Below are 56,584 nucleotides of genomic sequence, written 5' to 3'. Positions count from 1 at the left end.
ACAGTTCGCCGTGCGCGCGGTGCGCCGCATCGTCGGAAGCAACCAGTTCATGCGCGATCGCGTCCGGCTGCGCACCGGCATCGCTCTCGTCGTGCGCGGGCCGCGCCGACAACCGCGCGCCCATCACGCGCGAAATCGCCGCCTCGATCTGCCATGCGGGCAAACCGGCCATCGATGCGTCGCCCGGTTTGCCCGCACCTTGTCCGGCCACGACGCGCCGCACCGCGACGTCGCCGGTCGCGCGGTCGACATCGAGATCGACGACCCATGCGGACCAGCGTGTGTCGCCTTCACGTGCGGCAGCTGCTGCCGGTGGTTCGCCGCCGGACGGTGCCGCAAGCGCGCCGGCGCCATCGAATGCGAAGCCGCGACCGCTGACGCGCGAACGCGCGTTCGCGTCGGCCGCGACCGGCGCGCCCCATGCAGCGCGTTCGCTGACCATCCGGATAATCTCGCGCGGCCCCGCATCCCGCGCTGCATCGAGATGCTGCAGGCGCAACGCGACCGGGTCGCGCCGCAACGCGCCCGCGAGTTCGTCGACGAAGGATTCACGGGCGAACACGTGCGCATGGCCGGGAATTGCATGACCGACGTCGGCCAGTTCGATCGACGTCTGCGCGTGCCGGTAGACGAACGGCGATGCGGGGCCGGATTCCTTACCCTCGATCGTCGAACCGCGAAGATCGTCCGTTATCGCGCTAGCTGCCTGCGCGCGATAGCGCCAGCTCGTCATCCGCCCGTCGGGTGCGGTCCGGGTTTCGATATCGAGCGATGCGTGCGTGCGCGTATCGCCGACCGGCCATTCGTAGCGTGCGTGATGCGTACTCGATACGTCGGCGGTGCCTTCGTCGCGCGGCTCGTGCGTCGTCACGCGCCCCTGCTCGACCGGCGGGTTCAGGTCATGCTTCATCGCCGTCCCGCAGATAGCGTGCGGCACGATGCACGGCCCGGATGATCTCCAGGTGCGTGCCGCAGCGGCACAGGTTGAAACGCAGCGCATCGCGGATCGCCGCATCGTCCGGCGCGGGGTTGCGGTCGAGCAGCGCCTTCGTGCTCATGATCATCCCGTTCAGGCAATAACCGCATTGCGCGGCCTGCTCGTCGATGAACGCGCGCTGGATCGGATGCGGTGCGTCGCGCGACCCGAGCCCTTCCAGCGTCGTGACGTCGCGCCCGCTCGCGGCGGCGGCCGGCACCACGCACGAACGCGTCGCCTGCCCGTCGACGAGCACCGTGCACGCGCCGCACTGCCCGAGCCCGCAGCCGTATTTCGGGCCGTTGAGCGCGCAGTCGTTGCGCAGGACCAGCAGCAGCGGCGCGTCGGGCGCGGCCTCGTCGAAGGTGTGCGGCGTGCCGTTCACGCGAAACGCCAGCGGCCGCGACGGAGAAGCGGGATGGGACATGAATGGATCCGGAATGCGGCGTGCAGGCCGAGGGCCGGCGCACGCCCGACGACATATAACACGCCGAAAAACACGGGTTCCGGCACATCGATCCCCGCGACAGCGAAGCGCCGGCCGGCGCGGGAATCGCGTGCGCGTCAGGCCGCGGCCGCCACGTTGTTGCGCGACGGCGAGACGAGCGGCACGTCGAACACGTCGTAGCCGAACACCCAAGACGGATCCTCGTTCGTGCGCAGCCACGTGTTGTTGTGCGACACGAGCTGCACCTTCGACGCGCGCGCCGCGCGATTCGCCTCGTACAGCGCAAACGCGCCCGCGTAGTCGCTCGCACCGACCTCGTCGAGACAGCGCGCGAGCATCGCCGCATCCTCGATCGCCATCGCCGCGCCCTGCGCCATGTGCGGCTTCATCGGATGGCATGCGTCGCCGAGCAGCACGAGCCGGCCGCGGCTCCACAGCGGCAGCGGATCTCGTTCGAGCAGCGGCCACTTGGTGATCGACGGCGACACGTCGATCAGGTGCTGGATGTCGGCGTGGAAACCCGCGAACGCGTCGCGCATCTCGTCGCGGCTGCTGTCGACCATCGACACGCCTTCGGGCCATTCGGCCTGCGGCACGCCGGTCACGTAGTAATACTCGTCGCGCTTCTCGGTCACGTAGTAGACCATCATGTGGCGATCCTCCGACCACCACTTCACGCACATGTCGTACGGCTTGTTGCCGAGCAGCGATGCCGGAAACACCGCGCGGTGCGCGACATAACCCGTATAGCGCGGCGGCTCCGCACCGAGCAGGTGCTCGCGGATCCGCGAATTCACGCCGTCCGCGCCGATCACGATGTCGGCCGTCTCGACGCTGCCGTCGGAGAACGTCAGGCGCACCGCGTCGCCGGTGTCCTCCACCGCCGCGAGCCGCTTGCCGAAGCGGATCGTGCCGGGCGTCACCGCCTGCGTCATCAATGCGTGGAAATCGCCGCGATGCACGGTCAGGTAGCTCGCGCCGTAGGTCTTGCGCGCGTAGTCGCCGAGCGGGATCTGCGCGAGCACGTCGGCCGTCTGCCAGTCGCGGCTGTACCAGAAATCCGGATGCGAACCCATCGTGTTCAGCGCGTCCTCGCAGCCGATGCGCCGCATGATCTTCATCACGTTCGGGCCGAGGTGGATGCCCGCGCCGAGGCGCGAGAACGCCGGCGCCTGCTCGTACAGCGCGACGTCGTAGCCGCCGCGCTGAAGCAGCGCCGCGGCGGCCGTGCCGCCGAGACCGGCGCCGATGATTGCGATACGGGGTGTGCTCATGCGGATCTCCTGATCGTGAGCCCGTCGCCTGACGCGGCGCTAGAACGGGCGGATTGAATGGCGTTTATTTAGCGTACACACTCAATTTATTCAGGACAAGCGGATTGTTGATCGCTGCAATCTCATTCGGGAAAACACCGATAAATACTCGTATATCCACGTACTCAAACGCTCAACACGCGCCGAGCATCATTTTGATACATTGCCATTTTCAAATGTACACACTAGACTTTGCTCGAAATCCGGCGATCCCGCGCCAGCGTGCCGCCCCTCCCTTACCGACACGGAGCCTCCCGTCATGAGCAAGACCTACCGCATCGGCCAGATCGTGCCGAGTTCCAACACGACGATGGAAACCGAGATCCCCGCAATGCTGCGGTTGCGCGAAACGATCCGCCCCGAGCGCTTCACGTATCACTCGAGCCGGATGCGGATGAAGAAGGTCGTCAAGGAGGAACTGGCGGCGATGGATGCCGAATCCGACCGCTGCGCGGTCGAACTGAGCGACGCGCGCGTCGACGTGCTCGGTTACGCATGCCTCGTCGCGATCATGGCGATGGGGCACGGCTACCACCGCGTGTCGCAGGCGCGCCTGACCAAGCACACGGCCGACAACGGTGCACAGGCGCCCGTGCTGACGAGCGCGGGTGCGCTCGTCGACGCGCTGAAGGTGATCGGCGCGAAGCGCATCGTCGTCGTCGCGCCGTATATGAAGCCGTTGACGGAACTCGTGGTCGACTACATCCGCAACGAAGGCTTTGAAGTGCTCGGCTACCGCGCGCTGGAAATTCCCGACAACCTCGACGTCGGCCGTCACGATCCGGCACGCCTGCCCGACATCGTGAAAACGCTGCCGTACCAGGACGCCGACGCGATCGTGCTGTCCGCATGCGTGCAGATGCCGTCGCTGCCGGCCGTCGCGAAGGTCGAGGCGATGACGGGCAAGCCGGTGATCACGGCCGCGATCGCGACCACCTACGCGATGCTGCGCGAGCTCGACCTCGAGCCGGTCGTGCCCGGCGCCGGCGCGCTGCTGTCCGGCGCGTACTGAACGCTGCCCTTCCGACGGAGTCCATTCATGCCCTCGACTTTCCTGTACGGCGCGAACATCCGCGCGAACGGCATCCGCCAGCACTACCTGCGCTACGGCGGCGCGACCGGCGCGCGCGCATCGCGCCCTGCGATCGTGCTGATTCCCGGCATCACGAGCCCCGCGATCACCTGGGGTTTCGTCGGTGAGACATTCGGCGCGACGTTCGACACCTATGTGCTCGACGTGCGCGGCCGCGGGCTGTCCGACGCATCGCCATCGCTCGACTACAGCCTCGATGCGCAGGCCGACGACGTCGCGGCGCTCGTCGCCGCGCTCGGCCTGCCGCGCACGAGCCTCGTCGGCCATTCGATGGGCGCGCGGATCGCCGCGCGTGCGGCGCGGCGCGACATCCGCGGGCTCGCATCCGTCGTGCTCGTCGATCCGCCCGTGTCGGGCCCGAACCGCCGCGACTATCCGGGCAAGCTGCCGTGGTACATCGACTCGATGGCGCTCGCGCGCGCCGGCACCGACGCCGAAGGCATGCGCGCGTTCTGCCCGACCTGGACCGATGCCGAACTGCAGTTGCGCGCCGAGTGGCTGCATACCTGCGACGAGCGCGCGGTACGCGCGAGCTATGAAGGATTCCATACCGACGATTTCCATGCGGACGCCGCACAACTGGCCGTGCCATCGCTGCTGATCACGGCCGAACGCGGCGACGTGGTGCGCGACGACGACGTCGCGGAACTGCAGCGCGCGACGCCGTCGATGCAGCACGTGCGCGTGCCCGACGCCGGCCACATGATCCCGTGGGACAACGCGCCGGGCTTCTACGCGGCGTTCGGCAGCTTTCTCGGCGCGCCGCTCGCGGCCTGATCGCTCGGCGGCCGCCCTTTTTCCCTCACGCCTTTACCGGAGCCGACGATGCCAGTCAGCGACACCCAACTGATCGACGCGTGGAAGCAGGTGCTCACGCTGTCGCGCCTCGAACCGGGCCAGACCGTCACGATCCTGACGAGCGCGGCCACCCACCCGCAGACGCTGTCGTGCGCGCTGATCGCGACGCAATCGATGGGCGCGATCGTCAACCGGCTCGACCTGCCGCCGGTGAACGGCGAGAAAGCGTTCAGCCGCGACCCGCTCGCGTATCTCGGCACGACGCCGCTGACCGGCAACAAGGCCGCGATCGCCGCGCTGCGCGAGAGCGACCTCGTGCTCGACCTGATGACGCTGCTGTTCTCGCCCGAACAGCACGAGATCCTGAAATCCGGCACGAAGATCCTGCTCGCGGTCGAGCCGCCCGAAGTGCTCGTGCGGATGGTGCCGACGCTGGCCGACCGCACACGCGTGCTCGCCGCGGCGAAGCAAATCGCCGCCGCCCGCGAGATGCGCGTGACGTCGGCGGCCGGCACCGCGCTCACCTGCCCGCTCGGCGACTTCTCGCCGACTGCCGAATACGGCTTCGTCGACGCGCCCGGCCGCTGGGATCACTGGCCGAGCGGTTTCGCGCTGACCTACCCGAACGACCGCACCGCGCGCGGCACGATCGTGATCGACCGCGGCGACATCCTGCTGCCGCAGAAGCACTATGTAAGCGAGCCGATCGCGCTGACCGTCGAAGGCGGTTATGCGACGCGCATCGAAGGCGGCGTCGACGCCGACCTGCTGCGCGACTACATGGAGACCTTCGCCGACCCCGAAGGCTATGCGATCTCGCATATCGGCTGGGGGCTGCAGCCGCGCGCGCGCTGGTCGACGCTCGGGCTGTACGACCGCGAGGCGACGATCGGGATGGACGCGCGCGCGTTCGAGGGCAACTTCCTGTTCTCGCTCGGCCCGAACAACGAAGGCGGCGGCAACCGCACGACCACCTGCCACATCGACATTCCGCTGCGCCGCTGCACGGTCGAACTCGACGGCGCAACCGTCGTGCGCGACGGCCGCGTGACCGATCAACCTGCGTGACCGACGAGCGCCAGACACCATGAACGATCTTTCCCATCACGCCGAAGCGAACGTCTACCGCCAGCAGGGTTTCGGCACGCCGCTGCCGCCGCACGGCAACATCGGCCTGCTGATCGTCGACTTCGTGGTCGGCTTCGCCGATCCCGCGACGTTCGGCGGCGGCAACATCGCGCCGGCGATCGCACGCACGACGCACGCGCTCGCGCTGGCGCGCGAACGCGGCTGGCCCGTCGCGCACAGCCGCATCGTGTACGCGGACGACGGCAGCGACGACAACGTCTTCTCGCTGAAGGTGCCCGGCATGGCGACGCTGACCGAGCATCATCCGAACAGCGCGATCGTGCCCGAGCTCACGCCCGCGGCCGGCGAACTCGTCGTACGCAAGACCGTGCCATCGGCATTCTTCGGCACGCAACTGGCGCCCTGGCTCGCGCAGCGCGCGGTGCAGACGCTGCTCGTCGCGGGCGCCGTGACGAGCGGCTGCGTGCGTGCGAGCGTCGTCGACGCAATGTCGCACGGGTTCCGCCCGCTCGTGCTCGCGGATTGCGTCGGCGATCGCGCGATCGCGCCGCACGACGCGAACCTGTTCGACATGCAGCAGAAATATGCGGCCGTGATGCCGCTCGACGACGCGATCGCGGCGATCGATGCCATGCACGCACACGCACGCTGAGTCGCGACGGATCGCGGGCGGCGCATGCGTCGCCCGCGATTGACGCTGCGCTTTTGGCGGCCTAGATTGGCCTGACGCGCGCCGCCCGAACCCTCTCCGCCGCAACCGGTCGCCGGCCGCGCCGCTCCCGACAGGACACCTTCCCCGTGAACCGTTCCGAATTGCTCGTGCGCGACGGCTGCCTGACCGTGATCCGCCCGCCCGCACCTCCGCCCAAGCCGGCGCCCGGCCAGCCGGGCAGCCTGTCGTCCTACGTGCCGGCACTGCCCGAAGTCTTCGTCGCGATTCTCGATGACGGCCGCATCCTCGCGTTCAACGGACACGTCGATCTCGGCACCGGCATCCGCACGTCGCTCGCACAGATCGTCGCCGAGGAACTCGACGTGCCGGCCGCACGCGTGACGATGGTGCTCGGCGACACGGCCGCGACACCGAACCAGGGCCCGACCATCGCGAGCGCGACGATCCAGATTTCCGCGACGCCGCTGCGCTGCGCGGCCGCGCAGACGCGCCACGCGCTGCTGGCGCTTGCCGCCGAGCGGTTCAGTGTCGACGTGGAGCGGCTGGTTATCGACAACGGGACCATTTCGGCGGACGGGCAAACGGCGACGTTCGCGGCGCTCGTCACCATGCATCGCATCGCGCTGACGCTGGACCTGAACACGCGCACGAAAGATCCCGCGCTGTACCGGATCGTCGGCAAGTCGGCGCCGCGCGTCGACCTGCCCGCGAAAGCGACCGGCCAGCTCACGTTCGTGCACGACATGCGCGTGCCGGGCATGCTGCACGGCCGTGTCGTGCGGCCGCCGTATGCGGGCCACGACAGCGGCCCGTTCGTCGGCACGTCGCTCGTCGACGTCGATCGCGCGTCGGTCGCCGACGTGCCGGGGCTGGTGGCTGTCGTCGCGATCGGCGATTTCGTCGGCGTGGTTGCCGAACGCGAGGAACATGCGATCCGCGCGGCGCGCCAGTTGCGCGTGACGTGGCGGCCGCATACCGCGCTGCCGCCGCTCGACGAGCCGGCCGCCGCGATCGCCGCCGCGCCGGCCAAGCGCCGCGTGCTGCTCGACGAAGGCGATGTCGACGCGGCGCGCGCGTTGCCCGACACGATCACGCTGTCGCGCACCTATGCGTGGCCGTTCCAGATGCACGGCTCGATCGGCCCGTCATGCGCGCTCGCCGACTACCGGGAACCGGGCGACGGCCGGATCACCGTGTGGTCCGGCACGCAGAATCCCGTATCGCTGCGCTACGACCTCGCGACGCTCGTCGCGCGCGACGAAGCCGATTTCGACGTCGTGCGGATGGAAGCGGCCGGCTGCTACGGCCGCAACGGCGCGGACGACGTGTGCGGCGACGCGCTGCTGCTGTCGCGTGCGGTCGGCCGCCCGGTGCGCGTGCAACTGTCGCGTGCGGACGAGCATCTATGGGAACCGAAAGGCGCCGGCCAGTCGATGCAGGTAACCGGCACAGTCACCCGCGACGGCCGCCTGCTCGGCTACGACTTCACGACGCGCTATCCGTCGAACGACGCGCCGCTGCTCGCGGCGTTGCTGACCGGCACGATCGCGCCCGAGCCGCGCGTGTTCGAGATGGGCGATCGCACGGCCGTGTCGCCGTACGCGAGCCCGCATCGCCGCTTCGTCTGCGAGGATCTCGCGCCGCTCGTGCGTGCGTCGTGGCTGCGCGGCGTGTCGGCATTGCCGAACTCGTTCGCGCACGATGCGTTCGTCGACGAATGCGCGGCGTTGACGGGCATCGATCCGCTCGTATTCCGGCTGCGCCATCTGCAGGACACGCGCGCGACCGAACTGCTGCAGGCCGTGGCCGACCGCGCGGGCTGGACGCCGCGCCCGGCGCACGCGCATCGCGAACACGACGGCGCGCGCCTCGCGCGCGGTCGCGGCGTCGCGTATGCGCGCTACGTGCACAGCCGCTTCCCCGGTTTCGGCGCGGCGTGGTCGGCATGGATCGTCGACCTGAGCGTCGATCGCGTGTCGGGCGAGATACGCATCGAACGCGTGACGGTCGGCCAAGACACCGGCACGATGATCAACCCGGATGGCGTGCGCCACCAGATCCACGGCAACGTGATCCAGGTATTGAGCCGCACGCTGAAGGAGCGCGTGCGGTTCGCGGACGGCAAGGTCGCGTCGCGCGAATGGGCGAGCTATCCGATCCTGACGTTCGCGGAAGTGCCGGACGTCGATGTCGTGCTGATGCCGAGACAAGGCGAGCCGCCGCTCGGCGCGGGCGAATCGGCGTCGGTGCCGGGCCCTGCGGCGGTTGCGAACGCGTTGTTCGACGCGACCGGCGTGCGGTTCTACGCGCCGCCGTTTACGCCCGAAGCGGTGCGCGCGGCGCTGCGCGAGGCCGGCCGGCTGATGAGCGCCGATGAAGCCGCTGCGCCCGCAACCGCCGGCGCTGCGTAGGCCGGCCGGCGCCCCGCGTGCGCATCACGCTTCGCCGTCTTCTTCCATCATCTTGCGCAGCAGGAACTGCAGCGCGACCCGCTCGCCCGGATTGAGCGCGCCATACGTGCGCTCCGTGACCTGCCTCGCGAACGGCACAGTACGGTCGATCAGCGCGAGCCCGGTCGCGGTCGCGCGCACGATCAGCTTGCGGCCGTCGTTCGGGTCGGGCAGCACCTCGATCAGCGCGCGCGTCTTCAGGCGCTCGACGACGCCGCGAATCGTCGCCTGGTCGATCGCGGTCGCCTTGACGATGTCGTTCAGCGAGCACGCCTGGCGTTCCTTGACCGCGCACAGCGTCACGAACTGCGCGGCCGTGAGATCCGAATCGGGGATCGCTTCCTGGAAGATCGACACGTGCCGCTGATACGCACGGCGCAGCAAATGTCCGATCTGGTCGTGAAAGTCGTAGGAATCCTTGGAAGACGCCATGAAAGTGAAGGCCTGTGCCGCATGCAAGTGAAAGACAAGCAGTGTACACCCTCAATTTGGCGCAACCGGCGGCCGGGCGGCCGCTTCATTGCGGTGCATCAGGATTAGCGGCACCCGGCACGCATCGCGCCTGACGATCGCCTGACGGCGGCGGATCACCGGCCGATGCCGTCGCCTAACGGTCGCCCCGTGCGTCCGGGCCTGCTGCCTCACGTGCATTTGCACGCTGCGACACACTCTCGCGCACACACTTCACTTTTGAGCGCATACGCACGAATTTTGTGCATGCTTTCGCGCGCTCGCAGGCCATTTCCACATGCGTTTTAGATCGTCAAAAGCCCTATCAAAAGCGCGGTTTTTCTCATGCAGACACTTACCTCCAAGCGGCCGGATTCATGCCTGTGCGATTCGGTATTTTCTAGTGTGTACGCTATTTAATTGCCGTGATATACAGACTCCAGTGCGCGGCGAAATGTCCGCCCGCGTCGATCGGCCACCCATTCATCCGTCACACTCGAACAGGGGCAATCCCATGTCTACCGCACACCCGAGCGCCGCCGTTTCCCCCGACGACGCGCAGCACGGCAATCTCTATCGCAAGGTCACGCTGCGCCTGATCACCCTCTTCTGCCTGTGCTACTTCGCGGCCTATCTCGACCGCATCAATATCGGGCTCGCGAAACTCCAGATGCTCGACGCGCTGAAGTTCAGCGATACCGTGTACGGGCTCGGCGCCGGCCTGTTCTTCGCCGGCTACATCCTGTTCGAAGTCCCAAGCAACCTGGTGCTGCAGCGCGTCGGCGCGAAGCTGTGGATCGCGCGGATCATGATCACGTGGGGCCTGCTGTCGGGTGCGACGATGTTCGTGCACACGCCGATGCAGTTCTACGTCGTGCGCTTCCTGCTCGGCGCCGCCGAAGCCGGCTTCCTGCCGGGCGTGCTGCTGTACCTGACGCAGTGGTATCCCGATGCGCGCCGCGCACGGATCGTCGCGCTGTTCATGGTCGGCCTGCCGCTGTCGAGCATGATCGGCAGCCCGATCTCCGGCTGGATCATGCGCGCGTTCGACGGCACGCACGGGCTCGGCGGCTGGCAGTGGCTGTTCCTGCTCGAAGCACTGCCGTCGGTGCTGCTCGGCTTCGCGGTGCTGCGCTGGCTGCCCAACAGCATCGAATCCGCGCAATGGCTAAACGCGGACGAAAAGCGGATGCTGCGCGCGAATCTCGACGCCGATCCGTCCGGCAACAAGAGCCACGCGCTCGGCAAGGCCTTCTCCGATCCGAAGGTATGGGCGCTCGGCCTGATCGACCTGTGCGTGCTGCTCGGCCTGTATGCGGTGAGCTTCTGGCTGCCGACGATCCTGCGCGACACCGGCGTGAAGGATGCGTATCACATCGGCTGGCTGATGGTGATTCCGAATGCCGCGGCCGTGCTCGCCACGCTGTATTGCGGCGCGAGCTCGGATCGCGCGCGCGAACGCCGCTGGCATATCGTCGTACCGTTCGTGGTGTCGGCCGTCGCGCTGGCGATCGCGGCCTCGTCGTTGCACGGCACGCTCGGGACGGTACTGCTGTTTTCGCTGATCAACGCAGGCGCGGCTGCCGCGATGCCGGTCGTCTGGGCGTTGCCGTCCACGTTCCTGAAGGGCTCCGCCGCGGCCGGCGGGATCGCGTTCGCGTGCTCGATCGCGAACCTCGGCGGGTTCGGCAGCACCTACTTCATCGGCTGGCTGCGCGACACGTTCCATTCGCAAAGCGCGGGGCTGTATGGCTTCGCCGCGTGCATGCTGGTCGGCTGCGCACTCGCGCTCGCGTATCCGGCAAAACTCGTGAACCGCTGACGCAACGCGTCGCCTGCCGCGACGCTGCCCTTTTTTACAACCGCCCGCGTCAGGCTCGTTCGCCACACACCCGCCCTCGTTTCGCGCCCGCGCCGCCACCCCACGCGCGCGGGCGCGGGTTTCCCGCCCTCGTCGACCGCGCAGGCACATCGCTTGCGCCATCGACGCGCCCGCCTCCCCGGCGGACAGCATCCTTCACCCAACCTGCGCTGCGCACCGCGCGATCCAGCGCGGCGTTCCCGCGTCGCCAGCAGGTTCCCTGAACGAGAGGACGACATGAAATCAATACGAACACTGGTGGCCCTGTGCTCCGTCATTTCCGTGCTCGCGGCGTGCGGCGGCGACGGCAACGACGTCGGCACCGAACTCGGCATCTCGAAGCCGCAGGCGCGCTTCATCAACGCGGTCCCGGCCGGGCCGAACCTCGACTACTACCTGAACGCGAAGATCGACCAGGCGGGTGTCGCGTACAAGGGCGTGACGCGCTATCACGACATCGACTCGGGCACGCAGAACGCGAGCTACGACATCTCGGGCACGACGACGACCATCGCCGCGCAATCGTTCAGCGCGGCGAACGGCCATCACTACACGACGATCGCGCTGCCGAGCAAGTCGTCGGCGATTTCCGTCATCGACGATCCGTACAACAAGGGCTTGCTGTCGGACAAGGCGCGCGTGCGCAGCTTCAACGCGTCGCCGAACGCGCAGAACGTCGACGTATACGTCGTTCCGCCCGGCACCGACATCTCGACGCAAAGCCCGACGCTGGCGGGCGCGGCCTACCAGAACGCGGTGCCGGCATCGACGCAGGATTCGATCTACCTCAATGGCGGCAGCTACCAGGTGATCGTCACGGTGGCCGGCAGCAAAGCACCGATCCTCAAGACCGCGCCGGTCACCATCAACAACAACGCCGACTGGCTGCTCTTGACGATTCCGTCGGGCGGGATCGGCGACGTGACGCCGAACGACATTCACGTGCTCGTTGCACAGGGCAACGATGCCGATACGTCGGCACTGGAGCTGGGCCCGCAGTAAGGGCTCCAAACGGTCGCGGCGGCCGGTGCGGTTGCGCCGGCCGCCGGATGATCTCCAGCCTCGGCATCAGTCGACCCGCTCGAGACGGATCACATGCTCGGCGCGCGTGCCGGTGCCGTGCTCGACAGCGATATCGACATCGCCGACATGGCGCACGCGCCAGCCCGGCCGCGTCGCGATCTGCGGCAGGTTGCCGGACGGGCGGCTCTCGATCCCGCCGAGCCCTTCGTCGGGCGTATCGACCGCGTCGTCGAGCGACGCATTCGAATGGATCACGTTGTCGTGCCACTCCGATGCGCCCGCGGCCGCTTCCATGCCCTTGCCGTCGACGTCGACCGTGTTGTCGGTCATCGCCATGTTCGCGTTGTCGAGCGTGACGATCCGGCCGGCCGCGCGCCGCACGGGGTCTCCGCTGTCGACCGCGTGCGCGCCGACGTCGATCGGCGGCAGGCCGGTCGGCATTTTCCCCGCGACCGCCTCCGGCGTCAGCGGGTGCCGCGCCACCTCGGCGGCCTGGGTCGCCGCGTCGGGCATGTCGCCGGCCGCCGGCGTCTTTACCGGGCTCTTCTCGATCTGTTCCCGCTGCTTTTGCGGGTCAGGGTTCGATTCCGCGTTCTGCATCGCACCTCCTGTCCGGCCGGCGTGCGCCGGCTCGAGCCGGCGCCGCCGGTCCTGGAATCGCTACAACGGTCCTTGCAAATCTTTCATGCGCACGGCCGCGCACACGCGCGCCACCCTGCGCCCGTGCGAAGCCCGCACGGCACTCGATCCGCGAACGGCGCACTTGCGCGCCGTCCTCCCAGTCGCGCAGCCGCCCTTCAGCCGCCGCTCGCGCCGCCCGGCGCGGAAGCGGCGCCAGGCATGCTTGCGCCGCTTCCGGCCGCTCCGCTGCCCGGCATGCCCGACGGTGCGGTGGACGGCGCAGCCGACATGCCGCTCGTTGCGCCCGACTCGCCGCTGTCGCTCTTCTTCTGGCAACCCGCGCCTGCCGCAAGGCCCGCGATCAGGATGCCGGCGAAGACGGCTCGCGATACATGACGAAATGAATATCGCTGCATGACACCTCCGCTGATGTCGATGTGGATGGAGCCCGCTGGCGAGCAATTCGCATGCCGCGCCCGGCCGCCGCTGCCGACGGCATTCCATTCATTTTTCAAATGACGCCCAGCCGAATATTTAATTTCCCATCATCGCGCCGGCCGCCCATACTCGCGAACAAATCCGAGACATAAGGTCCACGGCGGCCAAGCCGGCGCAGCGTGTACACGCTGCCGGTTTCGCGCCCCGCACATGGAAGGAGACAACGGCGTGCAACTGGAAGCCACTCACCGCCCGGGCCTCGTGCTCGGCGCGGACGACGCATCGCATCGATCCGACACGGCCTCGCGCGCCCCCGCGCTGAGCCCGCGGCTGCACAACCCCGACCTCGCGCCGACCAGGGCCGAGGGCCGGACCTGGGGCCGCTACAGCATCTTTGCGCTGTGGACCAACGACGTGCACAACATCGCGAACTACTCGTTCGCGATCGGGCTGTTCGCGCTCGGCCTGTCGGGCTGGCAGATGCTCGCGTCGCTCGCGATCGGCGCGGTGCTCGTGTACTGCTTCATGAACCTCACCGGCTACATGGGCCAGAAGACCGGCGTGCCGTTCCCGGTGATCAGCCGGATGAGCTTCGGTATCTACGGCGCGCTGCTGCCCGCGATGATCCGCGCGGTGATCGCGATCGCTTGGTTCGGTATCCAGACCTATCTCGCGTCCGTCGTGCTGCGCGTGCTGCTCACCGCGATCTGGCCGGGCCTCGCCGCATTCGACCGGAACGCGATCTTCGGGCTGTCGACGCTCGGCTGGATCACGTTCGTCGCGATCTGGCTCGTGCAGATCGGCATCCTCACGTACGGGATGGAAATGGTCCGCAAGTACGAGGGGCTCGCCGGCCCGGTGATCCTCGTCACGACGCTGTCGCTCGCCGCGTGGATGTTCAGCCGCACGGGCGGCCATCTCGCGATGTCGATCGGCAAGCCGATGACCGGCGTGAAGATGTGGACGGAGGTCTTCGCGGGCGGTTCGCTGTGGCTCGCGATCTACGGCACGCTGGTGCTCAACTTCTGCGATTTCGCCCGCTCGTCGCCGAGCGCGAAGACGGTGCGGGTCGGCAATTTCTGGGGCCTGCCGGTGAACATCCTCGTGTTCGCGACGATCAGCTTCGTGCTCGCCGGCGCGCAGTTCAAGCTGAACGGCCAGATCATCCACAGCCCGACGGAAATCATCGCGACGGTGCCGAACAAGCTGTTCCTCGTGCTTGGTTGCCTCGCATTCCTGATCGTTACGGTCGCCGTGAACATCATGGCGAACTTCGTCGCACCGGCCTTCGTGCTGACGAGCCTCGCGCCGCACCGCCTGTCGTTCCGCCGCGCGGGCCTGATCAGCGCGACGATTGCCGTGCTGATCCTGCCGTGGAACCTGTACAACAGCCCGATCGTGATCGTCTACTTCCTGTCCGGCCTCGGCGCGCTGCTCGGCCCGCTGTACGGGATCATCACGGTCGACTACTGGCTCGTACGCAAGCAGCGCGTGAACGTGCCCGACCTCTATACCGAAGCGCCGACCGGCGCCTATTTCTATACGCGCGGCGTGAACCGCAAGGCGCTCGCGGCGCTCGTGCCGTCCGCGCTGATCTCGATCACGCTCGCCGTCGTGCCGGCCTTCAGCGCGATGACGCCGTTCTCCTGGCTGCTCGGCGCGGCCATCGCGGGCAGCGTGTACTGGCTGCTGGCCGATCGCAAACGGCAATACGACGAGCGCTCGGGCGAACACATCGCGGTCGCCTGCGCGCAACACTGAACCCACGCATACGGAGTGCCCGATGAGGATCCTGGTAGTCAACGTCAACACGACCGAGTCGATCACCGACGCGATCGCCGCGCAGGCGCGGGCCGCCGCGTCGCCCGGCACGGAGATCGTCGGGCTGACGCCGCGCTTCGGCGCGGAGTCGGTCGAAGGCAACTTCGAGAGCTACCTCGCGGCGATCGCCGTGATGGATCGCGTGTTGAGCTACGACGAGCCGTATGACGCGGTGATCCAGGCCGGCTACGGCGAACACGGCCGCGAAGGCCTGCAGGAACTGCTGACGGTGCCCGTCGTCGACATCACCGAAGCGGCCGCGAGCATCGCGATGCTGCTCGGGCATCGCTACTCGGTCGTCACGACGCTCGACCGCACGGTGCCGCTGATCGAGGATCGCCTGAAGCTCGCCGGGCTCGACGCGCGCTGCGCGTCGGTGCGCGCGAGCGGCCTCGCGGTGCTCGAGCTCGAAGAGAACCCGGCCCGCGCGATCGAGTCGATCGTCGGCCAGGCGCAGCGCGCGGTGAAGGACGATCGCGCGGAAGTGATCTGCCTCGGCTGCGGCGGAATGGCCGGCCTCGACCGGCAGATCGAGGAATGCACGGGCGTGCCGGTGGTCGACGGCGTATCGGCCGCGGTCGCGCTCGCCGAGTCGCTGGTACGCCTGAAGCTGAAGACGTCGAAGGTCCGCACATACGCGCCGCCGCGCCCGAAGCGGATCGTCGGCTGGCCGGGAACCTTCGCAAAATGACGGGCCGCCGGCCGGCTGCCGCGTCGCGCTCGGGCTCGGGTTCGTGCTCTGTGCCGCCGGGAGGCGTATCGGCATGCGGGACCCGCTAGATCCGACCTCCCTGCCCCGCAACGCGTCCACCGCCACGGACGTGCTCGACGTACTGGATGCACGGCTGATGCGCATCCTGCTCGTGCTGCTGACCGAGCGCACCGTATCGCGTGCGGCCGTGCGCCTGAACATGTCGCAGCCGGCGACGAGCGCCGCGCTCAAGCGGCTGCGCACGCTGCTCGGCGATCCGCTGCTCGTGCGCAGCCGCTACGGGATGGTGCCGACCGAGTTCGGCGCGCGGCTGATCGAACCGCTGCGCAACGCGCTGCGCGTGATCGACTTCATCCGCATCCAGCAGCCGACGTTCGACGCGCGCACGTCGGTGCGCACCTACCGGATCGGCTGCCCCGACTATCTGAACGTGCTGTTCGTGCCGAAGCTCGTCGCGCTGTTCCGCGAGCGCGCGCCGAACGCGCAGCTCGTGTTCCATCCGCTCGGCGACGGTTTCGACGACGAGCGCGCACTCGCCGACGGCGAACTCGACGTCGTGATCGACAATCGCCCGGCCCGCTCGTCGCGGTTCCGGCAGGACGACCTGTTCGACGATCGCGTCGTATGCCTGATGCGCGCGACGCATCCGCTCGCGCGGCGCGGCGCGATGACGGCCGCCGATTTCGCGGCAGCGCCGCAGCTGTGCCCGACGCCGTCGTGGCTCGAAGCGTCCGGCGCGATCGATCGGCAGCTTGAACGCGTGGGCCTGCTGCGGCGAATCGTCGTCACGCTGCCGCACTTCGAACTCGCCGCGCATGCGCTCGTGCGCTCCGACATGATCCTGACCACCACGTACCGGCTCGCGCGGCACTACGCGAAGCTGCTGCCGCTCGCCGCGGTCGCGCTGCCGGTCGAACCGGCGGATATCGTGTACCGGATGACGTGGAACGAATCGGGATCGTGCGTCGAAGGCGTGCGCTGGCTGCGCGGGCTGATCGCCGAAGCGACGCGCGGCTGGCTCGACGCCGAGGCCGCGCTGCCGGCGGTTGCGGCGGTTGCGTCCGCAACCGAACCGGCGGCGCCCGCGCCCGAGCCGCCACGTCCGCCGCGAGCACGCAAGGCAACGCACTGCCGCGCTGCGCGCCGGCCGCTCGTCGCACGCGTCGCGCGTCAGCAGCGCCACACGACGAAATCGCACTGAACCACGGCGAACGCGCGTCATGTCGCCGCACGCGCATCGCACCGGTTGTCGTCGCATCGATCGCCACGGGGCTACGCGTACCCTGCTCGCGGCCAATACATCGGCGATCCGGCTCGATCCGCCAATCCGATCGCGCATTTCCTCTGCGCGTCGCAGACCGCATGTCAGACTGATCCTATTTACCCGCGCCGGTCCGCCCTTGCACAATGCAGTCCAGCGAACGGCCATGCGTCGTCATGCACGTCTCCAACAACAAGCTCTGCCACGGGCAGCACACCGAGGAATCCCTGATGAAAAACACCCTGATCGCCATCACGCTCCCGATCGCATTGCTCGCCAGCTCCGCCGCAATGGCCGATACGCAGGACTGCGCGACGCGCATCCACGCGCTGCAGACGCAGATCGACTACGCGAAGCAGCACGGCAATACGCAACAGGCCATGCACCAGCAGGCGGCGCTGGAGAAGGTCCGCGCGAACTGCACGGATGCGGGCCAGCTCGCGCGCGCCGAACGCAAGGTGCGTGACGAGCAGCGCGACGTCGAGAAGGCGCAGGCTGAAGTGCGCAACGCGGAATCGGACCTGCGGCAAGCCGAAGCACGCGGCGACACGGGCAAGCTCGCGAAGGCACAGCGCAAGCTTGCCGACAAGCAGCGCAAGCTGCACGACGCGACCCGCACGTTGCACGATGCCGAAACCGGTCGCGACGCGCTGAAGCGCTGACGCAACCCGATCCGCGGGCCGCGCACGGCATCAGCCGTGGCGCGCGATCATCGGCAATACCGACAGCAACACGATCAACCCGAGCGTCGACAACAGGATCGTGCGCGACGTCACACGCTTCGCGTCCATGGAATTCCGCCGGCATGTACGGCCGCGTGCCGATCGACAGCGCAGCGAGCACGTGCAACAGATTCTCGATCGTCGATGACATCTTGAATACGCTGCACGAAACCGGGACGCGCAAGCTTGATGATTCTGTCGTGGCGCGTGCGAAACATGCCCAAAACGCCCCGCTACGCGTCGCGCATCGGTTGCGCAAGCAACTTGTATGCAACGACTGACGCAACGAGCGCGAGCACGCCGCTCACCATGAGCGCATCGGCAAACCCGCTCGCGAACGCGATGGGCGCTGCCTGGGCGAGCGCGCCGGCTGCCGACGGCGGCACGCGGTCGAGCGCCTGCGCCAGATCGCCGGCCAGCAGGCTCGACATGAACGGCGCGTCGGCGAACGCGCGCAGGCCGGGCGCGGCGGACAGCAGCCGGTCGAGCCGCGCATGCGTGCTCGCCGCCAGCACCGCGCCGAGCACGCCGACGGCCGTCACGATCGCCGAGAAGCGCGTCGTCGTGCTGATGCCCGACGCCATGCCCGTGCGGTCCGGCGGCACGCACGCCATGATCGCCTTCTGCGTATCGCCGTTCATGATCCCGGCGCCGCAACCCGTCACGAACATGCCGATCGCGACGAGCCGGTAGTCGCCGCTGGCTGTCAGCGCCGCGGTCGCGAGGTTGCCCGCGCCGATCAGCGCGAGCCCGCCCGCCAGCACGCCGCCTGACGACACGCGCGCGGCAAGCGCCGCGCCGATCGACGGCCCTGCGATCATCGCGAACGCGAACGGCAGCATCCCGAGGCCCGCGTCGATCGCCGACATCCCGAACGCGTTCTGCAGGTACAGCGGCAGGAACGTCATCATCACCTGTGCGCACGCCGCATAACCGAACATCGCGAGCACGGCACCGACGAAGCGCGGTTGGCGGAACAGCGCGAGATCGATCATCGGCCGCGCCTGCCAGCGCTCGGCGCCGATGAAAGCGGCAAACAGCGCGGCGGCGAGCGCGAGCCGGCCGAGCGTCGCGACCGACAGCCAGCCGTGCGACGGTGCGCCGATCAGCGCGGCGATCGCGCACGCGAGCGCCGCGCCGAACAGCAGGCTGCCGGCGGCGTCCACGCGTTTCGCGTGCGGATCGCGCGATTCGTCGATCGCGACGCGCGCGCCCACCGCCAGCAGCGCACAGACGGGCAGGTTCAGCAGGAACACCCAGCGCCAGCCGATCCATTGCGTGATCGCGCCGCCGACGAGCGGCGCGATCGCCGTCGCGATCCCCATGCACATCCCCCAGATCGCCCACGCGCGCGCCCGTTCGCGCCCTTCCGGAAAACGATTCGCGATCACCGCGAGCGCGGCCGTCAGCAGCAGCGCGGCGCCGCCGCCCTTCAGCGCGCGCGCGGCGATCAGCCAGCCGGCCGACGGCGCAACGCCGCAGCCGAGCGACGCGAGAAAAAAGAGCGCAAGCCCCGCGCCGAGCATCCGCTTGCGCCCGAAGCGGTCGGCGAGCCCGCCGGCCGGCAGCAGGCAAGCGGCGAACGCGGTCATGTACGCGCTGACGACCCATTCGATATCGGCAAAGCTCGCATGAAAACTGCGCGCGATGCTCGGCAGCGACACGGCGACGACGTTCGTGTCGAGCACGATCAGCGAACAGGTCGCCGACGCGACGGCAAGCGTCACGGCGGCCGGCAGGCGGGCACCCGCTTGCGGGGCGGTGGCCGCACGCGACGCCGGAGAGGATTGGGACATCGGTAACTCCGAAGCAGGATGAACGAGCCGTATGCTAGGCTTGCCCCGTATTGCCTGTCATTGACATTCCGATGCTGTTTTATTGACGAAAATTGCAATCATGGACCGGCTCGAATTCCGTCACGTGCGCGCATTCCTGAGCGTCGCGCAGCACCTGCATTTCGCCCGCGCGGCCGACGCGCTCGACATGGCGCCGCCCGCGCTCACGCGGCAGATCCAGGAAGCCGAACGCGTGCTCGGCGTGCGGCTCTTTCACCGGTCGCGCCGCGCGGTCACGCTGAGCGCGGCCGGCGAGGCCTATCTCGCCGAGGCGAGCGCCGCGTTCGAGCACCTGCAGCGCGGCCGCGAACTCGCCGCGCTTGCCGAGCGCGGCGAACTCGGCCGGATCGAGATCGGCTACGTATCGTCCGCCGTCTATTCGGGCACGCTGCAGCGCACGGTCGGCGCGTTTCGCGCCGCGCACCCGCGCATCGAGCTGAACCTGCGCGAAGTGCCGATGGACGATGTCGCGAACCAGCTCGACGCGGGCCGGCTCGACCTCGCGTACGTGCGCCCGCCGCTGCCTCTGCCCGGCGGCCTGCGGATCGTCACGCTGCAGCGCGACGTGTTCGTCGCGGCCGTGCCGGCCGATTCGCGCTATGCGTCGATGGCGGCCGTGCGCGCGGCCGACCTCGCCGATGCACGCTTCGCGGTGCCGGAACAGGAGCTCGGCACGCTCGAAGTCGCGCGCCGCGGCCGCTTCGCGCCGGTGATCGCCGCGCGGCCGGGCGGCTTGCTCGCAGTGCTCGCGTGCGTGTCCGTGAACGGCTGGGTCGCCGTGATTCCCGATGCGCTGGCCGGTTGCGTGTCGCTGCCGGGCGTCGTGTACCGGCCGATCGCCGGCAAGCCGATCATGTCGGAACTCGCGCTCGCGCACCGTCGGTTCGAAAAGGCGCCGGCGGTGCGGGCGTTCCTGCGCACGGTTTCGTCGGCCGCATAAGCCGCCCGCGCGTTGGGCGTTGGGCGTTGGGCGTTGGGCGTTGGGCGTTGGGCGTTGGGCGTCGGGCGTCGGGCGTCGGGCGTCGGGCGTCGGGCGTCGGGCGTCGGGCGTCGGGCGTCGGGCGTCAAGTGTCCCGATCGGCCGCCCCGCCCGTCGCCACGCGAATATGCATTTCACGATTCGATGTTTGTCGGCCGGAAACCGATTCCGTAACCTGCCCGGCAGCCGCGCCGCACGCGCGCGGATCACCGAGGATATGCCGCCAATGAACCCCTCTTCCGCCACGACACGCCGCCGCGTGCTGCAGCGTCTTGCCGCCCTCGCCGCCGCGCCGCTCGCCGGCGGCATCGCACTGCCAGCCCGCGCGGCCGGCGCCGACCTGTCGGGCGTCACGCTCGTGCTCGGCGACCAGGCCGGCGGCCTGCGCGCGCTGGCCGAAGCCGCACACGTGCTCGACGGCACGCCGTACCGGTTCCGCTGGGCCAATTTCCAGGGCGCCGCGCCGCTGTTCGAGGCACAGCGCGCGGGCGCGATCGATCTCGCACCGGCCGGAGACCTGCCCGTGCTGACGGCCGCGCTCGGCGATCCGGCGCTGCGGATCGTCGCGACGCGCGTCGGCTCACCGGCGTCGCTCGGCATCGTCGTGCAGCCCGACTCGCCGGTCCGCACCGTCGCCGACCTGAAAGGGCAAACCGTCGTCGTGTCGTCCGCGCGCGGCAGCATCTCGCAATATCAGCTGTACGGCGCGCTGCGCGAACACGGTCTCGCGCCGCGCGACGTCGACGTGCGTTTCGTGCTGCCCGTCGATGCGTTCGCCGCATTCGAAGCCAGGCGGATCGGCATCTGGGCGACCTTCGACCCGTACTACGGCCATGCGGTGCGACGCGGCGCGCGCATCATCCGCGACGGCAGCGGCATCAATTCGGGGCTCGCGTTCCTCACGTCGCCGGTCGACACGCTCGACGACCGCGCGAAACGCGCGGCGCTCGCAGACGTGCTCGCACGGCTGACCCGCGCGGGCCAATGGGCGCTCGCGCACCCGGCCGACTACGCGACCGTCTATGCGTCGCTGACGCGCCTGCCGCCCGACGCGGCCGCCGACATCGCGCGCCGCGCAGCGCTCGCGCAACGCAGCCTCAGCGGCGCCGACATCGACGTGCTGCAACGCGTCGCCGATCGCGCGGCGGCGGATGCGATCCTGCCGCGGCGCGTCGATGTCGCGTCGATCGCGATCCGGAATCTGTCCGCCGGATAGAAGGCAGGAGGCACCAGAAGCAACGAGCACCACGCGCCGCAACGCGACGGGCTACGCTCAACGCGGTTTCGACATGTCGAGATCCGGCACGTCGTCGCCGAAGGTCGACGCGACGGGCGTGCGCATCGCGGCGATCAGCAGCGTCGGCCCCGACTGGTTGAACGTGCAGCGCTCGCCGGCGGCCGGCACCGCACGGTGCAGCACGGCCCGCCACGCACCGCGCCCGCCGTCGCGCTCGAACGCGGCGAACGGCAGCCGCTCGACGATCGGGCCGCCGTCCGCCCACGACGACGACGACGACGCGAACGACACGCTCGCGCCGCCCGTCTCGCGGATCGCCCGGCATGCGCCGCCCGCGACGCACGGTGCGCCGAGGCCTTCGGCCAGTGCCACCCAGTAGTCCAGCGCCGCGCCGGTCAGGTCCTGAACTTGCATCGCGCTCTCCTTCGACATCGAAAAACCTCGTCCCGGCGCCCGCGCGCGCCGACGGCCGTCGGCGAACCGTGCGTCGACGGCGCAACAACCCGCCGCACAACCCGCGCATCGGTATTACGAATCGCCGATTTCTGCCTACAATGATCGTAACGCCTGTCGTCCGGCCTGCGATGGACGACAACCGAATCCATACGGTGCAGCGCAGGCCGGATCTCTCGGGGGACGCATGCCCACGCACGCCAGAAAGCCGCTGGTCTCGCTCGTCGTGCCGTTTCACGACGAAGACGAAACGATCGACGCATTCTTTGCCGAAACGCTGCCCGTCCTCGAGTCGCTCGACACGGTCCGCTTCGAGATCGTCTGCATCAACGACGGCAGCCGCGATAGCACGCTCGACCGGCTGCTCGAGGTCATGGCCGGCGACCCGCGCGTGCGCGTCGTCGATCTCACCCGCCGTTTCGGCAAGGAAGCCGCGCTCACCGCCGGCCTCGACGAAGCGGCCGGCGCCGCGGTAATCCTGATCGACGCCGACCTGCAGGACCCGCCCGCGTTGATTCCCGCAATGATCGAACGCTGGCTCGCGGGCGCCGAGGTCGTTGCCGCGAAGCGCACCGACCGGATGTGCGACCCCTACCTGCAGCGCGCGGCGGCCGCGCTCTATTACCGCGTGCACAACCGGCTCTCCGAAGTCGAGATGCCGGAGAACGTCGGCGATTTCCGGCTGATGGACCGTCAGGTCGTCGACGCGCTGCGCGCGCTGCCCGAGCGGCGACGCTTCATGAAAGGCCTGTTCGCGTGGGTCGGCTTTCGCACCGCGATCGTCGAATACACGCGCGCGCCGCGCAGCGGCGGCCGGTCGAAGTTCTCCGGATGGAAGCGCTGGAACTTCGCGCTCGAAGGCATCACGAGCTTCAGCACGGTGCCGCTGCGCGTGTGGACCTACGTCGGCCTCACGTTCGCGATGCTCGCGCTCGTCTACGGCGCGTTCATCGTCGTGCGCACGCTGCTGCTCGGCAACCCGGTGCATGGCTACGCGTCGCTGATTTCCGTCGTGCTGTTCATCGGCGGCATCCAGCTGGTCGGCATCGGCGTGATCGGCGAATACCTCGGCCGCATCTATCACGAGTCGAAGCAGCGCCCGGTCTATCTGGTGCGGGGGCGCTACCGCGCCGAGCGGGATGCCGCCGCGCATCCGGCGTCGAAGCTGCTGCAGTTCCCGCTCAAGCGCGCGCATGCGGCCCGCCGCCGGCCGGCGACACCCGCGGCCGCCAGCCACGCCGCCAGGAAAATCTCCGTCAAGTAACCGGCACGCGGCGCATGGACATTCCCCGGCAATCGATGCGCTCGGCGGAGCGCCCCGTCCGCGCGTGGCTGACGCCGCGGCGCGTCGTCGCGTACAGCGCGTTCGTGCTCGTGTTCCACGCGCTGTTCCTGGCGATCTGGACGTACGTGATCCGCTACACGCCGGGCACGACCATCGCGAGCCCGGGCGCGGACTACTCGGTGTTCTGGTCGGCGTCGTACGTGATGCTGCACGGCGCACCATGGCAGGCGTACGATTTCCCGACCTTCTCGCGGCTGGCGGCCTCGATGTTCCCGTATTTCCGCACAGAAGGCCTCGTCGCGTGGCTGTACCCGCCCACCTACCTGCTGCTCGTGACGCCGTTCGCACTGCTGCCCTTTGCGATCGGTTATCCGCTGTTCGTCGCGCTCGGCATCGTCGTGTTCGGGTTTGCCGCATGGCGCGTGTCGGGCCTCGGCGCGACGCCCGGCGTGCGGCGCATCGGCGCATTCGCGCTAGTCGGCGCCCCGTGCGTGTTCGTCACCGCGATGCTCGGGCAGAACGCGTTCCTGACCGCTTCGTGCGCGGCGCTGGCCGTCTACTGGGCCGACCGGCGGCCGATGTGGGCCGGCCTCTGCATCGGCCTGCTGTCGGTCAAGCCGCAGATGGCGCTGCTGTTCCCGTTCGTGCTGGTCGCCGCGCGCGCGTGGCGCACGATCGCGTGGGCCGCGCTCGCCACGGCCGCGTTAGGCGCGTTGAGCGTGCTGGTGTGCGGCGTCGAGTCGCTGCGCCTGTTCGTCGCCAACACTGGGCTCGCGCGGGCGCTCATTCTCGAGCACGGCGTGATGTTCTGGTTCGCGTCGCCGACGCCGTTCGCGGCGTTCCGCCTCGCCGGCCTGCCGCTCGGCGCCGCGTATGCCGCGCACGCGTGCGTCGCGGCGATCGCGATCGCGGCCGCATGCGTCGTGTGGACGCGCTCGCGCGACACCCGCTTACGCGCGGCGGTGCTGGCGGTCGCGACGCTCGCGGCAAACCCGTACGTGTGGCATTACGAGCTCGCGTGGCTCGGCATCGCGGTCGCGTGCATGCTGGCGATCGGCTGGCGCGACGGCTGGCTGCGCGGCGAGCAGGCCACGATCGCGCTGATGTGGGCGCTGCCGCTCTACGAATACCTGAACCCGGGGCTGCTGCTGCCGCAGATCGGCCCGGTCGTGACGCTCGCCGCCCTCCTCGTGCTGCTGCGCCGTGCGCGGTCCGGCGCTCACAGCGCGAGCCGCGGCGGCACGTACACGCCGTAGTACGGCCCGACGCCGGTTGCGACGCCGGTCATCTTCACGCCGGCGACGAAGTGGCCCTGGATGTACTTGTACGTGCCGCCGAGCGACACGTCGATGCGGAACGCCGCGAACGCGACGATCGGCACGTAGGTGCTGGTCGACGTCTGCGTGACGACCGGCAGCACCACCGTCGTGCCGACCGGCACCGACGTGTAGAGCGTCGCCTTCACGCCGGTCGCGAGGTAGATGCTGTCGCCGATATTGAGCGTCGTCGGGTTGCCGGTCACCATCAGCCCGCCCATCGTCGTCGTGTCGGACGCCGTCGACTGGAACGACGTCCACTGCCCGCCCATGCACAGCGTGCCGTAGGTCTGGCCGTTCGTGATCGAGAACTCGTACGGCTGGCCCGTCAGCGGATTGATCAGCGGCTGGTTGGTCGCCGCGTTCCAGTACTGGTTGTACACGCACTGGTCGATCGCGATCGGAAACAGTCCGCCGGCCGCCACCCCGCCCGGCGCGGCCAGCACCGCCACCGCGGTCGCGCTGCCGGACGCGCCGGGAATCCCCAGCAGCCCGCCGAGCAGCAGCGGAATCGAGCCGCCGTTCACGCCCGGCGCGCGCGTCACGGTGACCTGCACGGCCGGCACGTCGTACGAGCCGGGCGTGATGGTCGTCGCCTGCATCGATGCGGGGCTGCGCGTCACGTTCCAGTAGCCGGTGGTCACCGTGCCGGTCGACAGCGCGGCGCCGGCCGCCGAGTTCTGCGCGATCACGCCGTTTGCCGCCGGCGCGGCCTGCGACCAGTTCAGCGCGCCGCCGCTCGGCGACATCATCGCGTCGGCCCCCGCGAGCGCGGCCGCGTCGGCGGCGTTCTGCAACTGGTTGCGCACCGTGGCGACCCACGCGACGTCGATCGCCAGCGCGCCGAACGACAGCAGCGGAATCAGGAACAGCAGGAAGAACAGCGCGACCGAGCCGCGCTGCCGCGCGGGGCCGGGAGCGCGCTTGTCGCCCGCGTCATTCATAAAGCATCACCGAAGTGGCCGAGACCGTCACCGGGCCGGTCAGCGCACTGAACGCGGAACCGAGCACCATCCCCGAATACGTGTAGGTCACCGTCACCGTCAGCGCGGTGCCCGACGTCGTGCCGTTCGCCTGGGTCACGGTCACGGCCGGCGACGTCGGTGTGCCGCCGGTGATCAGGCTGTTCTGCATGTAGGTCTGCGCGACGTTGGCGATCTGCGTCGTGGTCAGCATCGGCACGCGCAGCATGACGCCGGCGCGCGCGGCCTCGCGGCTCGCGTTCGTGATGACGGCCTTGTCGCACAGGATCAGGCTGGTGTCGATGATGCCGATCAGCACCATCAGCAGGAACGGCAGCATCAGCACGAACTCGAGGGACACGACGCCGCGCGCGCGGCGGGCGAGCGTCGCCCCGCGTGTCATTTTGCGGCCCCCGCTCCCGGCGGCGCGACGCCCGACTCCAGCGCCGCACCCGACAGCGGCGGCGCGCCGCCGGCAGCCCCGCGCGACGCGAGCCGCGCGCGCACCGCCTGGTAGAAGCGCAGGTTGTCGGCCACCGCCGACGCGGGCAGGTCCGCGGACAGCAGCTTCTTCGCCGAATCGGTGTTGCCGAGCACGCCATACGCGAACGCGAGGTTCTGGCGCGCCTGCCACGGCGCATCGGGCAGCCCCGCGACGTCGAGCAGCACGTTCACGCCCTCGCGCGGCCGGTTGCTCAGCACGAGCGACAGCCCGAGGTCGATGCGCAGCCCCTGCGCGTCCGGGTGCGCGCGCAGCGCGTCGCGATACACGGCCTGCGCATCCGCATGGCGCCCCTGCAGGTCGAGCACGGTGCCGAGCCCTTCCGCCGCGAGCGGATGGTTCGGCTGCGCGGCCAGCAGGTCGCGATAGCGCTGCGCGGCTTCGTCGAGCCGGCGCTGCCGCAATGCGACGCGCGCGAGCCCGAGCCGCGGGCCAAGCTCCGCGGGTGACTGCCGCTGCGCTTCGTCGTAGAGGATCCGCGCGCGCTCCAGGTCGCCGGCGCGATAGTTGACGTCGCCGAGCCCCAGCCGCGCCGCGAGCGAATCGGGATGCTTCGCGAGCACCTTCTCGTACAGCGTCGACGCGAGATCGACGTTACCGCCGGCGAGCGCGCTGTCCGCGATGCGCAGTTCGGCCTGCGGGTCGTCGCTCTTGTGCGACAGCACCGGCCGCGTCTGGACGCCCGGCGCGCCGCAGCCGCCGGCCAGCAGCGGCAGCACGGCCGCGAGCGCAAACGCGCGTACGACGGATCGTGTCATTTCAGTACCTCGAGCAGGCGGATCGCCGCCGGGCCCGCCGCGATCAGGCCGACCGTCGGCAGGATGAACAGCATCATCGGCAGCGTGATCTTCGGCGCGAGCTTCGCAGCCTTTTCCTCGAGCGCGACGATCTGCTCGGTGCGCTCGCTGCGCGACAGGGTTCGCAGCGCCTGCGTGATCGGCGTGCCGAACCGCTGCGACTGCGTGAGCGTCGTCGCGAGCGAGCGCGCCGACGCGAAATCGACGCGCGTCGCGAAATGCGTGAGCGTGGCGGATACGTTGCCGCTCAGCGTGAGCTCGTCCGCGCACACCGTCAGCTCGTCGGCGAGCGGCGGGCAGATGCGCGCCAGTTCGTGCGCGACGCGCCGGATGCCCGAAGCGAGACTGTTGCCGGCCATCGTGCAGATCACGAGCAGGTCGAGCGCGTCCGGAAAGCACGCGGCGATGATCCGCCGCCGCCGCCGGATCATCGCGCCGAGCACGTACTCGGGCACGATCACGCCGATCACGAACGCGGCGATCATCGCCAGCGCGCGGATCACGAAGTATTCGCCGAGCCGTGGAATGTACGGGCTGAACACGATCGCGACACCCGCGAACAGCACGCCGCAGCTCAGCTTGATGCCGATCATCGACGACACCGCGCGGCGGTCGCGAAAGCCCGCACGCGCCAATTGCAGGCCGAGCTTCACGCGCTGCATCGGGTCGAGCACCGGCAGCCGCTCGCCGAGCTGCGCGAGCCGGCGCGTCAGGCCCTGGCGGACTTCACCCGGCTGCAGCCGCCCCGCCGCGAGCGACGGCGCGCGCTGCCCGGCCGCCTGCTGCACGCGCATGGCGATGCGCCGGCGCGTGCCGCCGCCGGGCGTGAAGAGCGCCACGCCGACGCAGGCGAGCAACAGCAGCAGTTCGAGGCCGCGGGCGGCCAGCATCGACATCGTCATCGCGCGGTATCCAGTCTCGAGATCTTGCGAATCGACAGCAGCCCGACCGTCAGCAGCCCGGCTGCGATCGTCAGCATCGTGTTGCCGGCGTGCGTCGTGAACAGCAGCATCACGTAGGGGCGGTTCACGAGGAACAGCGCGCCGATCATCACGAACGGCACCGCCGAAATGATCTTCGTCGTGATCCGCCCTTCGGCGGTCAGCGCGCGGGTCTTCAGGCGGATGTCGCGACGCGTGCGGATGATGCTCGACAATTCGTCGAGCGTCTCGCCGAGGCTGCCGCCGGTTTCGCGCTGCAGCAGCAGGTAGACGGTGAAGAACGAGAAGTCCGCGATCATCAGCCGGTCCGCCGCCTGCGTGAGCACGTCCTTGAGATCCGCGCCGACCCGCAGGCTGTCGCCCATCGTGCGGAACGTCGAGCGCACCGGCTCGGCCGCGCCGTCGCCGACCGTGCTGATCGCCTGCGTGACCGGAATGCCCGCGCGCACGGCCCGCACGATCAGGTCGATCGCGTCCGGGAACGCTTCGAGAAAACGGATCCGGAAGCGCTCGATCAGCGAGCGGTAGCTGGCGCGCATCGCGAGCAGCGGCAGTCCAATGAAGATCAGCGGACGCAGGAAGCCCGGCGGCCCGATCAGCTTCACCGCGACGATCGCCGCGATCGCGCCGGCGATCGTGCTGGCCACGACGATCCGCACGCCGCCTTCGCCGCCGACCGCGCGCACGCGCGTCAGGTGGCGCCGCAGCCACGTGCGCGCGCGGCCCTGCCGGCGTTCGAGATTGAACAGCGCGACGGCGGCCCCGTCGGCCGCGCCCCCGTCGCGGCCCGCGAGCAACGGCGACAGGCGCCGCATCCGCTCGCGAATACGCTGCTCCGGCGTGCGGCGCGCGCGATCGAGCAGCGACGACAGCGCGAGCCCGATCGCGAGGATCACGACGAACGCGCCTGCCGCGAACACGTCGGCGGCCCTCATTGGCGGAACACCTCGGCGAGCGCATCCTCGACGCCGTAATACGCGGCGCGCGCCGCGAACGCCGGCCGCAGCGACGACGCGTCGAACACGCCCTTGACCGCGTCGCGCGTCGTTTCGCCCTCCTGACGGAACGCGAACAGATCCTGCGTGATGACCACCTCGCCCTCCATCCCGACGATCTCGGTAATCCGCGTGACGCGCCGCACGCCGTCGCGCATCCGCTCGACCTGCACGAACAGGTGCACGGCGCTCGCGATCTGGCGCCGGATCGACAGCAGCTGCAGGTTCGCGTTCGCCATCATGACCATGCTCTCGAGCCGGCTGATCGCGTCGCGCGGCGAGTTCGCGTGGATCGTCGTCATCGAGCCGTCGTGGCCGGTGTTCATCGCCTGCAGCACGTCGAACGCCTCCGGGCCGCGAATCTCGCCGAGGATGATGCGGTCGGGCCGCATCCGCAATGCGTTGCGCACGAGGTCGCGCTGCGAGATGCCGCCGAGCCCCTCGGTATTCTCCGGACGCGTCTCGAGGCTGACGACGTGCGGCTGCAACAGTTGCAGCTCGGCCGCGTCCTCGATCGTCACGATCCGTTCGTGCTGCTCGATATGCTGGGACAGCGCGTTGAGCAGCGTCGTCTTGCCCGAGCCCGTGCCGCCCGAGATCACGATGTTCAGCCGGCACGTACACGCCACCTTCAGCACCTGCAGCATCGGATGCGAGATGTTGCCCTGATGCGCCATCCGCGCGAGCGTGATGTCGCGCTTCGCGAACTTGCGGATCGAGATCGACGGGCCGCGCATCGCGATCGGCGGCAGCACGACGTTCACGCGGCTGCCGTCGGCGAGGCGCGCGTCGACCATCGGGCTGCTTTCGTCGACGCGCCGGCCCACCGCCGCCGCGATCCGCTGCGCGACGCTCGTCACGTGCGCGTCGTCGCGAAACTTCAGCGACGTGAGCTCGAGCCGGCCCGCACGCTCGACGTAGACCTGGTCGGGCCCGTTGACGAGGATGTCGGTGACCGTCTCGTCGGCGAGCAGCGGCTCGATCGGGCCGACGCCGAACATGTCGTTCAGGATCGCGTCGACGATCAGCACCTGCTCGCCGGCCGTGATCTTCAGGCGCTCGCGCTCGACCGTGTGCGCCGCCACCTGCTCGATGCCCGCGCGCACTTCGTCGCGCGTCTTCATCAGCGCCGCCGACATGTTCATCGACGCAAACACCGCGGTGCGGATCGCGTCGAACTTGCCGGAGCGGATCAGCGACTCGTGAGCGTCGGCGGCCGCGGGCGCGCGGGCCGGCGGCGGCGCGGGCGCGATTTCCGGCGCCGGCGCGCGCGGCGCCGCGGGCGAGGCGGCCGGCGCGGGGTCCGGCGAAGGACGGTTGCGGTTACCGAACGTCACGATCCTTTCCTCCACTTGACGAAGCGCGCATACCACGGTTCGACGACGGCCATCGGTTCGCCGGTGATGCCGTTCGCGAGCTGCCGGATCCCGTCCAGGAAGCCGTGGCGCTTCGCGCCTTCGATCGGCTCGCCGAGGTTTTCGGCGACCGCGAGCGTCTGCGGCTCGTGCGGCAGCTCCCGCAGCGTCGCGCCGCTAAACGCGCTCGCGAAATCGGCCGGCTCGACGCGGCCCGCGACCGGCGCGAGCGGATTGTTCAGCACCATCGACAGCTGCCGCTCGCCCGGCAGCTCCTGCATGAAGCGCGCGAGCCGCGCGGATTCGTACGCGGCGTGCACCGAGCGGTCGGCGACGACGTAGACGAGATCGGACGCCTCGAGCGCCTCCTCGAACAGCTTGCCGGCGCCGCTGCCGACGTCGAACAGCACGTAATGAAAACGGTCCTTCAGCATGTCGACCAGGCGCGCGATTGCCCCGTCGCCCAGCGGCACGTCGGCGCCGTATGCGAGCTCGGCCGACAGCACGTGCAGGCGGTCGCCCTTGGTGACGAACATGCGGTCGAACAGTGCGTCGTCGGGGCGCTGCTCCATGTTCAGCAACTCGACCAGCCCGTTGTTGCTGGACAGCCCGAGCATCGAGTTCGCGCCGCCGCCATGCAGGTTCAGGTCGATATACGCGACGCGGCGGCGCTTCTCGCCCGCCAGGCAGCGCGCGAGGCTCACCGCGATGGTCGTCGTGCCGACGCCGCCGCGTGCGCCGACGAAGCTGACGATCTTGCCGGTGCGCACCTGCACGACCGATTCCGTCGCCGTCAGCGCGCGCCGCATCAGCTCGACGGTCAGCGGCTTGACGATGTAGTCCTGCACGCCGATGCCGAGCAGGTTGCGAAACAGCCCGACGTCGTTCTGCGTGCCGATCGCGACGACCCGCACCGACGGATCGCACACGTCGGCGAGCCGCATCAGGTCCGACACCGGCAGCACCGAATCCGACACGTCGATGACCAGCTGGCGCGGCGAACGCTCGTGCTGCTGCAGCAACCGGATCGCGTCGTCGCAGGTGCCCGTCTGCAGGTGCGCACGCGTGATCGACAAATCGTGCGCGACGCGCCGGATCACGTCCTCGCTGCCGGGATCGGACACGACCGCGACGAGATCCGTCGCGCCGGCGGACGCGGCGCGCTTGGCGTTCTGGCGATCGAGGACGTTCATGGGCAGCATCGCGATGGCCTCGGGAATCGGTTCAATGGCCGGGCGAGCCGGTCGTCGTCTGCGTCCTGCCGGGCGTCGGCTGCTTCACGCGATCCTCGACGTAGCGGCGCACCGCGCCGGCCGCGACTTCCGCGTCGGCGCCGCCGTACGGCACGGGCGCGACGAGATCCTGCGGTCGCGCGAGCATGGCCGCGAGGTTCGTGTAGGTCGCGCAGCCGAACGGCACGCCCGGCCGCCCGAAGCCCGCGTCGACGAGATGCGACGGCTGCATCAGCTTCGCGCAGTCGGGCCGCACCGCCTGCACGCCGTCGAAGCCGATCGACCGCGCGTCGGGCAGGTTAAGCGGCGGCGGCGCCGACATGCAGCCCGCCAGCACCAGCGGCAGCAGTGCGGAGACGGTGATTCGAACTCGCATGGGCGCCCCTCCGGTTCAGTACACGAAGCCCGCGGCGCCGACGAGGCGCGGCGTATCGCCCGACAGCAGGTCGAGCCCGAGGTTGTGTTGCACCGCGAACTCCAGATCGCTGCTCGGCCGCGCGACGGTGTCGATCGCCTGCTCGAGCTGGCCGGGCCCGGTCGGCTGCACGATGTACGGCGTGACGATCACGACCACCTCGGTCTTGTTGTCCTGGAAATTCTTCGACGAAAACAGCCGGCCGATGATCGGCAGCCGGCCGAGCCCCGGGATCTGCGACACGGTGTCGGCCGTCTGGCTCTGCAGCAGCCCGCCGATCGCGAAGCTCTGCCCGCTCGACAGCTCGACCGTCGTCTCGACGCGTCGCACGGTGAGCGCCGGCACCCTGATGCTGCCCGTCGTCACGCTGTTGCTCGCGTCGACCTCGCTCACTTCCGGCCGTACTTTCAGGCTGATGCGGTTGTCGGAGAGCACGGTCGGCGTGAAGTCGAGCGACACGCCGAACGGCTTGTACTCGACCGTGATCACCCCCGTGTTGCCGCTCTGCGCAACCGGAATCGGAATCTCGCCGCCCGCGAGGAAGCTCGCCGTCTCGCCCGACATCGCGGTCAGATTCGGCTCCGCGAGCATCGTGATCAGCCCTTCCTGATCGAGCGCGTCGAGCACGACGTCGATCGACCAGCGCCCCGCGCGAAAGCCGCCGAGCACCGAGAATGCGCCGGTCGGCGACAGGTTGAACAGGCCGTTCGTCGGGTCGAACAGCGTGCGCCCGTTGAACAGCCCGCCGACGAAGTTGCCGGCGGCGCCGAGCGAGCTCCAGTTGATGCCGAGCTGCTGCGTGACGTTGCGGCTCACCTCGGTCACCCGCACGCGCAGGTTCACCTGGATCGGGCGCGACAGCGTCAGCCGGTTGACGATCTTTTCCTTGTCGTGCAGGTACGGCGCGAGCGACTGCATCACGGCGTCCGCGTCGGCCGCGCCCGGCACCTTGCCCGACACCATCAGCGAGCCCGGCGCGCCGGACACCGTCAGCTTCATCTGTGGAAAGCGGCTGTCGAGCACCGTCTGCAGCGACGCCGTGTCGACCTGCACGATCACCGTCCTGCGCAGGATCGGCCGATGGTTCGCGCCGAGCGCGATCAGCGTGGTCGTGCCCGCCTTCTTGCCGAACACGAACACGGTGCGCGGCGACGGCACCTGGATGTCGGCGATGGTCGGATCGGCGACGAACATCGCGACCGCGGGCTCCGGCAGCGACAACAGCTCGCCCTTGCCGGTCGCGATCGACAGCGCCGCGCCGGCGTCCGGCGTGCGCACGCCCTGCGCGAACGCAACGCCGGGCGCGACGAGGCCGGCCAGGCACCAGAGAGCGATCCAGCGAACGATGCGCACCATGCGTGTTCCCGTCATCCCGTCAAATGCCGGCCGCCGCGCGGCCGGCCCGCTCCGTCGATCCGTCATTGCGGCACCGCCGCCCGCGGCGGCTGCGCAGTCCCGTCCGCCCCCGCCACATTGCCGCCGCCCGGCAGCGCCGGCATTCCCTGCATTCCCTGCATCCCCGGCAGGCCGGACGGCAGCGGCGGCAGGCCCGGCGTGCCGATGCCGCCGCCGCGCGACCCGTCGTCGATCGACGAACCGCGATAGATCACGACCGTGCTGCCCTGTCCCGTCGGCCGTGCGCTGCCGGCCGCCGGCCCGGCGGCCGGCGCGCGCGCGGCCTCGCGGGCCGCACGCGACACGTCGCCGGCCCACACCGGCTGCGTATCCGGCTCCTGCTCGTCGCCGCCCGCCGGTTGCCGCCGGTCGCTGGTCGCGAAGCTGCGCAGCGCGAGCGACAGCGAGCCGAGGCGCGTCGCGACCAGCACGACCTGCGCGGTGCGCGGCGCGACCTCGAGCGTGACCGTACGCGCGCGCGCCGTCGCGTCCGGCGCACTCGCGGGCGTCTTCGCGCGCTGGAATTCCGAGCCGACCGCAAGCACGCGCGCGCGCCGCACGACCGTCTCCGCTTCGAAGGTGCCGGGCGACGTCGCCGAGCCGCCGATCTGCTGCGTGAGCACCACGTCGACGAAGTCGCCCGGCTGGATCAGCCCCGCGTTGCCCGACACGTCGTCGACCGGCACCGAGATCGCGCGCATGCCGGGCTGCAGCGCGGCCGCGAGAAAATCCGGCGCGTCGGCCGGAATCACGTTGTCCGTGCGAATCGGCGTGCCGGCGCCGACGCGGTTGCGCAGCAGCGCGCCCTTCAGGTCGGCGCCCGGCTGCGACTCGACGAATGCGCCCGGCGGCACCTGCGCGCGCGGCATGCGCTTCCACGCGAGATCGTTGTCGCGCAGCAGCAGCCCTTCCGGCAGATCGGCGGCCGCGACGCGCACGCGCGCCTGATCCGGTTCGCCGGGTGCCGACGGCGTCGACGCGGCGACGTACAGTTCGCGCAGGATGAATGCGCCGATGCCGGCAGCGATGATCAGCACGGCCATTCTCAGAGGTTTGGGCATGGCGGCGTGCGTCCCCCGGCTAGGTAAGCGAAACCGCGTGCGGAAACGGCGCCCAGACGGCCAGCGCACCGCCGAGCGCGAGCGCGAGCCCGTACGGCACGCCGCGCGCGGCGACCGCACGGGCGGGCGTGGCGCGCCGCTGCCACGCGACGGCCGCGAGCGCGGCGAGGCCGCATAACGCGCCACCCGCGCCGACGATCGTCAACACGGGGAACGCCAGCGTCGGGCCGGCCCACAGGAATACCGCCGCCGCCAGCTTGACGTCGCCGCCGCCGATCCAGCCCGCGTGGCGCAAGCCGCCGAACAGCAGCAGCATCGCCGCGGCGGTCGCGAGGTGGCCGGCCAGCGGCGCGAGCCCTTCGCGAGCGAGCGCCGCCGCGACGAAATACAGCATCGCGAACGCCAGCACCGCGCGATTGGACAGGCGCCGGTCGCGCAGGTCCTGCGCCGCGAGCGACGCCAGCACGACCGTGGCCACCGACTGCACGAGAGTGAGCATGGGAGAGCCGTCCATCGGCGCACCCCCGGCTGGATACGTTCTACCGCTGCGGATCCGTGTATTCGTCGGCGGCGCGCGGGTTCAGGGGATCAGATCAGGCTCGTCACCTTCGTGATCAGCGCCGTGAACACGCTCGGCAAGCCGCCGGAAGTGCTGCTGAGGATCACGCCGACCGCTGCCAGCGCGACCACGACGATGCCGGCCAGCACCGCATATTCGAGCGAGCTGACGCCGCGTTCATCACGCAGCAGGGACTTGACGTATTGCAGCATGGCAACCTCCGTGTGACGGGGTCGATGATCGACCGTTGAACGTAGAGACGCTGCATGGGTCCGGCGGCTGCATATGGCGTTCGCCCATTTGCGACTCATGCGGACCGCCCGCATGAGGCCGTTCGCATTCCCCGAAAGTCCATTCGATCGCTGCGACGCGCGGCATGCAACGACGGCATCGATCGTTTCATTCGCACATCTGTCGTGCAGCCGCGCCGGTACGACGCCGACCGCACTGATTCGTCTAGGGTATAGACAATTTTTGAGACGATTTCAAATAATTTGGCGTCGGAATGTATTTATGGATAGCACCCTGCAATGATGAAATTCATGAAGGTGTCTGTCGAAATTCTTTGTCGCGGCATTCAGACGTCGATGTAAGCATGTTAACTGTCGCGATGCGTCATTTCCCGTCTGGCGGATAACCCGTTTCCATTCGATTTTTCGGTATGCCGGATGGGCCGTGCGCACCGTTTCACGCAGCGGTTCGCGTGTGCCGGGCGGCAATTCGTTCAAGCTCCGTCCGCCAACTCGGCAAATATGACAGGTCCGGATCAGTTTTTCTGAACCGACTGATGTCGATTTCACCGCCCTGATTCGCATGCCGATCGACATGCGAATCCGCGATCTCGCAAATCCGCGATTTCGCCATTTCAGGAATTTTCCAGCCGGCGCTTGCCTGATTAGCAAGCGACGCCAATCAACATGATCGGAATCCTGAACGATTCCGCGATATATGCAAATCTGCTTTCCGTTCGCGGAACCGGCGCGCCCGGCCCCGCAAAGCGCAACCCGCAAGGCGGCGATAAGCATAGTTCAAATCGTTGTTTGTCCCGCGCCGGAAGCGTCCACCAGAATGGCTCGACGCCTCCCCGTCCGATTTCATTTTCACGCTACCCGACGCACCATGACCGATCGATTCCCGTTTCCGCTGCGCCTGCTGCGATCGCTGCTGGCGGCCACGCTGATGACACTGGCGGCCGCCGCCGCGCACGCCGACAAGCCCGCCACCATCCGCATCGGCGTCGCCCAGCAGGGCGCCGGCGATCCGCCGACCTTCGGCGGCTCCAGCGCCGCCACCGCGCAATTGCAGCAACTGGTCGAAAAGGAGTTCGCGGCCGACGGCATCAACGTGCAGTGGCTGTTCTTCAAGGGCGCGGGGCCGGCCGTCAACGAGGCGATCGCCAACAAGGCACTCGACTTCGCATACCAGGGCGACCTGCCGGCCGTGCTCGCACGCTCGAACGGGATCAAGACGCACCTGCTGCTTGCTGCGAGCGTGCGCTCGGGCGTGAAGATCGCGGTGCCGCCCGACTCCGGCATCCGTTCGATCACCGACCTGAAAGACCGCCGCGTGTCGATCTTCCGCGGCACGAACCTGCAGCTCGTCGCCGACAACGCGCTCGCGAAGAACGGCCTCGGCGAACGCGACCTGCGCGTGATCAATCTCGACGCCGCAAGCTCGCTCGCCGCGCTCGCGTCGAAAGGCATCGACGCGTCGGTGGGCGACTACCAGCTATACAAGCTGCGCGATGCGGGGCTCGCGAAGATCATCTACGAATCGCAGAACGACGGCCCGCAGTACACGCGCCAGACCCACCTGCTCGTGCTCGACGATTTCGAACGCGCGCATCCGGACATCGTGCAGCGCGTCGTCACCGCGCTGGTCAAGGGCGCGCAATGGTCGTCCGACGAGGCGAACCGCGATGCGCTGTTCAAGCTGTGGGCGAAGAGCGGCGTCCCGTATTCGTCGTGGCAGGCCGACTATGCGAACCAGCGCCTGAAGGATCGCCTGTCGCCGCTAATCGATCCGTTCCTCGTCGCGCGCTACAAGGCCGTCGCACAGGATGCGCTGAAGCTGAAGCTGATCCGCCAGCCGGTCGACGTCGACGGCTGGTTCGAGCCGAAGTATCTCGACAACGCGCTGCGTACGCTGAAGCTCGAACACTACTGGCCGCGCTACGACGCGGCCGGCAAGCCCCTTTCCTGACCCGGACCCGCCCCGATGAGCGACACCGCGATCCCGATTCAGTCGTCCGAGCCGCATGCGCTCGCCGCGCAGCCGCGCCGCGCGGCGAGCTTGAAGCGGCTGGCATGGCAGCTCGCGCCGTGGGTGCTGCCCGCGCTGCTGTTCGCGCTGTGGAGCGTCGGCAGCGCGCGCGGCTGGATCGCACCGCAGATCCTGCCGCCGCCCGAACGCGTGTACGACGCGCTCGCCGAGCTTGCGACGAGCGGCGATCTCGCACGCCACACGCTGATCAGCCTGCAGCGCGTGCTGGTCGGCTTCGCGGCCGGCTCGCTGCTCGGTTTCGCGATCGGCGTCGCGCTCGGCCTGTCGCGCACGCTGGAAGCCTATGTACTGCCGAGCTTCAACGCGCTCGTGCAGATCCCGGTGCTCGGCTGGCTGCCGTTCCTGCTGCTGCTCGTCGGCGTCGGCGAACCGCTCAAGTACCTGCTGATCGCGCATGCGGCGCTCGTCCCCGTCACGATGAGCACGCTGCAGGGGTTTCGCCAGACGCCGCCTGCGCTCGACGAAGTCGCGCGCGGGTTCGGCTACACGCGCCGGCAACGCATCGTCCACGTCGTGCTGCCGGCCGCGATCCCGACGCTCGCGACCGGCGTGCGGCTCGCTTTCACGAAGTCGTGGCTCGCGCTCGTCGTCGTCGAGCTCGTCGCGTCTTCCGAAGGGCTCGGCTACCTGATCGTGTACGGCCGGCAACTGTTCCAGCTCGATCTCGTGATGGCGGCCGTGGTCGTGGTCGGCGCGGTCGGCCTGCTGATCAACCGGCTGCTCGACGCACTCGAAGCGCGCCTGCGCCGCGGCGTGCCGTCCGCGTTCCGCGGCTGAGCCGGCCTGCCCGCCCAACCGAAGGAGACTACCCGATGCCGCACTCCGTCACGTCGACGCTCGCGCCGGCTGCCGCGCCGTCGTCCGTCGCAGCCGCCCGCCGCCTGCATGCGCCCGACTGGCGCGGCTTCGTGCTGCCGCTCGTCGCGTTCGCACTCTGGTGGGCGATCGCTTCCGCGCACCTCGTGAAAAGCGGGCTGCTCGTCGGCCCGGCCGACGTGCTGCACACCGCGTGGTCGCAGGTCACGAGCGATGCGCTCGGCCGCGCACTGTCCGCGTCGCTCGCGCGCGAAGCCTGCGGTTTCGCGATCGGCGCGACGGGCGGGCTGCTGCTCGGCATCGCGCTCGGGCTGTCGCGCATCGCCGCGCGCATCGTCGGCCCGAGCTTCGACACGTTCAAGCAGATCTCGCTGTTCGCGTGGATTCCGCTGATTTCCGTGTGGTTCGGCCTCGGCGACGTCGCCAAGGTCGTGTTCCTGTCGCTCGCCGCGCTGCTGCCCGTCGCCGCGCACACCTGCGACGGCATTCACGCGGTGCCGCGCGCGTATGTCGACGTCGCCCGCGCGCTGCGCTATTCGCGGCTCCAGCTCGTCCGCTACGTGATCCTGCCGGCCGCACTGCCGTCGATCTTCACCGGGCTGTATCTCGGCCTGATCTATTCGTGGCTCGCAACGCTCGGCGCCGAATACCTGCTCGTCGCCGGCAGCGGGATCGGCAACACGCTGATCGACGGCAGCGAGCAATTCCGGATGGATCTCGTGCTGTTCGGGATCATCGTGGTCGGCGTGACCGGCTGGGCACTGAACGCGATCGCGCGTGCGATCGAACGCAAGGTGCTGGCCCGGCGCGGCGACCTGCCGCGCTGATCTCACGCTCCTTCCCTGTCGCAACCCTCCTCGCTCCGCCATGACGACCCTCGCCTCCGACTCGCTCGACATCCTCCATGTAAGCAAGCACTACGCACAACGCGGCGCGGTGCTCGCCGTGCTCGACGACGTGTCGCTGCACGTGCGCGCCGGCGAATTCGTCACGATCGTCGGCGCGAGCGGCTGCGGCAAGTCCACGCTGCTTCGGCTGATCGCGGGGCTCGACACCGACTACACGGGCGAGATTCGCGCCGGCGACGAACGCGTGCGCGACACGTCGCTGCAGCGCGGGATCGTGTTCCAGGATCACCGGCTGTTTCCGTGGCTCACCGTCGAGCAGAACATCGGCGCCGCGCTGCGCAACGCGCCGCTCGACGCGGCCGCGAAGCAGCGAGCGGTAGCCGACCACATCGCACTCGTCGGGCTGAACGGCTTCGAGCACGCGTTTCCGAACCAGTTGTCGGGCGGGATGGCGCAGCGCGTCGCGATCGCGCGCGGCCTCGTGAACCGGCCGCGCGTGCTGCTGCTCGACGAGCCGTTCGGCGCGCTCGACGCGCAGACGCGCGCGCGGATGCAGAACGAATTGCTGCGCATCTGGGAACAGGAGCGCATCACGATGATGCTCGTCACGCACGACGTCGACGAAGCCGTCTATCTCGGCGACCGCGTCGTCACGATGGCGCCGCGCCCGGGCCGCATCGAACGGATCGTCGATGTCGCACTGCCGCGGCCGCGCCGGCGCGATTCGCCGGAATTCGCGCGGTTGCGCGATACGGTGCTCGCCGATTTCGACGATAGCGATACGCCGCGCGACGACGGCGCGGGCGGCAAGCGCATCGACACGCCGCACGCGCACCGGATCGGTGAATTCCGGCTTGCGTGGTAGACACGTGTCGCGACCGCATTGCTCAGCATGACGACACATATCGATCATCGCAGCACGCACGCTAAGGTTGTGACGATTCATCGGTTCCGGTTCCGCGCGCTCCCTGCTTGAATGGAGACTCGACCGACCCGACTCCAGGAGACTCCCGATGTCCGAAGTCCAGCACGCCGCCCACCCGTCTTCGCATGCTTCGCACGCCGCGCCGCGCACGGCCGCCGCCCCGCTCCAGCTTCGCCAGGTTGCCGGCCGGATCGGCGCCGAGATCGCCGGCGTCCGGCTGTCGGCCACGCTCGACGACGCGACGTTCGACGCGATCCAGGCCGCGCTGCTGCGCCACAAGGTGCTGTTCTTCCGTGGCCAGCACCATCTCGACGACACCGCGCAGGAAGCGTTCGCGCGCCGCTTCGGCGACACGGTCGCGCATCCGACCGTGCCGTCCGTCGACGGCAGCGCGCATCTGCTCGAACTCGATTCCGCGCACGGCGCCCGGGCGAATTCGTGGCACACCGACGTCACGTTCGTCGATGCGTACCCGAAGATCTCGATCCTGCGCGCGGTCGTGATTCCGCCGTTCGGCGGCGATACGGTGTGGGCCAACACGGCCGCCGCGTACACGCATCTTCCCGACCCGCTGCGCGCACTTGCGGACACGCTGTGGGCGATCCATACGAACGCATACGACTACGCGTCGACGCATGTGCATGCCGACGACACGCAACTGAAGCGCTACCGCGAAGTGTTCACGTCGACCGTCTACGAAACCGAGCATCCGGTCGTGCGCGTGCATCCGGAAACCGGCGAACGCACGCTCGTGCTCGGGCACTTCGTGCAGCGGCTCAAGGGGCTGTCGGCGCAGGATTCCGCGCACCTGCTGCAGGTCTTCCACGAGCACGTGACGCGTCTCGAGAACACCGTGCGCTGGAACTGGCAGGAAGGCGACGTCGCGATCTGGGACAACCGCGCGACGCAGCACTACGCGATCAACGACTACGGCGCTGCGCGCCGCGTCGTGCGCCGCGCGACCGTTCACGGCGACGTGCCGGTCGGCATCGACGGCCGCCGGAGCGTCGTGCTGAAGGGGCCGGGTGCGACGCTGCAATAACGCCCGAGTACCGCGGCGGCGCCGTTTCGTGCGCGCCGCTGCGTGTTCCGCTCCAATCGCCACCGGACACACCACCATGAACCTCCCGCCACCGCATCGACGCTTGCACGCGCAACGATGTCGGCCATCCGCCCCATTCACTTCCGCCAGGAGCGTCGCATGAGCGCCCTACCCGAACCCGCTGCCCAGCCGGTCGACGTGATCCCGCTGTCCGCCCATATCGGTGCGGAAATTCGCGGCGTCGACCTCACGCAACCGTTGACCACGCCGCAGATCGCGGCCATCCGCACCGCGCTGCTGAAATGGCGCGTCGTCTTCTTCCGCGAACAATTCCTCACGCATGACCAGCACGTCGCGTTCTCCGCGCAGTTCGGCGAGCCGACGGTCGGCCACCCGGTGTTCGGGCACGTCGATGGTCATCCAGCCGTCTATTCGATCGCGAAGCACCGCAAGGCGACGCGCTTCGAAGGCGAACCGGTGCGCCGGCCGTGGACGGGCTGGCACACCGACGTGACGGCCGCCGTGAACCCGCCGTGGGCGTCGATCCTGCGCGGCGTGACGATCCCGCCGTACGGCGGCGACACGCACTGGACCAATCTCGTACGCGCGTACGAAACGCTGTCCGCGCCGCTGCGCGGTTTCGTCGACGGCTTGCGCGGCATCCACCGCTTCACGCCGCCGGCCGGTGCGCGCGCCACCGGCGCGTTCGATGACGCGGTCGAACGCCGCCCGCTCGTGACCGAGCATCCGCTCGTCCGCGTGCATCCGGAGACCGGCGAACGTGCGCTGTACGTGAGCCCGAGCTTCCTGAAATCGATCGTCGGGCTGACGCCGCGCGAGAGCCAGGCGCTGCTCGAACTGCTGTGGGAACACGTGACGCGGCCGGAATTCACGATCCGCTTCAAATGGGAACCGCGCAGCATCGCGTTCTGGGACAACCGCGCGACCGCGCATCTCGCACCCGTCGACATCTTCGATCTCGACTTCGACCGCCAGCTCTACCGTACGACGCTCACCGGCGACGTACCGGTCGGCCCCGACGGCCGGCCATCGGTCGCGCTCGAAGGCTCGCCGGTCGAAACGGCGGCGGCCGTCGCGCTCAACTGACCGCAACCTGAACCGGCACCGGCGCGCGCGAGCGCACCGGCCCTTCGTCCATCGATCTCCGTCAATCCAGCCAGACGCCGTCGAACCGGTGCCCGCCGAGCGGCGAGAACGTCAGCCCGTGCACACGTTTCGACACCGGCAGCGACACGATCGACGTCGCGATCGGCGTGAACGGCACCTGATCCTTGAACACCACCTGCGCCTGTTCGTACAGCGCCGTGCGCTTCGCGACGTCCGCATTCGAGCGCGCCGCGCTCACCAGCTTTTCGAAATCCTGATTGCACCACTTCGCGAGGTTGCTGCCGTGCACCGCGTCGCAGCCGAGCAGCGTGCCGAGCCAGTTGTCGGGGTCGCCGTTGTCGCCCGACCAGCCGTACAGGATCGCGTCGTGCTGCCCGTCGTGCTTCGCGCGGCGGTTGTATTCGCCCCACTCGTAGCTGACGATCTTCGCGCGCACGCCGATCTTCGCCCAGTCCTGCTGGATCAGTTGCGCCATCAACTGCGCATTCGGGTTGTACGGGCGCTGCACGGGCATCGCCCACAGCGTCAGGTCGAAGCCGTTCGGGAAGCCGGCCTGCGCGAGCAGCGCCTTCGCGGCGGCCGGATCGCGCGGCGCATCCTTCAGGCGCGGGTTGTACGACCATTGCGCGGGCGGCATCGGGTTCGTCGCGATCTTCGCGTCGCCGTTGAAGACGGTCTTCACGATCGCCGTCTTGTCGATCGCGATGTCGAGCGCGCGCCGCACGTCGACGCGATCGAGCGGCGCATGTTGCGTGTTGTACGCGACGAAACCGACGTTGAAGCCCATTCCCGAGAACAGTTCCAGCTTCGGGTCGCGCCGCACCGTGTCGAGATCGGCCGGCCGCGGGAACGCCGATACCTGGCACTCGCCGGCCACCAGCTTCTGCAGGCGTGCGGCCGGATCGGGCGTGATCGCGAACACGAGCCGCGCGAGCTTCACGTCGTCCGGCTTCCAGTAGTCGGGGTTCGCTTCGTAGCGGATCAGCGCATCCTTCTGGTACGTGCGCAGCAGGAACGGCCCGGTGCCGACCGGGAACTGGTTGATGTCGGCCTCGCGATGGCGTGCCGCGAGCTGCGACGCATATTCGGCCGACAGCACCGACGCGAACGCCATCGCGAGGTTGCGCACGAACACGACGTCGGGCGTCTTCAGCACGAAGCGCACCGTGTAGTCGTCGGCCTTCTCGATGCGCTCGACGTTGCGGTCGAAGCCGAGATCGCTGAAGTACGGGAAGCTGACCGGGTAGGCCTTGCGGAACGGATCGTCGGGATCGAGCATCCGGCGGAACGTGAACACGACGTCGTCGGCCTGGAACGGCCGCGTCGGCTTGAACCATGCGGTCGTCTGGAATTTCACGCCGCGCCGCAGGTGGAACGTGATCGTGCGCTGGTCGGGCGACACGTCCCAGCTCGTCGCGAGCGACGGTTCGAGATCGAGCGTGCCGCGCCTGAACTGCACGAGTCCGTTGTAGATCGTGTACGTGCTCGCGTCGAAATCGGTGCTCGTCGTGTGCTGGCCGGGATCGAAGCCGGCCGGGCTGCCTTCGGTGCAGTACACGAGCGTCTTGCCGGCCGGCGCGGCAAGCGCCTGCGTGGCCGCGCCGGCGAGCAGCAGCGATGCAGCCACGCAACGAAGTGCAACAACGGCATGCGGTGCGCGACGCACGCGACGTGCGGCTGACGAAACGAAAGAATGCTTCATGGTGGCGGAAAGGAGGAATGAGTCATGCGAATGACGACCGCCGATCTTCGCGCGCCTCCCGCCGTTCGCTTACCAATTAATTCGACGTTGCTTATCGCCGCGGGTGCATCCCGCTGCCCGGGCATGAATATGTCCGCGCAAGCGCCGGGGCATCGCCCGGCAGATCCTTCGCGCCACGCCAAAGCACGCGACCGCGCCACCGCCTTCCGGCCCCCTGCAGATTCTCCGGAATTGGCGCATCGTATCGGCTGGCAAACGCCGGCACGGGCGCGCCGGGATCCGCCCGACGACGCCGCGCCGCCGATTCCTGGAGGACCCACGATGTCGACCCGCTCCGATACGCCCTCTCGTCCCGTCAAGTCGCCGGGCCCCGATCATCCGATCGCGATCGAGCCGCATCCGTCGCGCGTGGTGGTCACGGTGGCCGGCAAGGTCGTCGCCGATACGCGCCGCGCGCTGGCGCTGCGCGAGGCCAGCTATCCGGCCGTGCTCTACATCCCGCGCGAAGACGCCGACATGTCGCTGCTGCGCCGCACCGACCACGCGACGTACTGCCCGTACAAGGGCGACTGCGCGTACTACGCGATCCCGGCCGGCGGCGAACGCGCGACCAACGCGGTGTGGACCTACGAGCATCCGTATCCGGCCGTCGAAGCGATTCGCGGACACCTCGCGTTCTATCCGGACCGCGTCGATTCGATCGAGGAAAGCGCCGCAGACGCAGCCTGAGCGCCGCTGATTTGCATATGCGCATTCATTGGTTGGCCGCCGGCCCGCGCGGCCGTATCGTCCTGAATCCGGCGCGGGCCGGCCCGTTGCGAGCATCGCCCGCATCCGGCCCCGTCCTGCGCCGGCCGCGCCGCCTTGGCGCGCGGCCCGTGAACCCGCACGCAGGACACCCAGATGAGCGACACACCGCACGCAGACGTTGAAACGACCCCGGCGAACCCGCGCCGACGCCAATGGCTGCATGGCGCGGCCGCCGGGCTTGCCGGGCTTGCGCTCGGGCCGCTCGCGACCCTGCCCGCACGAGCCCAGGACAACGGCACGCGGCTGCGCATCGGTTTCCAGAAATACGGCAACTTCGTCGTGCTGAAGGCCCGCGGCACGCTCGAGAAGCGCCTTGCGAGCCAGGGCGTCGCGGTGCAATGGCTCGAATTCCCGGCCGGCCCGCAACTGCTCGAAGGGCTGAACGCCGGCGCGATCGACGTCGGCACGGTCGGCGAAACGCCGCCGATCTTCGCGCAGGCGGCCGGCGTCGATTTCGTCTATATCGGCAACGAGCCGCCCGCGCCGCAGGGCGAAGCGATCGTCGTGCTGCCCGATTCGCCGATCCGCAACGTCGCGCAGTTGCGCGGCAAGAAGGTCGCGTTCAACAAGGGCTCGAACGTCCACTACCTGCTCGTGAAGGCGCTGGAACATGCGGGCCTCGCGTATGCGGACATCCAGCCGATCTACCTGACGCCCGCCGACGCGCGCGCCGCGTTCGTGCAGCGCAGCGTCGATGCGTGGGTGATCTGGGATCCGTATCTGGCGGCCGCCGAACGGCAGCTCGGCGCGCGCGTGATCGCGAACGGCGAAGGGCTCGTGCGCAACACGCAGTACTACCTCGCCGCGCGCAAGTACGCGGCCGCTCACCCGCAGGTGCTGCGCGCGCTGCTCGACGAAGTCGACGCGGTCGATCGCTGGGCGCGCGACCACACGCCCGACGTCGCCGCGCAACTGTCACCGCTCGTCGGCCTCGACGCGCCGACGCTCGAAGTCGCGCTCAAGCGCGCCGGCTACGGCGTGCAGCCCGTCACCGACGCGACGGTCGCGTATCAGCAGAACATCGCCGACACGTTCAGCACGCTGAAGCTGATTCCGGGCAAGCTGACGGTCGCCAACGCGCGCTGATGTGTCGCCGATACACGATGCGACGCGTTACGGCGCAGGCGCCGCGCCGATGCGCCGCCATTCGTCGTAGTCGATGACGAGGCCGGCTTCGTCGATCGCGATATCGGCCGCATAGGTGCCGCTCTCGTAGCGATACACGTGTGGCGCCGTATGCGTATAACGCTGCTCGCCGCGCACGATGGCGAAATCCGGAAAGCGCAGCCATGCGGTATGGATCGTCGCAGCGTCGCCGACGGCCAGCGCCAGCCGCCGGATCGGCAGCGTATTGGTCGACGGGCTGAAACCGAGGTCGATGTCGGTCGCGCCCGCGAGCATCGACGCGTCGACGCCGTCGATCGTCCAGCGCCCTTCCTCGCATGCGAGGTCCAGTTGTTGCGGTGGCAACGTGCCGAGCCAGCGTGTCACGCGCGCCGAGCGCGTGAGCCAGTCGGCACCGCATGCGATCGCATAGTCGATGCGAAACGGCGCGCCGTCGATTGCACCCGACACCGAACCCGACAGATCGATTCCCGTTCGCGTCTCCGCGAGCCAGCACCATTCGGCCGCCTGCCACGTCTGCACGATCTGCCATGCGACGCATCGCGTGCGCATCGCTTCATCCTGTTGCGTCATGTCGCCGTCTCCTGTCGGTCGCGCGAATGCCGATTTTCGCTCATCGCTTCGATGAACACACGCGGCTTCGGTGACACGGTACGCTGGAGCCGGTCGTCCGCGGGACGTCAGGATTCTTCCGCGGAACGGGCTCCCCGGCTTCGTGCTCGACATACTCGTGCAAGCGCAGCGGCCGCTGCCGCCGCGCGTGCGTGCGCTCGTCGATCTACTGAAGAAGGCAATCCCGCCGCTGCTGAAGCGGCCTGTCCGTCAGCAGCAGCGAGCCCCGCCCTCACGCCTGCAGCGACTTCCCCGGTTCCTTCACGTGCGCGTCGACTTCCATCTGGTAGAAGCGCGCGCTGACGAAGCCGAACAGCGTCCAGCCCAGGAACACGCACAGGCCGCCGAGCATCAGCGCCTGCTCGCCCGAGCTGACGAGCGCATAGAAGCTGTACGCGGTGGCGACCATCGCGATCACGTTCGTCACCAGCGCCTTGGCCGGCGGCACCTTCGCGACCTTCTGGATCGTGATCAGCGCGGCCATCGACATCACGTACGGCACGAGGTTCGTGACGACCGCGAGATCGACGATCTTCTGGAACTGGCTGCTCAGCTCCGGGCTGATCGTCATCAGCGCCAGCGCGACCTGCGCGACGAGCAGGATCACCATGCCGACGATCGGCGTGCCCGTGCGCGTCGCACGCGCGAACACCGGCAGGAAGTAGCCGACGTCCGCCGAGCTCTTGAACACCTGCGCGACCGTGAACTGCCAGCCGAGCAGCGATCCGATGCACGCGATCACCATCAGCGCGGTGACGATCGTGCCGACGGTCGGCGTGAACATCGTCGCGAACGCGATGCCGAACGGCGCGTTCGACTTCGCGAGGATCGCGTTCGGCACGATCCCCGCGATCACGTTGGTCGACACGATGTAGAAGATCGCCGATGCGATCGTGCCGCCGAGCACGGCGATCGGCACGTTGCGCTCCGGGTTCTCCACCGCATCCGAGTTCGCGCACGCCGATTCGAGCCCGAGGAACGCCCACAGCGTCACCGCGATCGAACTGCCGACGGCCGGCCCGAACGACATGCCGTGCGGATTCCACGCAGCGCCCCAGGTCGCGCCGCTGAACCAGAACCAGCCGATCAGCGACACGATGACGACCGGAATGATCACGCCCCATACGGTCACCGAGCCGATCCGGCCGGTGATGCGCGAGCCGCCGAAGTTCGCGACCGTCGTCAGCACGAGCAGGAAGATCGTCCACAGGCCCGTCTGCAGCGGCGACAGCGTCGCGTCGAACAGCACGGTGCCATAGCCGACCGCCGTGACGCCGATCGCGACGTTGGCGATCACGAGCGACAGCCCGTACGTGTAGTTCGCCATGTAGTTGCCGGCCTTGCCGAACGCGTATTCCGTGTAGCCGCCCATCCCGCCCGGCTTGCGGCTCAACATCCCGCAGCGCGCGAACGCATAGGCCAGCGCGAGCGAGCCGCCGGCCGTGACGATCCACGACAGCAGCGAGATCGTGCCGACCTGCGCAAGCTTCGCCGGCAGCAGGATGATGCCGGAGCCCATCATGTTGACCGCCGTGAGGATGGTGAGCTGCCAGACGTTCATCCGGTTCTTCGCTGCGGCCGCCGGGGCCGCGGCGGACATGCTCGCTGCGTTTTCCATGATCTCGATCCTTCGATGTGATGCCGCCGCGCGGCCGGTCGCTCGTTCAGGCCGTCAGGCAGTACACGCGGTACGTGCCGTCCTCGACTTCTACGCCGTGCGTGTCGTGCGCGAAGCCCGGAAAACGGCGGTCGTACGCTTCGAGCGCCTTCAGGTAGCCGAGCACCGGGCCGCCTGCCGGCCCCGCGTTCTCGCCGGGCATCAGCAGCGGAATGCCCGGCGGATACGGCACGACGCCGGTGGCGACCGTGCGACCGGCCAGCTCGTCGAGCGTGACCTGCTCGACGCGGCCCTGCACGAGATGCTCGTATGCGCGCACCGGGCTCATCTCCGGCTTCGGCAGGATCGAGAACGCCTCCGACATCAGCCGCGTCGTGCCGAGCTGCTCCATCGCCGCGAACATCGTGTCGGCCAGGTCCTTCAGCCCCATGCCCGCATAACGTGCGCCGTGTTCCTTCGCGAGCGACGGAATCGCCATGTCGAGCGACAGGTTCGCGTCGTAGTCGCGCTTGAAGTCGCACAGCGCGCTGACGAGCGAGCCCCACTTGCCCTTCGTGATGCCGATCGAGAACAGGAACAGGATCGTGAAATCGGTCGTCTTCTCGACGACGATCCCGCGCGCATCGAGATAGGCCGTGACGACGCTCGCCGGAATGCCGACCGGCATCAGGCCGCCGGCCGGCGCGACGCCCGGCGTGACGATCGACACCTTGATCGGATCGAGCATGCAGTAGCCGTCCTCGATATTGCCGAAGCCGTGCCATTGCGCGCCGGGGCGCAGCACCCAGCACGACGGATCGCTCGCGAGCAGCTCGGGCGGCGCATCGTGGAACGGCAGCGTGCGGCCCGTGCGTGCCTCGAGCACGGTGTCGGGCTGCCAGCATTCGAAGAACCAGTCTCCCTTCGCGTCGAACTCGTTGTTCATCCGCGCGATCATCTGCCGGAATGCGACGGCCTCCTCGATCGACTCGTGCGTCAGCGCTTCGCCGCCGGGGCCGTCCATCATCGCGGCCGCGACGTCGTTCGACGCGATGATCGCGTAGTTCGGCGACGTCGACGCGTGCATCATGAACGTTTCGTTAAACTGAGCATGCGGAATCGGGCTGCGGCCGTCGCGCACGTGGATGTACGACGCTTGCGACAGTGCGGTCAGCAGCTTGTGCGTCGACTGCGTCGCGAACACCGTGGGCCGGTCCGCACGATGGTCGCGCGGGTCGCCGTGCATCGCATGGCGGTCGCGGTAGATCGGGTTGAAGCGCGCGTAGCCGTACCACGCTTCGTCGAAGTGCAGGCGGTCGACGCTCGCGCCGAGCAGTTCCTCGACGCGCGCGACGTTGTAGCAGAGGCCGTCGTAAGTCGAGTTCGTGACGATCGCGTGCTTCGGCTGGCGATCGGCAAGCCCGGCCGCGAGCGGGTTCGATGCGATCGCCTCGCGGATCGCCGCCTGCGTGAGGCGCTCGGACGCGATCGGCCCGATGATCCCGTAGCGGTTGCGCGTCGGTACCAGGTACGTCGGGATCGCGCCCGACATCGTGATCGCATGCTCGGCCGACTTGTGGCAGTTGCGGTCGCACAGCGCGATCTGGTCGCGGCTCACGCTCGCCATCAGGATGATGCGGTTCGACGTCGACGAGCCGTTCGTCACGTGATACGTGCGATGCGCACCGAACACGCGCGCCGCGTAGCGCTCGCTTTCGCCGATCGGGCCCGAGTGGTCGAGCAGCGAGCCGAGTTCGCCGACCGAGATCGACAGGTCGGAGCGGAACAGCGATTCGCCGAAGTATTCGAAGAACGCGCGGCCGACCGGCGACTTCAGGAAGCCCGTGCCGCCCGTGTGGCCGGGCGTATGCCACGAGTATTCGTAGACGCGCGAGAACTTCGCGAGCGCGCCGAACATCGGCGGCAGCACGGTCGAGCGATAGCGTTCGATCGCCGCGTGGATGCGCCCGCCGATGAAGTCGGCCGTATCCTCGAGCAGCCACACGAAATCGTCGACCTGGCCCATGACCGCGGACGGCACCGACGACGCGACGCTGCGGTCGGCCAGCAGGAAGATCGGCACGTTGGCGTTGCGATGCCGGATCGCTTCGACCACCGCCTCGGACGGCCCGTGGCCATCCACGCCGAGATCCCAGTCGAGCAGCACGCACTGGATCGACGGATCGGAACGGATCAGCATGATCGCATCGTCGGCGGATGTCGCCGTGAGCACGTCGATGTCGCGTTGCGCGAGCTCCGCGCTCAGTGTGCGGACCGCGCGCCCGGTCGCCGTTTCCTGCGCGATTTCGTCGTCGACCAGCAGCGCACGCATGCCGAGACGACGAACGCCTCCGGTGGATGTATTCATGATGTTGCCCTCGCTGTTCCGATGCTTCGTTGGTGTTGTTCGTCTCACGAGCACGCGGACAGCAGGCCACGGTCGGCGACATGAGACGCTCGCAATTCCGGTTTGATTCGCCATCCGATTCGGATGCCGACTATGCCATGGATGCCTTTCGATGAAAAGCCGACGATTCGGCAAAATCGTCGATCCCTTTCAAATCGGATTTCATAATTGGATCATTTTTATGTGCATTGCAGCACGCCAATTCCCGCTTGTTTGATCCTACTCATCTTTCAATGACATTGCCGTTTCCGGTCGATTGAATTCGCCGGATTTTGTTGCTACGATCGGCTGCGTCGCGCACTGACCGTCGGCAGCCGAGCCTCGCTGCGCAAGGCTGATTCGTGCGGTGCGCATTCGGCATTCAGCATTCGCGGGAGCGTTTCAATCGGCTGCGGCGCGTATCGGATTACGCGGATTGCGCGCCGGCGTGAATGCGGCTCCCGTTTCCGCACATTTACGGGAGAATTCGCGTGAGCCTGTTGAAAATCGCAGTCGAGCCGGCGCTGATTGGCGCCTTCCTCACCACGCACGAACAGGTCGACGTATTTCAGACCGATTTCACGAATATCGCGGCAATCGTGGTCGGAATCGATTCGGCGCAAAAAATCCTGAAAGCCGTCGAAAGAACCGGCTTCGCGATTCCGTTCTTCGTCGCGGTCGAGCCCGACCAGGAAGTGCCGCCGTCGGTCCTGCCGAGCGCGAGCGGCGTGATCCAGCTCGGGCACGGCAGCCGCCACTATTACGGCCGGCAGATTTCAGCCGCCGCCGATATCTACAGCGAGAACCTGCTGCCGCCGTTCTTCAAGGTCATGCGCGAATACGTGCAGCGCGGCTACGTCGAGTTCGACTGCCCCGGCCACCAGGGCGGCCAGTTCTTCTCGAATCATCCGCTCGGCCGGATGTTCGTCGACTTCTTCGGCGAGACACTGTTTCGCGCCGACCTCTGCAACGCGGACGTCCGGCTCGGCGACCTGCTGATCCACGAAGGCCCCGCGCTGGAAGCGCAGCGCAACGCCGCGCGGATCTACAACGCCGACAAGACCTGGTTCGTGCTGAACGGCACGTCGACGTCGAACAAGGTCGTCACGAGCGCGCTGCTCGCGCCCGACGATCTCGTGCTGTTCGATCGCAACAACCACAAGTCGGTGCACCTCGGCGCGCTCGTGGTGTCCGGCGCGCGGCCGGTCTACCTCGAAACCGCGCGCAACGCGTGGGGCCTCATCGGCGGCGTCGACAGCGCGGCGCTCGACGAAACACGCATTCGCGACGCGATCCGCGACGTCGCGCCCGAGCGCGCCGACCTGCCGCGCCCGTTCCGGCTCGCGGTGATCCAGCTCGGCACCTACGACGGCACGATCTACAACGCGCGGGAAATCGTCGACCGGATCGGGCATCTGTGCGACTACATCCTGTTCGATTCGGCGTGGGTCGGCTACGAGCAGTTCATCCCGATGATGCAGGATTGCTCGCCGCTGATGCTGACGCTCGGCCCCGACGATCCCGGCATCTTCGTCACGCAGTCGGTGCACAAGCAGCAGGCCGGCTTCTCGCAGACGTCGCAGATCCACAAGAAGGACAGCCACATCGAAGGCCAGAAGCGCTTCTGCGATCACCGGCGCTTCAACAACGCGTACATGATCCATGCGTCGACGAGCCCGTTCTACCCGATGTTCGCGGCGCTCGACGTCAACGCGCAGATGCATGCGGGCCCGGCCGGCAAGCGCCTGTGGCGCGACTGCGTCGCGCACGGCGTCGATGCACGCAAGCTGCTGCTGAAGACCTGCCGCCAGATCCGCCCGTTCGTTCCGCAGCATGTCGACGGCCGCCCGTGGGCCGACTACCCGACCGAGCAGATCGTCGACGACCTGCGCTTCTTCCGCTTCCATCCGGCCGACGCGTGGCACGGCTTCGAAGGCTATGCGAACGACCAGTACTTCGTCGATCCGTGCAAGCTGCTGCTGACGACGCCCGGCATCGATCGCGACACGCACGAGTACGCGCCGTTCGGCGCGCCGGCGCCGATCCTCGCGCGCTACCTGCGCGAGCACGGCGTCGTGCCCGAGAAGGCTGACCTGTACACGATCCTGTTCCTGCTCACGCCGTCGGAAAGCCTCGGCAAGCTGCAGCATCTGATCGCGCACCTCGCGCAGTTCGAACGCCACCTCGACCAGGACACGCCGCTGCGCGAAGCGATCCCGTCGTTGTGCGAAGCGTATCCGGAGCTGTACGGCAACATGCGCCTGCGGCAGTTGTGCCAGCGCATGCACGATTTCTATCGCAGCCACGACATGAAGCATCTGCAGAAGCAGATGTTCCGGCGTGCGCAGTTCCCGAAGCAGGCGATGCTGCCGCAGGCCGCGAATGCCGAGCTGATCCGCAACAACGTCGAACTCGTCACGCTCGATCGCATCGAAGGCCGGATCGCGACCGAAGGCGCGCTGCCCTATCCGCCCGGCATCTTCTGCGTGGTGCCCGGCGAAGCGTGGGGCGGCCCGGCGCTCGACTACTTCCGCGCGCTCGAAGCCGGGATCAACGCGCTGCCGGGTTTCGAGCCGGAAATCCAGGGCGTCTACCTGCAGACGAAGCCGGACGGCACGAAGCAGGCATCGGCGTACGTGGTGGCCGACCACCCGAGCGCGTCGCGGGCCTGAGCGCGCAGCTTGTCCGCCGCATCACCACGCCTGCCGATAGATCGCCAGCGCGTCGGCCTCCGTCACCTCGCGCGGATTGTTCACGAGCAGGCGCGTCTGCAGCATCGCGTCCGACGCCATCCTCGGCAGGTCGCCCTCGCCGATGCCGACTTCGCGCAGCGTGCGCGGGATGCCCGTCGCGACGATCAGCCGGTCGATCTCCGCGATCAGCGCATGCGTTCTCGCTTCGTCGCTGCCCGTCGCCGACGGCGCGACGATCGCCGCGAGTTCCGCATACAGCGGTGCGGCGGCCGGCGCGTTGAAGCGCAGTACGTGCGGCAGCACGAGCGCGTTCGACAGCCCGTGCGGCACGTGGAAGATCCCGCCGACCGGATAGGCTAGCGCATGCACGGCCGCGACCGGCGCGTTCGCGAACGCCTGCCCGGCGAACATCGCGCCGACCAGCATCGCCTCGCGTGCGTGGCGGTTGCGGCCGTCGTCGCAGGCCGCGAGCAGGTTGCGCGACAGCAGCGTCAGCGCGTGCACGGCCAGCATGTCGGACACCGGATTCTTCAGCCGCGCGGACGTATAGGCTTCGATCGCATGCACCATCGCGTCGATGCCCGTCGCGGCCGTCGCCGCCCGCGGCAGGCCGAGCGTCAGCTCGGCATCGAGGATCGCGACGTCCGCGAACAGGTGCGGCGACACCACGCCCATCTTGCGCGCCTCGCCGACCGTGACGATCGATACGGCCGTCACCTCGGAGCCCGTGCCGGCCGTAGTCGGCATCTGCACGAGCGGCAGCCGCACGCTCGCGACCTTGTCGACGCCGTACATGTCGGCCAGCGCCTGCTGCCCCGGTGCAAGCACCGCGATCAGCTTCGCAACGTCCATCGACGAACCGCCGCCCAGGCCGAGCACGATCTCGGCATCGGCCGCGACGGCCCGCGCGGTCGCTTCGAGCACCACGTGCTCGGGCGGATCGGCGATCACGTCGTCGATCACCGTGACCTGCCAGCCGTGCGCGGCGAGGCTCTCCAGCGCGGGCGCGAGCACGCCGCTGCGATGCAGGAACGCATCGGTGACGACGCACAGCCGCACGAGCGCCGGAAAGCGTTCGCGCAACAACGCGCCGAGCCGGCGCGCGGCGCCGAATTCGACGATCTGCGTCGGAACGGTACGGAATTGAAACGGGTTCATCGAGTGCCTCCCGGTGGCGTCGCCGTGCCGGTGTCCGGCTGCACCATGTAGCGCGACACGTCGCGGCGATCGAGCAACGGAATGATCGCCCCGACACCGATGCGCTGGAAATGCGGCGTTTCCCGATGCACGTCCAGGCCGTCCGCGTCGCGGTAACGCTCGAGGATCACGATGTGGTCGGGATCCTCCGGTGACCGGAAATACGCATAGTCGAGATTCTTCGGCTCGGCGCGCGTCGCGGGCGCGAGCTCCGCGAGCAGTTCGATCACGCGGTCGCCGTTGCCCGGCTTCGCGTAAAAATGTGCAATGACCTGCAGGTAAGGTTCATTCATGCGGGGCTCCGTGTTCGACAAACGCCCGTCGCGACGGGGGCGCACGCAATCCGCTGCGAACCGGATGGATTCAAACGCGATGACGCGACACCGTGTCACTGACTCGTCGTCGCATTGTATTGAATCGGCAATACCTTCGCAGCGCCGTGACCGAACTGCGAAAAACATGTCGAATCTCGCTGTATATTCACGACGCGTCGGTTCGTAACCCTCCGCCCACCGACACGCCGACGACTACCACAGCACCGTCCGCCCCAGATAGTCGAGGTATTCGAGCCCGGGGCGCGCCCGCTTCGCGATCAGCACGTCGACGAGGCTCGGCACGCTCTCGTCGATGGTCAGGCGTGCGTCGGGCCCGCCCAGCTCCGTGCGGACCCAGCCGGGCGCCATCAGCGCCAGCGCACGCGGCGTGTCGGCCTGCCGCGCCGCGAAGCTGCGCATGAACTGATTCAGCGCGGCCTTGCTGCCGCGATAGACCTCGCGCATCCCGCTGACGTTGTTCGCGACGCTGCCCTGCCCCGACGACATCGCACCGATCAGGCCGTCCGCGGTCACGAGATCCTGCAACGCCTCGATCACGCGCATCGGCGCAAGCGCATTCGTGATCATCACGCGCACGAATTCGTCGGTCGTCACTTCGCCGATCGTTTCGTTCGGGTCGTTGGTCGTCCCCGCATTCACGAACAGCACGTCGAAGCGCCTGCCCGACAGGCGCTCGCGCAGCGCCGCCAGTTGCGCCGGCTCGCAGATGTCGAGCGTATCGATCCCGAGCCGGCCGTCGACGCGGTCCGCCAGGTCGTGCAGCTTCGTGCGTCCCGATCCTTCACGCACGGTACCCGTTACGTTCCAGCCCCTGTTCAGGAATTGCTCCGCCATGGCCAACCCGAGGCCGCGCGAAGCCGCGACGAGCAGGATCGAGGGTGCGTTGGGGTTCGATACGGTCGATTGCATGGTTGCCGCCTTTGCCGGGTTTCACGATGCGCCCACTATAGGCGCGCACCGGACCATGCACCAGACGCACCGGATACAATCGATAGTTGCATCGAACGCCATGCCAGACCGCGCAGTGGCGTATCCTGTCCGCATGGAAGACATCGACCTGAACCTCGTTACCGCGCTCGACGCGCTGCTGTCGGAAGGCAGCGTGACGGGTGCCGCGCGCCGGCTTGGCCTGAGCACGTCCGCCATGAGCCGCACGCTCACGCGGCTGCGGCTCTCCACCGGCGATCAATTGCTCGTGCGCGCCGGGCGCAAGCTCGTGCCGACGCCGCACGCGGCCGCGTTGCGCGACCGCGTGCATGCGATCGCGAGCGACGCGCGCGCCGTGCTGCGGCCGGCGACGGCCGACGTCGACATGGCGACGCTCGCATCCACGTTCACCATTCGTGCGTCGGCGTCGTTCATGGAAATGCTGTCCGGCCCGGTGGTCGCCGCGATCGGCGAAGTCGCGCCGCACGTGCGCATCCGCTTCGTGCCCAAGCCCGACCGCGATCCGCAAGCGCTGCGCGACGGCACCGTCGATCTGGAGATCGGCAAGCGCGGCGACGACGCGCCGGAGCTGCACACCCGCATGCTCGGTCACGACTGGCACGTCGCGGTGGCGCGCGCCGGACATCCGCTGTTCGCGTCGGCCAGGATCACGCCCGCACGCTATGCGGCCTGCCGTCAGGTGATCGCATCGCAGCTCGGCGATTTCGGCGGACCGGCCGACGACTCGACCGACCGGTCCGGCCCGGGCCAGACCGTGCACGTGGTCGTCCCCGGCTACCCCGATGCAATGCGTGTCGCGGCCAGCACCGACCTGATCGCGCTGGTGCCGCGCTCGAGCCTCGGCAACGCGTTCACACCCGGGCTCACGGAAGCCCTCGGGCTGCGCAGCTTCGAGATCCCGGTCCGCCTGCCCGCGATCCTCGTCGCCGCGCTGTGGCATCCGCGCAATCATGGCGATCCCGTCCATCGCCGCCTGCGCGACGCGGTGATTGCGGTCTACCAGCGCGCGTATCCGGATTCCCGCGCGCCACGCACACCGGCGCGCAGCGCGGGAACACGCACGGCAGGC

At 68.7% G+C, this 56,584-nt stretch carries 52 protein-coding genes (2 of these 52 only partly in view); 25 read left to right on the top strand and 27 right to left on the bottom strand.

The features are described from left to right. From MRS60_RS18150 to MRS60_RS18140, 3 genes are all read right to left on the bottom strand, one after another. Positions 1-910: the beginning of a c-type cytochrome gene (locus tag MRS60_RS18150; RefSeq protein WP_243566336.1), read on the bottom strand. It extends 1,508 nt beyond the left edge of the window; only the first 910 of its 2,418 coding nucleotides appear in the window; it begins with the start codon at positions 908-910; the stop codon falls past the left edge of the window. Beyond that, positions 900-1,403 (bottom strand): (2Fe-2S)-binding protein, encoded by a 504-nt coding sequence (locus tag MRS60_RS18145; protein WP_105392134.1) that lies wholly within the window; start codon positions 1,401-1,403, stop codon positions 900-902. Before MRS60_RS18145 ends, MRS60_RS18150 begins: the two co-directional genes overlap by 11 nt. A 137-nt stretch (positions 1,404-1,540) precedes the next feature. Next, positions 1,541-2,698, bottom strand: a complete 1,158-nt coding sequence (locus MRS60_RS18140; RefSeq protein ID WP_034179865.1) for an FAD-dependent monooxygenase — start codon at positions 2,696-2,698, stop codon at positions 1,541-1,543. A 298-nt stretch (positions 2,699-2,996) separates the two neighbouring features. Here MRS60_RS18140 and MRS60_RS18135 point away from each other — a divergent pair, with 298 nt between their 5' ends. The 5 genes from MRS60_RS18135 (at position 2,997) to MRS60_RS18115 (ending at position 8,801) form a co-directional block, all read left to right on the top strand. Further along, a complete protein-coding gene (locus MRS60_RS18135) occupies positions 2,997-3,749 on the top strand; it encodes a maleate cis-trans isomerase family protein (RefSeq protein ID WP_034179866.1) in 753 nt (250 codons plus the stop codon). A gap of 27 nt (positions 3,750-3,776) precedes the next feature. Next, entirely contained in the window at positions 3,777-4,607 is an 831-nt protein-coding gene (locus MRS60_RS18130; protein WP_105392132.1) for an alpha/beta fold hydrolase, read from the top strand. A gap of 48 nt (positions 4,608-4,655) precedes the next feature. Continuing rightward, positions 4,656-5,696, top strand: coding sequence for a 2,5-dihydroxypyridine 5,6-dioxygenase (locus tag MRS60_RS18125; RefSeq protein ID WP_243566335.1), 1,041 nt, complete (start codon positions 4,656-4,658; stop codon positions 5,694-5,696). A 19-nt stretch (positions 5,697-5,715) separates the two neighbouring features. Further along, complete coding sequence (locus MRS60_RS18120) at positions 5,716-6,369, top strand: isochorismatase family protein (RefSeq protein WP_034179869.1); 654 nt, start codon at positions 5,716-5,718, stop codon at positions 6,367-6,369. Between the two features lie 146 nt (positions 6,370-6,515). Further along, positions 6,516-8,801, top strand: a complete 2,286-nt coding sequence (locus MRS60_RS18115; protein WP_243566334.1) for a xanthine dehydrogenase family protein molybdopterin-binding subunit — start codon at positions 6,516-6,518, stop codon at positions 8,799-8,801. A gap of 24 nt (positions 8,802-8,825) precedes the next feature. On the opposite strand, the gene MRS60_RS18110 is transcribed toward MRS60_RS18115, so the two are convergent. Beyond that, positions 8,826-9,272 carry a MarR family winged helix-turn-helix transcriptional regulator gene (locus tag MRS60_RS18110; protein WP_034179871.1) on the bottom strand — a complete coding sequence of 149 codons (447 nt, stop codon included), beginning with the start codon at positions 9,270-9,272 and terminating at the stop codon, positions 8,826-8,828. A gap of 532 nt (positions 9,273-9,804) precedes the next feature. Between MRS60_RS18110 and MRS60_RS18105 the strand changes: the two genes are divergently transcribed. Both MRS60_RS18105 and MRS60_RS18100 read left to right on the top strand, forming a co-directional pair. Further along, positions 9,805-11,112 carry an MFS transporter gene (locus MRS60_RS18105; protein ID WP_243566333.1) on the top strand — a complete coding sequence of 436 codons (1,308 nt, stop codon included), beginning with the start codon at positions 9,805-9,807 and terminating at the stop codon, positions 11,110-11,112. A 276-nt stretch (positions 11,113-11,388) separates the two neighbouring features. Then, positions 11,389-12,153 (top strand): DUF4397 domain-containing protein, encoded by a 765-nt coding sequence (locus MRS60_RS18100; protein ID WP_034179873.1) that lies wholly within the window; start codon positions 11,389-11,391, stop codon positions 12,151-12,153. Between the two features lie 66 nt (positions 12,154-12,219). On the opposite strand, the gene MRS60_RS18095 is transcribed toward MRS60_RS18100, so the two are convergent. Then, positions 12,220-12,774, bottom strand: a complete 555-nt coding sequence (locus tag MRS60_RS18095; protein ID WP_105392129.1) for a DUF3005 domain-containing protein — start codon at positions 12,772-12,774, stop codon at positions 12,220-12,222. A gap of 197 nt (positions 12,775-12,971) precedes the next feature. Further along, entirely contained in the window at positions 12,972-13,211 is a 240-nt protein-coding gene (locus tag MRS60_RS18090) for a hypothetical protein (RefSeq protein WP_161785049.1), read from the bottom strand. Between the two features lie 232 nt (positions 13,212-13,443). On the opposite strand from MRS60_RS18090, the gene MRS60_RS18085 reads away from it, so the two are divergent. The 4 genes from MRS60_RS18085 (at position 13,444) to MRS60_RS18070 (ending at position 17,689) form a co-directional block, all read left to right on the top strand. Next, positions 13,444-14,994: an NCS1 family nucleobase:cation symporter-1 gene (locus tag MRS60_RS18085; protein WP_175748592.1), complete on the top strand. Its 1,551-nt coding sequence runs from the start codon at positions 13,444-13,446 to the stop codon at positions 14,992-14,994. Positions 14,995-15,016: 22 nt separating this feature from the next. Further along, positions 15,017-15,745: an aspartate/glutamate racemase family protein gene (locus tag MRS60_RS18080; RefSeq protein ID WP_034179877.1), complete on the top strand. Its 729-nt coding sequence runs from the start codon at positions 15,017-15,019 to the stop codon at positions 15,743-15,745. Positions 15,746-15,818: 73 nt separating this feature from the next. Continuing rightward, the gene (locus MRS60_RS18075) at positions 15,819-16,967 is read left to right on the top strand and encodes a LysR family transcriptional regulator (RefSeq protein ID WP_243566332.1); all 1,149 of its coding nucleotides are present in this window, start codon (positions 15,819-15,821) and stop codon (positions 16,965-16,967) included. Between the two features lie 290 nt (positions 16,968-17,257). Then, on the top strand, positions 17,258-17,689 hold the full coding sequence (locus tag MRS60_RS18070; protein ID WP_175748595.1) for a DUF1090 family protein: 432 nt from the start codon (positions 17,258-17,260) through the stop codon (positions 17,687-17,689). 293 nt (positions 17,690-17,982) lie between these two features. On the opposite strand, the gene MRS60_RS18065 is transcribed toward MRS60_RS18070, so the two are convergent. Further along, entirely contained in the window at positions 17,983-19,545 is a 1,563-nt protein-coding gene (locus MRS60_RS18065; RefSeq protein WP_243566330.1) for an MFS transporter, read from the bottom strand. A gap of 100 nt (positions 19,546-19,645) precedes the next feature. Here MRS60_RS18065 and MRS60_RS18060 point away from each other — a divergent pair, with 100 nt between their 5' ends. Both MRS60_RS18060 and MRS60_RS18055 read left to right on the top strand, forming a co-directional pair. After that, complete coding sequence (locus MRS60_RS18060; RefSeq protein ID WP_034179881.1) at positions 19,646-20,524, top strand: LysR family transcriptional regulator; 879 nt, start codon at positions 19,646-19,648, stop codon at positions 20,522-20,524. Positions 20,525-20,789: 265 nt separating this feature from the next. Further along, entirely contained in the window at positions 20,790-21,779 is a 990-nt protein-coding gene (locus MRS60_RS18055) for an ABC transporter substrate-binding protein (RefSeq protein ID WP_131947765.1), read from the top strand. A 57-nt stretch (positions 21,780-21,836) separates the two neighbouring features. Here MRS60_RS18055 and MRS60_RS18050 read toward each other — a convergent pair whose 3' ends face one another. Continuing rightward, positions 21,837-22,214, bottom strand: coding sequence for a phage protein NinX family protein (locus tag MRS60_RS18050; protein ID WP_243566329.1), 378 nt, complete (start codon positions 22,212-22,214; stop codon positions 21,837-21,839). A gap of 226 nt (positions 22,215-22,440) precedes the next feature. On the opposite strand from MRS60_RS18050, the gene MRS60_RS18045 reads away from it, so the two are divergent. Together MRS60_RS18045 and MRS60_RS18040 are read left to right on the top strand one after the other, a co-directional pair. Then, positions 22,441-23,517, top strand: coding sequence for a glycosyltransferase family 2 protein (locus MRS60_RS18045; protein WP_243566328.1), 1,077 nt, complete (start codon positions 22,441-22,443; stop codon positions 23,515-23,517). A 14-nt stretch (positions 23,518-23,531) separates the two neighbouring features. After that, entirely contained in the window at positions 23,532-24,794 is a 1,263-nt protein-coding gene (locus MRS60_RS18040; protein WP_105392123.1) for a glycosyltransferase family 87 protein, read from the top strand. On the opposite strand, the gene MRS60_RS18035 is transcribed toward MRS60_RS18040, so the two are convergent. From MRS60_RS18035 to MRS60_RS17980, 12 genes are all read right to left on the bottom strand, one after another. After that, positions 24,758-25,798, bottom strand: a complete 1,041-nt coding sequence (locus MRS60_RS18035; RefSeq protein WP_034179885.1) for a TadG family pilus assembly protein — start codon at positions 25,796-25,798, stop codon at positions 24,758-24,760. The two genes, MRS60_RS18040 and MRS60_RS18035, sit on opposite strands and share 37 nt — an antisense overlap. Beyond that, the gene (locus MRS60_RS18030; RefSeq protein WP_105392121.1) at positions 25,791-26,219 is read right to left on the bottom strand and encodes a TadE/TadG family type IV pilus assembly protein; all 429 of its coding nucleotides are present in this window, start codon (positions 26,217-26,219) and stop codon (positions 25,791-25,793) included. The genes MRS60_RS18035 and MRS60_RS18030 overlap by 8 nt, the downstream gene beginning before the upstream one ends. Further along, positions 26,216-27,076 (bottom strand): tetratricopeptide repeat protein, encoded by an 861-nt coding sequence (locus tag MRS60_RS18025; RefSeq protein WP_243566327.1) that lies wholly within the window; start codon positions 27,074-27,076, stop codon positions 26,216-26,218. Before MRS60_RS18025 ends, MRS60_RS18030 begins: the two co-directional genes overlap by 4 nt. Beyond that, positions 27,073-28,017 (bottom strand): type II secretion system F family protein, encoded by a 945-nt coding sequence (locus tag MRS60_RS18020; RefSeq protein WP_217590623.1) that lies wholly within the window; start codon positions 28,015-28,017, stop codon positions 27,073-27,075. Before MRS60_RS18020 ends, MRS60_RS18025 begins: the two co-directional genes overlap by 4 nt. Further along, positions 28,014-28,991, bottom strand: coding sequence for a type II secretion system F family protein (locus tag MRS60_RS18015; protein WP_243566326.1), 978 nt, complete (start codon positions 28,989-28,991; stop codon positions 28,014-28,016). Before MRS60_RS18015 ends, MRS60_RS18020 begins: the two co-directional genes overlap by 4 nt. Continuing rightward, positions 28,988-30,388 carry a CpaF family protein gene (locus MRS60_RS18010; protein ID WP_131947757.1) on the bottom strand — a complete coding sequence of 467 codons (1,401 nt, stop codon included), beginning with the start codon at positions 30,386-30,388 and terminating at the stop codon, positions 28,988-28,990. Before MRS60_RS18010 ends, MRS60_RS18015 begins: the two co-directional genes overlap by 4 nt. Continuing rightward, on the bottom strand, positions 30,385-31,608 hold the full coding sequence (locus tag MRS60_RS18005; RefSeq protein ID WP_105390878.1) for an AAA family ATPase: 1,224 nt from the start codon (positions 31,606-31,608) through the stop codon (positions 30,385-30,387). Before MRS60_RS18005 ends, MRS60_RS18010 begins: the two co-directional genes overlap by 4 nt. Positions 31,609-31,630: 22 nt before the next feature. Continuing rightward, a complete protein-coding gene (locus MRS60_RS18000; RefSeq protein WP_243566325.1) occupies positions 31,631-32,014 on the bottom strand; it encodes a CpaD family pilus assembly lipoprotein in 384 nt (127 codons plus the stop codon). Positions 32,015-32,029: 15 nt separating this feature from the next. Continuing rightward, positions 32,030-33,409: a type II and III secretion system protein family protein gene (locus tag MRS60_RS17995; RefSeq protein ID WP_034179893.1), complete on the bottom strand. Its 1,380-nt coding sequence runs from the start codon at positions 33,407-33,409 to the stop codon at positions 32,030-32,032. Between the two features lie 62 nt (positions 33,410-33,471). Beyond that, positions 33,472-34,509, bottom strand: a complete 1,038-nt coding sequence (gene cpaB, locus MRS60_RS17990; RefSeq protein WP_243566324.1) for a Flp pilus assembly protein CpaB — start codon at positions 34,507-34,509, stop codon at positions 33,472-33,474. Positions 34,510-34,528: 19 nt separating this feature from the next. Continuing rightward, positions 34,529-35,008, bottom strand: coding sequence for a prepilin peptidase (locus tag MRS60_RS17985; RefSeq protein WP_131947754.1), 480 nt, complete (start codon positions 35,006-35,008; stop codon positions 34,529-34,531). 89 nt (positions 35,009-35,097) lie between these two features. Beyond that, positions 35,098-35,280 (bottom strand): Flp family type IVb pilin, encoded by a 183-nt coding sequence (locus MRS60_RS17980; protein WP_034179896.1) that lies wholly within the window; start codon positions 35,278-35,280, stop codon positions 35,098-35,100. A gap of 907 nt (positions 35,281-36,187) precedes the next feature. Between MRS60_RS17980 and MRS60_RS17975 the strand changes: the two genes are divergently transcribed. The 6 genes from MRS60_RS17975 to MRS60_RS17950 all read left to right on the top strand — a co-directional run bounded on the left by MRS60_RS17975 (position 36,188) and on the right by MRS60_RS17950 (position 42,089). Further along, a complete protein-coding gene (locus MRS60_RS17975) occupies positions 36,188-37,270 on the top strand; it encodes an ABC transporter substrate-binding protein (RefSeq protein WP_175748604.1) in 1,083 nt (360 codons plus the stop codon). 15 nt (positions 37,271-37,285) lie between these two features. Further along, positions 37,286-38,128: an ABC transporter permease gene (locus tag MRS60_RS17970; protein ID WP_243566323.1), complete on the top strand. Its 843-nt coding sequence runs from the start codon at positions 37,286-37,288 to the stop codon at positions 38,126-38,128. A gap of 35 nt (positions 38,129-38,163) precedes the next feature. After that, entirely contained in the window at positions 38,164-38,994 is an 831-nt protein-coding gene (locus MRS60_RS17965; protein WP_243566322.1) for an ABC transporter permease, read from the top strand. Positions 38,995-39,034: 40 nt separating this feature from the next. After that, positions 39,035-39,880 (top strand): ABC transporter ATP-binding protein, encoded by an 846-nt coding sequence (locus MRS60_RS17960; RefSeq protein ID WP_243566321.1) that lies wholly within the window; start codon positions 39,035-39,037, stop codon positions 39,878-39,880. 148 nt (positions 39,881-40,028) lie between these two features. Continuing rightward, positions 40,029-40,982, top strand: a complete 954-nt coding sequence (locus tag MRS60_RS17955) for a TauD/TfdA dioxygenase family protein (protein WP_105390870.1) — start codon at positions 40,029-40,031, stop codon at positions 40,980-40,982. A gap of 159 nt (positions 40,983-41,141) precedes the next feature. After that, the gene (locus tag MRS60_RS17950; protein WP_034179902.1) at positions 41,142-42,089 is read left to right on the top strand and encodes a TauD/TfdA dioxygenase family protein; all 948 of its coding nucleotides are present in this window, start codon (positions 41,142-41,144) and stop codon (positions 42,087-42,089) included. A gap of 61 nt (positions 42,090-42,150) precedes the next feature. Here the strand turns inward: MRS60_RS17950 and MRS60_RS17945 are convergent, their stop codons facing one another. Then, positions 42,151-43,812, bottom strand: coding sequence for an ABC transporter substrate-binding protein (locus tag MRS60_RS17945; RefSeq protein ID WP_034179903.1), 1,662 nt, complete (start codon positions 43,810-43,812; stop codon positions 42,151-42,153). A gap of 321 nt (positions 43,813-44,133) precedes the next feature. On the opposite strand from MRS60_RS17945, the gene MRS60_RS17940 reads away from it, so the two are divergent. After that, a complete protein-coding gene (locus MRS60_RS17940) occupies positions 44,134-44,541 on the top strand; it encodes a DUF427 domain-containing protein (protein ID WP_243566320.1) in 408 nt (135 codons plus the stop codon). 174 nt (positions 44,542-44,715) lie between these two features. After that, complete coding sequence (locus MRS60_RS17935; protein WP_217590619.1) at positions 44,716-45,708, top strand: sulfonate ABC transporter substrate-binding protein; 993 nt, start codon at positions 44,716-44,718, stop codon at positions 45,706-45,708. A 27-nt stretch (positions 45,709-45,735) separates the two neighbouring features. Here the strand turns inward: MRS60_RS17935 and MRS60_RS17930 are convergent, their stop codons facing one another. The 3 genes from MRS60_RS17930 to MRS60_RS17920 all read right to left on the bottom strand — a co-directional run bounded on the left by MRS60_RS17930 (position 45,736) and on the right by MRS60_RS17920 (position 50,324). Further along, entirely contained in the window at positions 45,736-46,320 is a 585-nt protein-coding gene (locus MRS60_RS17930; protein WP_243566319.1) for a putative glycolipid-binding domain-containing protein, read from the bottom strand. Positions 46,321-46,591: 271 nt separating this feature from the next. Next, complete coding sequence (gene potE, locus MRS60_RS17925; RefSeq protein WP_105390866.1) at positions 46,592-47,977, bottom strand: putrescine-ornithine antiporter; 1,386 nt, start codon at positions 47,975-47,977, stop codon at positions 46,592-46,594. 46 nt (positions 47,978-48,023) lie between these two features. Next, on the bottom strand, positions 48,024-50,324 hold the full coding sequence (locus MRS60_RS17920) for an Orn/Lys/Arg decarboxylase N-terminal domain-containing protein (RefSeq protein WP_243566318.1): 2,301 nt from the start codon (positions 50,322-50,324) through the stop codon (positions 48,024-48,026). Between the two features lie 509 nt (positions 50,325-50,833). On the opposite strand from MRS60_RS17920, the gene MRS60_RS17915 reads away from it, so the two are divergent. Further along, positions 50,834-53,014, top strand: a complete 2,181-nt coding sequence (locus MRS60_RS17915; RefSeq protein ID WP_243566317.1) for an ornithine decarboxylase — start codon at positions 50,834-50,836, stop codon at positions 53,012-53,014. Between the two features lie 21 nt (positions 53,015-53,035). Here the strand turns inward: MRS60_RS17915 and MRS60_RS17910 are convergent, their stop codons facing one another. The 3 genes from MRS60_RS17910 to MRS60_RS17900 all read right to left on the bottom strand — a co-directional run bounded on the left by MRS60_RS17910 (position 53,036) and on the right by MRS60_RS17900 (position 55,476). After that, entirely contained in the window at positions 53,036-54,193 is a 1,158-nt protein-coding gene (locus MRS60_RS17910; RefSeq protein ID WP_131947743.1) for an iron-containing alcohol dehydrogenase, read from the bottom strand. Next, a complete protein-coding gene (locus MRS60_RS17905) occupies positions 54,190-54,525 on the bottom strand; it encodes a putative quinol monooxygenase (RefSeq protein ID WP_105390862.1) in 336 nt (111 codons plus the stop codon). Before MRS60_RS17905 ends, MRS60_RS17910 begins: the two co-directional genes overlap by 4 nt. 234 nt (positions 54,526-54,759) lie before the next feature. Then, complete coding sequence (locus MRS60_RS17900) at positions 54,760-55,476, bottom strand: SDR family oxidoreductase (protein WP_243566315.1); 717 nt, start codon at positions 55,474-55,476, stop codon at positions 54,760-54,762. A 133-nt stretch (positions 55,477-55,609) separates the two neighbouring features. Between MRS60_RS17900 and MRS60_RS17895 the strand changes: the two genes are divergently transcribed. Continuing rightward, positions 55,610-56,584, top strand: the 5' portion of a protein-coding gene (locus MRS60_RS17895; protein WP_131947782.1) for a LysR family transcriptional regulator. It continues 3 nt past the right edge of the window; 975 of the gene's 978 nt are visible here — the first part of the coding sequence; it begins with the start codon at positions 55,610-55,612; its stop codon lies off the right edge, out of view.

The organism is Burkholderia pyrrocinia, from assembly GCF_022809715.1.
GTDB classification, from domain to species: Bacteria; Pseudomonadota; Gammaproteobacteria; order Burkholderiales; family Burkholderiaceae; genus Burkholderia; species Burkholderia pyrrocinia_C.
Note: the sequence above shows the minus strand (reverse complement) of the source record. Positions and strands in the feature narration are given on the sequence as shown.

Coding starts and splice junctions, on each gene's coding strand:
- MRS60_RS17970 (WP_243566323.1), top strand. CDS start 37,286: ATGAGCGACACCGCGATCCCGATTCAGTCGTCCGAGCCGCATGCGCTC.
- MRS60_RS18065 (WP_243566330.1), bottom strand. CDS start 19,545: ATGTCCCAATCCTCTCCGGCGTCGCGTGCGGCCACCGCCCCGCAAGCG.
- MRS60_RS17920 (WP_243566318.1), bottom strand. CDS start 50,324: ATGAATACATCCACCGGAGGCGTTCGTCGTCTCGGCATGCGTGCGCTG.
- MRS60_RS18125 (WP_243566335.1), top strand. CDS start 4,656: ATGCCAGTCAGCGACACCCAACTGATCGACGCGTGGAAGCAGGTGCTC.
- MRS60_RS18135 (WP_034179866.1), top strand. CDS start 2,997: ATGAGCAAGACCTACCGCATCGGCCAGATCGTGCCGAGTTCCAACACG.
- MRS60_RS18080 (WP_034179877.1), top strand. CDS start 15,017: ATGAGGATCCTGGTAGTCAACGTCAACACGACCGAGTCGATCACCGAC.
- MRS60_RS18140 (WP_034179865.1), bottom strand. CDS start 2,698: ATGAGCACACCCCGTATCGCAATCATCGGCGCCGGTCTCGGCGGCACG.
- MRS60_RS18055 (WP_131947765.1), top strand. CDS start 20,790: ATGAACCCCTCTTCCGCCACGACACGCCGCCGCGTGCTGCAGCGTCTT.
- MRS60_RS18025 (WP_243566327.1), bottom strand. CDS start 27,076: ATGACACGATCCGTCGTACGCGCGTTTGCGCTCGCGGCCGTGCTGCCG.
- MRS60_RS17960 (WP_243566321.1), top strand. CDS start 39,035: ATGACGACCCTCGCCTCCGACTCGCTCGACATCCTCCATGTAAGCAAG.
- MRS60_RS18130 (WP_105392132.1), top strand. CDS start 3,777: ATGCCCTCGACTTTCCTGTACGGCGCGAACATCCGCGCGAACGGCATC.
- potE (WP_105390866.1), bottom strand. CDS start 47,977: ATGGAAAACGCAGCGAGCATGTCCGCCGCGGCCCCGGCGGCCGCAGCG.
- MRS60_RS18075 (WP_243566332.1), top strand. CDS start 15,819: ATGCGGGACCCGCTAGATCCGACCTCCCTGCCCCGCAACGCGTCCACC.
- MRS60_RS17900 (WP_243566315.1), bottom strand. CDS start 55,476: ATGCAATCGACCGTATCGAACCCCAACGCACCCTCGATCCTGCTCGTC.
- MRS60_RS18040 (WP_105392123.1), top strand. CDS start 23,532: ATGGACATTCCCCGGCAATCGATGCGCTCGGCGGAGCGCCCCGTCCGC.
- MRS60_RS18100 (WP_034179873.1), top strand. CDS start 11,389: ATGAAATCAATACGAACACTGGTGGCCCTGTGCTCCGTCATTTCCGTG.
- MRS60_RS18120 (WP_034179869.1), top strand. CDS start 5,716: ATGAACGATCTTTCCCATCACGCCGAAGCGAACGTCTACCGCCAGCAG.
- MRS60_RS18030 (WP_105392121.1), bottom strand. CDS start 26,219: ATGACACGCGGGGCGACGCTCGCCCGCCGCGCGCGCGGCGTCGTGTCC.
- MRS60_RS18085 (WP_175748592.1), top strand. CDS start 13,444: ATGGAAGGAGACAACGGCGTGCAACTGGAAGCCACTCACCGCCCGGGC.
- MRS60_RS17905 (WP_105390862.1), bottom strand. CDS start 54,525: ATGAATGAACCTTACCTGCAGGTCATTGCACATTTTTACGCGAAGCCG.
- MRS60_RS18005 (WP_105390878.1), bottom strand. CDS start 31,608: ATGCTGCCCATGAACGTCCTCGATCGCCAGAACGCCAAGCGCGCCGCG.
- cpaB (WP_243566324.1), bottom strand. CDS start 34,509: ATGCCCAAACCTCTGAGAATGGCCGTGCTGATCATCGCTGCCGGCATC.
- MRS60_RS17985 (WP_131947754.1), bottom strand. CDS start 35,008: ATGCTCACTCTCGTGCAGTCGGTGGCCACGGTCGTGCTGGCGTCGCTC.
- MRS60_RS17945 (WP_034179903.1), bottom strand. CDS start 43,812: ATGAAGCATTCTTTCGTTTCGTCAGCCGCACGTCGCGTGCGTCGCGCA.
- MRS60_RS18110 (WP_034179871.1), bottom strand. CDS start 9,272: ATGGCGTCTTCCAAGGATTCCTACGACTTTCACGACCAGATCGGACAT.
- MRS60_RS18015 (WP_243566326.1), bottom strand. CDS start 28,991: ATGAGGGCCGCCGACGTGTTCGCGGCAGGCGCGTTCGTCGTGATCCTC.
- MRS60_RS18020 (WP_217590623.1), bottom strand. CDS start 28,017: ATGACGATGTCGATGCTGGCCGCCCGCGGCCTCGAACTGCTGCTGTTG.
- MRS60_RS18095 (WP_105392129.1), bottom strand. CDS start 12,774: ATGCAGAACGCGGAATCGAACCCTGACCCGCAAAAGCAGCGGGAACAG.
- MRS60_RS18000 (WP_243566325.1), bottom strand. CDS start 32,014: ATGCGAGTTCGAATCACCGTCTCCGCACTGCTGCCGCTGGTGCTGGCG.
- MRS60_RS17995 (WP_034179893.1), bottom strand. CDS start 33,409: ATGGTGCGCATCGTTCGCTGGATCGCTCTCTGGTGCCTGGCCGGCCTC.
- MRS60_RS17910 (WP_131947743.1), bottom strand. CDS start 54,193: ATGAACCCGTTTCAATTCCGTACCGTTCCGACGCAGATCGTCGAATTC.
- MRS60_RS17950 (WP_034179902.1), top strand. CDS start 41,142: ATGAGCGCCCTACCCGAACCCGCTGCCCAGCCGGTCGACGTGATCCCG.
- MRS60_RS18060 (WP_034179881.1), top strand. CDS start 19,646: ATGGACCGGCTCGAATTCCGTCACGTGCGCGCATTCCTGAGCGTCGCG.
- MRS60_RS17975 (WP_175748604.1), top strand. CDS start 36,188: ATGACCGATCGATTCCCGTTTCCGCTGCGCCTGCTGCGATCGCTGCTG.
- MRS60_RS17955 (WP_105390870.1), top strand. CDS start 40,029: ATGTCCGAAGTCCAGCACGCCGCCCACCCGTCTTCGCATGCTTCGCAC.
- MRS60_RS17940 (WP_243566320.1), top strand. CDS start 44,134: ATGTCGACCCGCTCCGATACGCCCTCTCGTCCCGTCAAGTCGCCGGGC.
- MRS60_RS18090 (WP_161785049.1), bottom strand. CDS start 13,211: ATGCAGCGATATTCATTTCGTCATGTATCGCGAGCCGTCTTCGCCGGC.
- MRS60_RS18035 (WP_034179885.1), bottom strand. CDS start 25,798: ATGAATGACGCGGGCGACAAGCGCGCTCCCGGCCCCGCGCGGCAGCGC.
- MRS60_RS17965 (WP_243566322.1), top strand. CDS start 38,164: ATGCCGCACTCCGTCACGTCGACGCTCGCGCCGGCTGCCGCGCCGTCG.
- MRS60_RS18050 (WP_243566329.1), bottom strand. CDS start 22,214: ATGCAAGTTCAGGACCTGACCGGCGCGGCGCTGGACTACTGGGTGGCA.
- MRS60_RS17980 (WP_034179896.1), bottom strand. CDS start 35,280: ATGCTGCAATACGTCAAGTCCCTGCTGCGTGATGAACGCGGCGTCAGC.
- MRS60_RS17930 (WP_243566319.1), bottom strand. CDS start 46,320: ATGACGCAACAGGATGAAGCGATGCGCACGCGATGCGTCGCATGGCAG.
- MRS60_RS18070 (WP_175748595.1), top strand. CDS start 17,258: ATGAAAAACACCCTGATCGCCATCACGCTCCCGATCGCATTGCTCGCC.
- MRS60_RS17935 (WP_217590619.1), top strand. CDS start 44,716: ATGAGCGACACACCGCACGCAGACGTTGAAACGACCCCGGCGAACCCG.
- MRS60_RS18045 (WP_243566328.1), top strand. CDS start 22,441: ATGCCCACGCACGCCAGAAAGCCGCTGGTCTCGCTCGTCGTGCCGTTT.
- MRS60_RS18145 (WP_105392134.1), bottom strand. CDS start 1,403: ATGTCCCATCCCGCTTCTCCGTCGCGGCCGCTGGCGTTTCGCGTGAAC.
- MRS60_RS18105 (WP_243566333.1), top strand. CDS start 9,805: ATGTCTACCGCACACCCGAGCGCCGCCGTTTCCCCCGACGACGCGCAG.